The organism is Ignavibacteria bacterium (assembly GCA_036262055.1).
Taxonomy (GTDB): Bacteria; Bacteroidota; Ignavibacteria; order Tepidaquicellales; family Tepidaquicellaceae; genus DATAJP01.
Genome location: DATAJP010000003.1, coordinates 115,344 through 173,014, shown reverse-complemented (window position 1 = coordinate 173,014; position 57,671 = coordinate 115,344). Strand labels below are relative to the sequence as shown.

Annotated in this window: 50 protein-coding genes and 1 pseudogene (2 of these 51 cut by a window edge); 31 read left to right on the top strand and 20 right to left on the bottom strand. The window is 36.6% G+C overall.

Features of this window, described 5'->3' with window-relative positions; genetic code table 11:
- A protein-coding gene (locus tag VHP32_07865) for a TIGR01777 family oxidoreductase (GenBank protein ID HEX2787806.1) crosses the window boundary here: on the top strand, positions 1–908 show its 3' portion. Its footprint begins 19 nt before the window's first position; the window shows 908 of its 927 coding nt (coding positions 20–927); the start codon falls outside the window, past its left edge; its stop codon occupies positions 906–908.
- Complete coding sequence (locus VHP32_07860; GenBank protein HEX2787805.1) at positions 905–1,906, top strand: phosphotransferase; 1,002 nt, start codon at positions 905–907, stop codon at positions 1,904–1,906. The genes VHP32_07865 and VHP32_07860 overlap by 4 nt, the downstream gene beginning before the upstream one ends.
- On the opposite strand, the gene VHP32_07855 is transcribed toward VHP32_07860, so the two are convergent.
- From VHP32_07855 to VHP32_07835, 5 genes are read right to left on the bottom strand one after another with little or no spacing between them, the layout of a single operon-like run.
- On the bottom strand, positions 1,893–3,125 hold the full coding sequence (locus VHP32_07855; GenBank protein ID HEX2787804.1) for an ABC transporter permease: 1,233 nt from the start codon (positions 3,123–3,125) through the stop codon (positions 1,893–1,895). The two genes, VHP32_07860 and VHP32_07855, sit on opposite strands and share 14 nt — an antisense overlap.
- A 21-nt stretch (positions 3,126–3,146) precedes the next feature.
- The gene (locus VHP32_07850; GenBank protein ID HEX2787803.1) at positions 3,147–4,373 is read right to left on the bottom strand and encodes an ABC transporter permease; all 1,227 of its coding nucleotides are present in this window, start codon (positions 4,371–4,373) and stop codon (positions 3,147–3,149) included.
- A 1-nt stretch (position 4,374) separates the two neighbouring features.
- Complete coding sequence (locus tag VHP32_07845; protein ID HEX2787802.1) at positions 4,375–5,106, bottom strand: ABC transporter ATP-binding protein; 732 nt, start codon at positions 5,104–5,106, stop codon at positions 4,375–4,377.
- Between the two features lie 10 nt (positions 5,107–5,116).
- A complete protein-coding gene (locus tag VHP32_07840; protein HEX2787801.1) occupies positions 5,117–6,466 on the bottom strand; it encodes an efflux RND transporter periplasmic adaptor subunit in 1,350 nt (449 codons plus the stop codon).
- A 16-nt stretch (positions 6,467–6,482) separates the two neighbouring features.
- On the bottom strand, positions 6,483–7,823 hold the full coding sequence (locus VHP32_07835) for a TolC family protein (GenBank protein HEX2787800.1): 1,341 nt from the start codon (positions 7,821–7,823) through the stop codon (positions 6,483–6,485).
- Positions 7,824–8,007: 184 nt separating this feature from the next.
- Here VHP32_07835 and VHP32_07830 point away from each other — a divergent pair, with 184 nt between their 5' ends.
- Together VHP32_07830 and VHP32_07825 are read left to right on the top strand one after the other, a co-directional pair.
- A complete protein-coding gene (locus VHP32_07830) occupies positions 8,008–8,412 on the top strand; it encodes a 6-carboxytetrahydropterin synthase (GenBank protein HEX2787799.1) in 405 nt (134 codons plus the stop codon).
- A 12-nt stretch (positions 8,413–8,424) separates the two neighbouring features.
- Positions 8,425–9,192 carry an RNA methyltransferase gene (locus tag VHP32_07825; protein ID HEX2787798.1) on the top strand — a complete coding sequence of 256 codons (768 nt, stop codon included), beginning with the start codon at positions 8,425–8,427 and terminating at the stop codon, positions 9,190–9,192.
- Positions 9,193–9,259: 67 nt separating this feature from the next.
- Here VHP32_07825 and VHP32_07820 read toward each other — a convergent pair whose 3' ends face one another.
- The 7 genes from VHP32_07820 to acs form a co-directional block, all read right to left on the bottom strand.
- A complete protein-coding gene (locus VHP32_07820; protein ID HEX2787797.1) occupies positions 9,260–11,227 on the bottom strand; it encodes a LamG-like jellyroll fold domain-containing protein in 1,968 nt (655 codons plus the stop codon).
- A 149-nt stretch (positions 11,228–11,376) separates the two neighbouring features.
- The gene (locus VHP32_07815) at positions 11,377–12,930 is read right to left on the bottom strand and encodes a LamG-like jellyroll fold domain-containing protein (GenBank protein HEX2787796.1); all 1,554 of its coding nucleotides are present in this window, start codon (positions 12,928–12,930) and stop codon (positions 11,377–11,379) included.
- 166 nt (positions 12,931–13,096) lie between these two features.
- Positions 13,097–15,034, bottom strand: coding sequence for a T9SS type A sorting domain-containing protein (locus VHP32_07810; protein ID HEX2787795.1), 1,938 nt, complete (start codon positions 15,032–15,034; stop codon positions 13,097–13,099).
- Between the two features lie 166 nt (positions 15,035–15,200).
- Positions 15,201–16,448, bottom strand: coding sequence for a competence/damage-inducible protein A (locus tag VHP32_07805; GenBank protein HEX2787794.1), 1,248 nt, complete (start codon positions 16,446–16,448; stop codon positions 15,201–15,203).
- Positions 16,449–16,542: 94 nt separating this feature from the next.
- Entirely contained in the window at positions 16,543–17,103 is a 561-nt protein-coding gene (gene pgsA / locus VHP32_07800) for a CDP-diacylglycerol--glycerol-3-phosphate 3-phosphatidyltransferase (protein HEX2787793.1), read from the bottom strand.
- 120 nt (positions 17,104–17,223) lie between these two features.
- Positions 17,224–18,420 carry an acetyl-CoA C-acyltransferase gene (locus VHP32_07795; GenBank protein ID HEX2787792.1) on the bottom strand — a complete coding sequence of 399 codons (1,197 nt, stop codon included), beginning with the start codon at positions 18,418–18,420 and terminating at the stop codon, positions 17,224–17,226.
- 174 nt (positions 18,421–18,594) lie between these two features.
- Complete coding sequence (gene acs, locus VHP32_07790; protein HEX2787791.1) at positions 18,595–20,547, bottom strand: acetate--CoA ligase; 1,953 nt, start codon at positions 20,545–20,547, stop codon at positions 18,595–18,597.
- Between the two features lie 122 nt (positions 20,548–20,669).
- Here acs and VHP32_07785 point away from each other — a divergent pair, with 122 nt between their 5' ends.
- The 15 genes from VHP32_07785 (at position 20,670) to VHP32_07715 (ending at position 33,089) form a co-directional block, all read left to right on the top strand.
- A complete protein-coding gene (locus VHP32_07785; GenBank protein ID HEX2787790.1) occupies positions 20,670–21,533 on the top strand; it encodes a hypothetical protein in 864 nt (287 codons plus the stop codon).
- A gap of 173 nt (positions 21,534–21,706) precedes the next feature.
- On the top strand, positions 21,707–22,648 hold the full coding sequence (gene fabD, locus VHP32_07780; GenBank protein HEX2787789.1) for an ACP S-malonyltransferase: 942 nt from the start codon (positions 21,707–21,709) through the stop codon (positions 22,646–22,648).
- Positions 22,649–22,693: 45 nt separating this feature from the next.
- Complete coding sequence (locus VHP32_07775) at positions 22,694–23,332, top strand: DUF3109 family protein (protein HEX2787788.1); 639 nt, start codon at positions 22,694–22,696, stop codon at positions 23,330–23,332.
- Between the two features lie 19 nt (positions 23,333–23,351).
- Positions 23,352–24,077 (top strand): 3-oxoacyl-[acyl-carrier-protein] reductase, encoded by a 726-nt coding sequence (fabG, locus tag VHP32_07770; protein HEX2787787.1) that lies wholly within the window; start codon positions 23,352–23,354, stop codon positions 24,075–24,077.
- A gap of 17 nt (positions 24,078–24,094) precedes the next feature.
- Positions 24,095–24,454, top strand: a complete 360-nt coding sequence (locus tag VHP32_07765; GenBank protein HEX2787786.1) for a hypothetical protein — start codon at positions 24,095–24,097, stop codon at positions 24,452–24,454.
- A gap of 4 nt (positions 24,455–24,458) precedes the next feature.
- Entirely contained in the window at positions 24,459–26,048 is a 1,590-nt protein-coding gene (locus tag VHP32_07760; GenBank protein HEX2787785.1) for a methylmalonyl-CoA mutase family protein, read from the top strand.
- 56 nt (positions 26,049–26,104) lie between these two features.
- The gene (locus VHP32_07755; GenBank protein ID HEX2787784.1) at positions 26,105–26,815 is read left to right on the top strand and encodes an SDR family oxidoreductase; all 711 of its coding nucleotides are present in this window, start codon (positions 26,105–26,107) and stop codon (positions 26,813–26,815) included.
- 97 nt (positions 26,816–26,912) lie between these two features.
- Positions 26,913–27,281 carry a hypothetical protein gene (locus tag VHP32_07750; protein ID HEX2787783.1) on the top strand — a complete coding sequence of 123 codons (369 nt, stop codon included), beginning with the start codon at positions 26,913–26,915 and terminating at the stop codon, positions 27,279–27,281.
- 134 nt (positions 27,282–27,415) lie between these two features.
- The gene (gene sdhC / locus VHP32_07745; GenBank protein HEX2787782.1) at positions 27,416–27,856 is read left to right on the top strand and encodes a succinate dehydrogenase, cytochrome b556 subunit; all 441 of its coding nucleotides are present in this window, start codon (positions 27,416–27,418) and stop codon (positions 27,854–27,856) included.
- A gap of 50 nt (positions 27,857–27,906) precedes the next feature.
- On the top strand, positions 27,907–28,296 hold the full coding sequence (gene sdhD / locus VHP32_07740; protein ID HEX2787781.1) for a succinate dehydrogenase, hydrophobic membrane anchor protein: 390 nt from the start codon (positions 27,907–27,909) through the stop codon (positions 28,294–28,296).
- 28 nt (positions 28,297–28,324) lie between these two features.
- Positions 28,325–28,513, top strand: a complete 189-nt coding sequence (locus VHP32_07735) for a histone H1 (GenBank protein HEX2787780.1) — start codon at positions 28,325–28,327, stop codon at positions 28,511–28,513.
- A 236-nt stretch (positions 28,514–28,749) separates the two neighbouring features.
- A complete protein-coding gene (gene lepA, locus VHP32_07730; GenBank protein ID HEX2787779.1) occupies positions 28,750–30,549 on the top strand; it encodes a translation elongation factor 4 in 1,800 nt (599 codons plus the stop codon).
- Between the two features lie 45 nt (positions 30,550–30,594).
- The gene (gene lepB / locus VHP32_07725) at positions 30,595–31,581 is read left to right on the top strand and encodes a signal peptidase I (GenBank protein HEX2787778.1); all 987 of its coding nucleotides are present in this window, start codon (positions 30,595–30,597) and stop codon (positions 31,579–31,581) included.
- A 12-nt stretch (positions 31,582–31,593) separates the two neighbouring features.
- A complete protein-coding gene (gene hemW / locus VHP32_07720; GenBank protein ID HEX2787777.1) occupies positions 31,594–32,721 on the top strand; it encodes a radical SAM family heme chaperone HemW in 1,128 nt (375 codons plus the stop codon).
- 5 nt (positions 32,722–32,726) lie between these two features.
- Positions 32,727–33,089, top strand: a complete 363-nt coding sequence (locus VHP32_07715; protein HEX2787776.1) for a response regulator — start codon at positions 32,727–32,729, stop codon at positions 33,087–33,089.
- A gap of 3 nt (positions 33,090–33,092) precedes the next feature.
- Here VHP32_07715 and VHP32_07710 read toward each other — a convergent pair whose 3' ends face one another.
- The 4 genes from VHP32_07710 to VHP32_07695 all read right to left on the bottom strand — a co-directional run bounded on the left by VHP32_07710 (position 33,093) and on the right by VHP32_07695 (position 36,665).
- Positions 33,093–34,061: a phosphatase PAP2 family protein gene (locus VHP32_07710; GenBank protein ID HEX2787775.1), complete on the bottom strand. Its 969-nt coding sequence runs from the start codon at positions 34,059–34,061 to the stop codon at positions 33,093–33,095.
- Between the two features lie 9 nt (positions 34,062–34,070).
- Complete coding sequence (mgtE, locus tag VHP32_07705; protein ID HEX2787774.1) at positions 34,071–35,474, bottom strand: magnesium transporter; 1,404 nt, start codon at positions 35,472–35,474, stop codon at positions 34,071–34,073.
- 251 nt (positions 35,475–35,725) lie between these two features.
- Positions 35,726–36,082 carry a YraN family protein gene (locus VHP32_07700; protein HEX2787773.1) on the bottom strand — a complete coding sequence of 119 codons (357 nt, stop codon included), beginning with the start codon at positions 36,080–36,082 and terminating at the stop codon, positions 35,726–35,728.
- Positions 36,069–36,665: a ribonuclease HII gene (locus tag VHP32_07695; protein ID HEX2787772.1), complete on the bottom strand. Its 597-nt coding sequence runs from the start codon at positions 36,663–36,665 to the stop codon at positions 36,069–36,071. Before VHP32_07695 ends, VHP32_07700 begins: the two co-directional genes overlap by 14 nt.
- Before the next feature lie 99 nt (positions 36,666–36,764).
- On the opposite strand from VHP32_07695, the gene ffh reads away from it, so the two are divergent.
- The 8 genes and pseudogenes from ffh to VHP32_07655 all read left to right on the top strand — a co-directional run bounded on the left by ffh (position 36,765) and on the right by VHP32_07655 (position 42,759).
- Positions 36,765–38,105, top strand: coding sequence for a signal recognition particle protein (gene ffh, locus VHP32_07690; protein ID HEX2787771.1), 1,341 nt, complete (start codon positions 36,765–36,767; stop codon positions 38,103–38,105).
- Between the two features lie 44 nt (positions 38,106–38,149).
- A complete protein-coding gene (rpsP, locus tag VHP32_07685) occupies positions 38,150–38,557 on the top strand; it encodes a 30S ribosomal protein S16 (protein ID HEX2787770.1) in 408 nt (135 codons plus the stop codon).
- A gap of 88 nt (positions 38,558–38,645) precedes the next feature.
- The gene (locus VHP32_07680) at positions 38,646–38,897 is read left to right on the top strand and encodes a KH domain-containing protein (GenBank protein ID HEX2787769.1); all 252 of its coding nucleotides are present in this window, start codon (positions 38,646–38,648) and stop codon (positions 38,895–38,897) included.
- Positions 38,894–39,436, top strand: a complete 543-nt coding sequence (rimM, locus tag VHP32_07675) for a ribosome maturation factor RimM (protein ID HEX2787768.1) — start codon at positions 38,894–38,896, stop codon at positions 39,434–39,436. The genes VHP32_07680 and rimM overlap by 4 nt, the downstream gene beginning before the upstream one ends.
- Positions 39,437–39,619: 183 nt before the next feature.
- Complete coding sequence (gene trmD / locus VHP32_07670; protein ID HEX2787767.1) at positions 39,620–40,291, top strand: tRNA (guanosine(37)-N1)-methyltransferase TrmD; 672 nt, start codon at positions 39,620–39,622, stop codon at positions 40,289–40,291.
- A gap of 94 nt (positions 40,292–40,385) precedes the next feature.
- Positions 40,386–40,727: pseudogene (rplS, locus tag VHP32_07665) on the top strand (50S ribosomal protein L19).
- A 208-nt stretch (positions 40,728–40,935) separates the two neighbouring features.
- Entirely contained in the window at positions 40,936–41,595 is a 660-nt protein-coding gene (locus VHP32_07660; protein ID HEX2787766.1) for a deoxynucleoside kinase, read from the top strand.
- Between the two features lie 3 nt (positions 41,596–41,598).
- Entirely contained in the window at positions 41,599–42,759 is a 1,161-nt protein-coding gene (locus VHP32_07655; protein HEX2787765.1) for a glycosyltransferase family 9 protein, read from the top strand.
- 36 nt (positions 42,760–42,795) lie between these two features.
- Here the strand turns inward: VHP32_07655 and VHP32_07650 are convergent, their stop codons facing one another.
- Genes VHP32_07650 through VHP32_07640 form a run of 3 tightly spaced genes read right to left on the bottom strand, consistent with a single transcriptional unit; the run spans position 42,796 to position 45,486 of the window.
- On the bottom strand, positions 42,796–43,068 hold the full coding sequence (locus VHP32_07650) for a hypothetical protein (protein HEX2787764.1): 273 nt from the start codon (positions 43,066–43,068) through the stop codon (positions 42,796–42,798).
- A gap of 58 nt (positions 43,069–43,126) precedes the next feature.
- The gene (locus tag VHP32_07645; GenBank protein HEX2787763.1) at positions 43,127–44,248 is read right to left on the bottom strand and encodes a Glu/Leu/Phe/Val dehydrogenase; all 1,122 of its coding nucleotides are present in this window, start codon (positions 44,246–44,248) and stop codon (positions 43,127–43,129) included.
- Between the two features lie 38 nt (positions 44,249–44,286).
- A complete protein-coding gene (locus tag VHP32_07640) occupies positions 44,287–45,486 on the bottom strand; it encodes a glycosyltransferase family 9 protein (GenBank protein HEX2787762.1) in 1,200 nt (399 codons plus the stop codon).
- A 75-nt stretch (positions 45,487–45,561) separates the two neighbouring features.
- Between VHP32_07640 and cdd the strand changes: the two genes are divergently transcribed.
- From cdd to VHP32_07625, 3 genes are all read left to right on the top strand, one after another.
- Positions 45,562–45,951, top strand: coding sequence for a cytidine deaminase (cdd, locus tag VHP32_07635; protein ID HEX2787761.1), 390 nt, complete (start codon positions 45,562–45,564; stop codon positions 45,949–45,951).
- 81 nt (positions 45,952–46,032) lie between these two features.
- Entirely contained in the window at positions 46,033–46,605 is a 573-nt protein-coding gene (locus tag VHP32_07630; protein ID HEX2787760.1) for a thymidine kinase, read from the top strand.
- Between the two features lie 73 nt (positions 46,606–46,678).
- Positions 46,679–47,704 (top strand): BMP family ABC transporter substrate-binding protein, encoded by a 1,026-nt coding sequence (locus VHP32_07625; protein HEX2787759.1) that lies wholly within the window; start codon positions 46,679–46,681, stop codon positions 47,702–47,704.
- Between the two features lie 33 nt (positions 47,705–47,737).
- Here VHP32_07625 and sprA read toward each other — a convergent pair whose 3' ends face one another.
- Positions 47,738–54,352 (bottom strand): cell surface protein SprA, encoded by a 6,615-nt coding sequence (gene sprA / locus VHP32_07620; GenBank protein ID HEX2787758.1) that lies wholly within the window; start codon positions 54,350–54,352, stop codon positions 47,738–47,740.
- 218 nt (positions 54,353–54,570) lie between these two features.
- Between sprA and VHP32_07615 the strand changes: the two genes are divergently transcribed.
- Positions 54,571–57,671, top strand: the 5' portion of a protein-coding gene (locus tag VHP32_07615; protein ID HEX2787757.1) for a biopolymer transporter Tol. It continues 4 nt past the right edge of the window; only the first 3,101 of its 3,105 coding nucleotides appear in the window; it begins with the start codon at positions 54,571–54,573; its stop codon lies off the right edge, out of view.

The window sequence follows — 57,671 nt, the reverse complement described above, 5'->3', positions numbered from 1 at the left end:
TTGCCGGAGGAACCGGACAAATCGGTTCTCATCTCATTCCAAAGCTTCTTTCAAACGACTATTCCGTAAAATTGCTTACAAGAGATGTTCAAAAAGCTAAGAACTTACTTCGAGGAACCGGTATTGATTTTATTCAATGGAATGATAACAGCAGCATAGATGAGCTTTCAAATCATATAAATGTTTCAGATTATGTAATAAACCTTGCCGGCGCTAATGTTGCCGGGAAACGTTGGAGTAATAAATTTAAACAGCTTTTATATGACAGCAGAATTAACTCAACAAGAAAATTGGTTGATGCAATAAGAATGAGCGGTAAAAAACCCGAAGCATTCATTTGCGCATCAGGTGTCGGCATATACGGTTTTAGAAGTGATACGGAGTTAAATGAAGAATCAACATACGGAAAAGACTTTCTTGCAAAATTGTGCATTGACTGGGAAGCTGAAGCAAAAAAAGCTGAAGAGTTTGGAGTGCGTGTTGTCAATATGAGAACGGGTTTCGTTCTCGATAAAAACGAAGGGGCGTTTCCAAAATTAAGTCTACCGTTTAAGTTATTTGTCGGCGGATATATGGGGAACGGGAAACAATATATATCATGGATTCATATAAATGATGTAATTGAACTCTATATGTTTGCACTTGACGATTATTTTATATCCGAACCGTTAAATTTAACCGCGCCAAATCCCGTAACGAATAAACAATTTTGCAAAGCAATGGGCAAAGCTTTACACCGTCCATGCTGGGCACCGATTCCCGGATTTGCTTTGAAAATAATTTCAGGAGAGCTGAGCGAAAGCTTACTTCACGGGCAAAGGGTGATTCCTCAAAAAGCTTTAGACCATCATTTTAAATTTGAATTCACCGAAATTGATACCGCGTTAAAAGATCTTGTAAAGAAATGAGTTATAACACACCAACTTTTTTAGATAACTTCAGAAAATTATTCCATAAAAAATTTGCTGATGATATACTAAGCATTGAACCTCTAATTGCAGGAGCATCAAAAAGACAAATTTACCGTATATCGACGGAAAATAAAAAATATATTGTCATTTTCAACGAGAATGTTTCTGAAAATAAAGCCTTCATAAAATTTACTCAAATTTTCAAAGCTAACGGGTTCAATGTTCCTGAGATTTACATTGTTTCAAATGATTCCTTGTATTACCTCGAAGAAGATTTAGGCGATGAAACACTTTTCTCGTATTGCAAATCACACAAATGCGAAAATTTATATTTGGAAGCATTGAGACAGCTTGCATATATTCAGATTGAATTGAAAAATAAAATTGATTACAATTATTGTTACGAAACAAAAATTTTTGATAATGCTCAGCTTGAATTTGACCTTAACAAATTCAATAATTCTTTTGTTAAACAATTTGAAATCCAATTTTCCGGAAAAAACTTTGAAAACATTAAGAAATATCTCCTTGATTCATTAGACAAAGCAGATAAAAGCTATTTCATATATCGTGATTATCAACCCCGCAATATAATGCTGTATAAGAATGAATTTTATTTTATTGATTATCAGTCAGGAAGGAAAGGACCTCTTTATTATGATGTTGTTTCTTTTATTTTCTCCGGAAGTTCAAATATTACCAATGAAAATAAGTTAAAATATCTCGAACAATATAATAATATTTTAAAAACTAACTTTAATTTAGATTATTCGGATAAGATAAAAGAATTTTATGATATAGCTGTTATGAGAATTTTACAGATGCTTGGCAGTTACGGGTCTACTTACTCCACAAAAAAAGATACATCTTACCTTAAAAAAATCAATAAGCAGGTTGATAATATTTTATTTGTTGTTGAAAATTCCGATGTTCCGGAAATGAAGAAATTATATGAGCTTGTTTCAGGTTTTAACGAAACGATTATTCATACCTGAGAGCGTCAATAGGATTCAACTTCGCTGCTTTTGCCGCAGGATAAACACCAAAGACTATTCCGACTGTTGAACACACAATAAGACCTATTATAACCCAGTCATAAGGAATTACAACAGGAGACTGCAAATACAGACCTATGAGATTTCCTGTTAACACACCGAGTATAATGCCTATCAAACCTCCAAACTGACAGAGAATAATTGCCTCAATTAAAAATTGCGTAAGTATTGTGGTTTTCTTTGCACCAATGGCTTTACGTATCCCTATTTCTCTTGTACGCTCTGTAACAGATACAAGCATAATGTTCATAATACCGATACCTGCAGCGAGAAGCGAAATAAATGAAATAAATCCTGCGCCGTATTTGAAATAAGCAGTAAATTCATTTACTGTGCTGATAAGAGATTCATTGGAATAAATTTCGAAATTATTCGGTTCGCCTGGAGGCACTTTTCTGATTGCGCGCAAAACACTAATGACATTTTCCTGCGATTCATTGTATGTATCTTTACTGGGTGCCTGAATTGCAATATTAAGCGAGCGTGTATTTTTACCGTAAAGTTTCTGCATCGTTGAAATAGGGATTAATGCAAAATTATCTCCGCTTACTCCGAAGCTTTCCCCTTTCGGCTCGAATACACCTATGATTTCATACGGAATATTATCGAGTATTACTGTTTTTCCTATGGGGTTCATATTCGGAAAAAGTTTATCTGTCACGTCAATCCCGACTACGCAAACATTTTTCGCATAATCAACATCAACCTGTGAAATAAATCTGCCGAGTCCGACGGCTCTGTTATTGCATTCAAGATATTCAGGTATAACGCCTCCGATATAATTATTAGGATTTGTATGGTCATATTCCGACCTGAAAGTTTTTTCATAAATATAATCTTCAAGCGACATGTATTTATAAATCGTTGCCGTTTCTTTTAAACGCATGCCCTGGTCATAAGTAATGTCGGGTCTGTTTCTGTATTTTGAATTACCTTCAGGTCCACCCATCTGAAGCGCGGGATATTTCTGCACCTGATATGTGTTGCTGCCGAGTTCGGATAATCCTGTTTCAATTCCTGCCTGAAGCGCATTGAGCAAAGTCATAATTGCAATTATGGAAAATACACCTATGATAATACCGATGAGCGTTAGAGTAGCTCTCAGCTTGTTATTGCTTAACGTTCCGAAAGAAAGTTTTATGATTTCAAGTATATTCATTTAACTAAATGACAAAGTGATTTATTCATATCTTAATGAATCGACAGGATCCATTTTAGCTGCCGAGTATGCAGGGAAAAACCCTGCAAGAATTCCGAATAACAGCGATATAAAAATTGCAAGCGCAACAATCCATAACGGCATAGAAGTAGGCAGGACAAGCGCATCTATTAATAAACTAATTGGAAATGCAATTAAAAGACCGATTATCCCGCCGAGAAGACAAATCATGCTCGACTCAATCAAAAACTGAAACCTGATTGTCCGTTTTTTTGCTCCAAGAGCTTTACGAATACCAATTTCCCGCGTCCGTTCTTTTACAGAGACGAACATAATGTTTGCAATTCCGACCGAACCGACAATAAGAGCAAGCATCGTTATCATCGTTCCAATAACTTTTATAAGACCGGTTAAACTTTCATAAGTTGTCTGGAATGCCTCCTGAGCATTAATACCAAAATCATCCGGCTGACCATAAGGAACTTTCCTTGCCTTTCGCATCAATCCTTTTATTTCTTCTTTGGTTTCCTCGAGATTGTTTATGTCAGCAGCTTTAACATTAATCGTTAATCCGCGTTTATCACCGAATAAAGTAAAAAATCTTTCTATGGGAACTATGACGCGGTTATCCAAGCTAAATAAACCTAACAAGCTTCCCTGCTTTGCAACAACTCCGATAATTTTAAATGAATATGTGCCGACTTTAATTGTTTTTCCAAGAGGATCTGTGTTGGGAAAAAATGCATCTCGAATGTCAGTTCCTATCACGCATACAGGATAACCGCCGTCGGTTTCCCTCTGTGTAAAATATCTTCCCTCAGCCATATTAAAACCGCTGACCTCCTGGTATTCCCATGTCGAGCCAAGCACAAAAACATTCTGCAAAACCAAATCACGATATCGTAATGTACGGTTTGTACCGACAGAAGGAGCCATTATAGCAGATGTCTGTGAATTTACATTAAGAAAATCATACTGCTGCATCGTAATGTCTTTTCTATTTTTGTAAAAACTCCAGTCTTCTTTTCCGAACCATTCAAACTTCTGAACATAAAGAACATCTGCGCCAACTGCGGCAATACTTTTCTCGAAAGCACGGTTAATACCCTCAATCGCAGTCTGCATAAGCGTAACGGCAGTAATACCGATTACAATACCCAAAGTGGCAAGTAATGACCTTAGCTTATTCGCATTAATCGCATTAAACGAAATTAAAATATTTTCTTTTATTTCGGAAAAGAAATTCATTTTATACTGAAGCTAACTCTTCTTTAATTTTTTTCTTGCTGATGCCTTTTTCACTCAGATAATCAGCTTCAATTAAGCCGTCGCGTAGTTTAATGATTCTATGAGCATTCTTTGCAATGTCTTCTTCGTGTGTAACCACAATAATTGTATTTCCTTTACTCCACAGTTCCTCAAACAAATTCATTATTTCCTCACCTGTCTTTGTGTCAAGATTACCTGTCGGCTCATCTGCAAGTATAAGAGAAGGATTATTCACAAGAGCGCGCGCAATAGCAACTCTCTGCCTCTGTCCACCGGAAAGTTCGTTTGGCTTGTGCCCCATTCTATCTGCAAGCCCGACATTGACGAGCGCCTGCTCAGCAAGCTCAAGCCGGTCGGTTTTAGACATACCTGAATAAACAAGCGGAAGCTCAACATTATGAAGCGCATTTATTCTCGGAAGTAAATTAAATGTCTGAAATACAAAACCGATTTCCCGGTTTCTTATCTCAGCAAGCTCATCATCCTCCATTTCGTTTACGTTTTTGCCGTTAAGTATATATTCGCCGGAAGTCGGAGTATCAAGACAGCCGATTATGTTCATCAGTGTTGATTTACCTGAACCCGACGGTCCCATAATGGCAACGTATTCATTTTTCTGAATATTAACATTTACACCTTTGAGTGCATACAACTCTTCTACACCCATTATATAGAGCTTCTTAACGTCTTTAATTTCAATTAGGTTTTCCATTTATAAGCGATTACTCCTCATCAAAGGATTTTTTCTTCACATCATTATTAACTTTGACCTTAGTATCATTTTCCAGTTCTTTGCTGATTGCTTTGAAGCTTCCCTTCACAACTTCTTCTCCTTCGGCAAGTCCTTCAGTTACTTCTATATAAGTATCGTTGCTGATTCCTGTCTTTACATTTTTTAATTTTGAAACCGTGCCTTCAACAATGAACACAACTTCCTGAGGTTTTAATTTTTTCTTTGCATCTACATCCTTCGAACGCATAAGATTTTCATTTCCCATGTCGGTATTCTGTATTGCGTTAAAATCTTCACGAGTTGTAACCGATTGAATCGGTACTGCAAGAACATTTTCTTTTCTTGCAACTTCAATATCAACGTTACAGCTCATTCCCGGACGCAAATCAACGTCGTTGTCAATTATTCTTATTTTAACAATGAAGTTTACTACTTCTTCCTGAGTTCCTGTCGCTTTTGATTTAGCAGAGTTACCGACTTCGTAAACATACCCTTTGAAAATCTTATCAGGAAAAGCATCAATTTCAATTCTTGCTGTATCACCAAGCTTAATAAGCGTTACATCGGTTTCGCCAACTTCAACCTGGCATTCCATTTTGCTTAAGTCAGATATACTCATAATATTGCTGCCCTGATTAAAACTTGTTCCCAAAACTTTTTCACCGACTTCGTTATTGAGTGCGGTTACAGTTCCTGATACCGGCGCAAAAATACTTGTCTTTGAAAGGTCATACTGAACAGAAGAAAGCGATGCGCGTGATTGTGTGATTTGCGCACGCACTCTGCCGACCGTTGCCAGTGCCTGGTCATAATTCGACTGCGCATTATCAAGCTCACTCTGTGATGCAAGACCTTTTGTTACAAGCTCCTTAGTCCGGCTTAATTCAAGCTCAAATCTTCTTAGTTGAACTTCCTGTTCATTCAGTGCGCTCTCTTGAACCTTCACATTTGCAACTTGCTGTTGAAGCTGTGGAATGTATGCATCAGGTTTTATTTTAACGAGAAGAGCCCCTTTCTTTATTTCATCCCCTTCTTTAAAAGGAAGAGAAATAATTTCTCCGCTGACTTCAGAACTGATATTTACCTGTATTTCAGATTGTATTTTTCCCGTTGCCTGAACAACCTGAGTTATGTTCATCTTTGAAATTTTTTCAGTCTGAACCTCGATTGTTTTTTCTTTTTTGCCGGAGACTATAACTGTGATAATTATCAACAGAAGCAGGACAATTCCACCAATTATAAATAATTTCTTCCTGCTTTTTTTCTTTTTCTTAACCACCGGTTTTACAACCTGGCTTGGAGTTGTTTGAATAACTTGAGGATTAGTTTGGTCTGACATCTTGTTATTTATATATTTAATATTTTATTTGTCCTGAGTAATAATCTATTAGCCTTTTTGCAATCAGAAAATTATATGTTGTATTAATTTTCTCGATTTGCAAATTATTTAATCTTGTTGTTGCAATCTGAACGTCAAGCAGTGTTCCAAGCCCTAATCTGTAATTCTCTTCCGATAATAATTTATCCTGCTCTGCTGAACGAATACTTCTGTCAATGACAACAACCTGATTGTATGAATTTTGCAAATCAAGAACGGCTTTTTTAACTTCAGCTTTAATTGCAAGTTCAAGTTTTTGAAGGTTAAGTTCGCTTTGCTTGATGTTTACTTCCGCAACTTGCCTGTTAACATCATAACTGAATCCCTGAAATATCGGGTAACTTAATTGCAGACCGAATGTTGCAACTCGGGTATTCGTAATATCACCAATCGCATCTCCATTCAGATTATAATTCCCAAAAGCAGAAAGTATAGGGAAATATTCTTTTTTCTCGGCTATGTCGAGATTTATTCTGTTAAGCTCAATCTGAAGCATAACAGATTTAAAATCATACCTGTCAGCAATTCCTCTCCGTACAAGTACGTCAACATTTGAATTTGCGGCTACAATTCCTGCAAGCTCTTCGTTTGTTATATTTACGTTTATGCCCTGAGCGCTTGCTGTAACCTGTTTATTGACATCATCGCTCATTGCATTCAGCAAATCTACTTTTGATTTTTCAAGAACATTTTGTGAACGTTGAAGATTAAGCTCATCGGTTGCAACCTGAACGTCTTGCTTATATAAATCGGCAATCGTTCCCCTGCCAACATTAATAATCTCTCTTATTCTTTCAAGCTGAGCTCTTGAATCTGCAAGTGTCTGCTGATTTGCAATTACTATCTGCTCATTTTTTAAAACCTCGATGTATAATGTGTTAATGTTTATTACAATGTCGGTTTTCTGTCTTTCTATTTCTAATCTATATGTATTAATAGCAGTTTCATCATAATCAACCTGTCTGAAATTTGCAAAACCGTCAAATAAGGTAACAGTGGAGTTTAAACTAAGATTAAAATCATTGCTTGTAGTCGACTGGTCAGGGATATTTATCGGCACACCGTTTTGGAAAATAGTTCCTCCTTTTGAATCCGTGATGTTCCTTGTCCATCTTCCGTTCAAGTTCAGTGAAGGGTATAGCGCACCCTGACTTCTTCTCAGATAATAATTCTGTATTATCATATTATTCTGAATTGAAGATATGTCTAAATTATTTGAAATTGCAGTTCTGACTGCATCATCCAGTGTTACATTTTGCTGTGCAAATGCAGAAGGACATATTACAAGAGCGAGGAAAAGAACTAATATTTTTTTCATTAAATTCATTGGATTTTACAGTTTATATAACGGTTTTTAGGAGCATATGTTTCAAATTATAAAAATAGAAAACAAAAAAATATAATGAACGATTTCATAATATATACAAGTTTACTTACATTGAGACTTAAAAATAGACAAAAGGTTTCTTAACATAATTATATTTTAACATTAAAATATTACAATGATATTCATAACAAGAAAAGAACATTTCTCGGCGTCTCACAAGCTTGAAAATCCTGCTTTATCAAAAGAACGCAACATAGAGATATTCGGTAAATGCAATCATCTTCACGGACATAATTATTATATGGAAGTTACCTTGTGCGGTATTCCCGATGCGGAAAGCGGATATGTGATGGATTTAAAAAAGCTTAAAGCCATTCTTCTTGAATGCATAATAAAAAAAGTTGACCACAGTTTTTTGAATGAGCTTGACATTTTTAAAGGCATAATCCCCACCACGGAAAATATGACAAAAGTTTTCTGGGATATTCTGAAAGATAAAATAAACAAAGATAACGTAAAGCTTTATTCGATTAAGCTTTATGAAACCGAAAAAAACTCAGTTGAGTACCGCGGAGAATAGTTAATCAATCTTGTGACCAAAAACGAAATTTCATATTATAAGAATCTACTCAAAGACAGGAAGTTCAGAGCCGAACAAAAAAAATTCATAATTGAAGGAGCTCATTTAATTGAGGAAGCAATCAAATCGAAGTATTACAAAAATAACATAGAGAAAATTTTTATTAGAAAAGATTTTGAAGATAAGCAAATTATTAATGAATTATCCGGCAAATATGAATTAGAGTACCTTAGTTCAAAAGAATTTGAGAAAATTTCCGATACAGTCAAATCCCAGGGTATTTCTGCCATATTAAATATTACTGATGAAGATAAATCCAAAGAAACAGGAAATATCATTCTTGCATTAGACCGGATTAATGATCCGGGAAACCTTGGCACGATATTGCGGACCGCGTACTGGTTTGGAGTTGAGTTAATTTTATTAAGTAAGGATTCTGTTGATGTTTATAACCCCAAAACCGTCAGGGCATCACAAGGGGCTATGTTCAATCTAAAGATAAGAACTGAATTAGATTTAATACGGGAAGTAAAAAATTACAGGGACTATAAAATTTTTTTGACCGACCTTAGTGCAAGCAAAAGCTTGGAAGATGTTAATATTAACAAGTCTGATAAAATAATTTTAGCTTTTGGAAATGAAGCTTCGGGATTAAGCACTGATTTACTGAGTCTGGGTTTTGAAAAAATTAAGATTAAAGGATTTTCAGATTGTGAATCACTGAACCTTTCTGTATCTGCAGGAATTACTTTATACTATTTTCGAAATAAGCTTAGTTAAGTTATAAACAAACAAGGGGCTTAGTGCCCCTTGTTTAATATAATATTTAATAAATTAAAATATTAAATTACTTAATCAGCATCATTTTCTTTGTATCTCTGAAACTGCCGGCTGTGATTGTATAGAAGTATATTCCGCTCGATAAACTTCCTGCGTTGAAGTCAAGAATGTAATTCCCTGCCTCATATGTACTGTTTGCAAGCGTCGATACTTCCTTACCCGTAATATCATATAGCTTCAATACTACAAGCTCCCTTACAGGTATAGAGAATGCTATCTTTGTTGTAGGATTAAATGGATTAGGATAGTTCTGTGACAGCTTAAAGTTATCAGGAATTCCCGTTCCTGTATTTTCAATGCCGGTTACAAGTGAACATCCTCCGGAACGAACTATATATAAGCCCCAGGTAGTTGCACCGGTAACGCTTCCTCCGGGTATGAAAATGTTAACACGGTTATCTATTGTCTTTGCTGATACTACGCCCCAATAATTTGACGCTGCTCCTGTACCTCTGCCGCGTATAGGCGTTTCCCAGGTATTGGTATTTACATTAAATCTGAATACACTATCCTGTATCGCAGGTGCAGGAGAAGTTTCTGCTCCTATTACATAGAAATAACCTTCATGACCAACACCGCCCGGTCGGGACATTCCGCTACGGCAATTAATTGCCGGAGCAGTTGACCAGGTTATGGAATTTGCATTTGCTCCTATAGTTCCAATTTGTGTGTCATTTCGGAATGCTCCTGAAAATCCGCACGATACAAATATCTTATTGCCAACAATTCCGGTTGCATGTGATCTTCTGCCTAAACCGGCTCCAAGTGAGTCTGCTTTTGACCATGTATTGGAACCCACTCTATATACTTGTATAGTCCGGTAATATTGTGTCCAACCGCCTGCTATACAGAATATTACACTATCTCCCCAGGCTTCTGCTGTATTACCTGCTACCAACTGAGGTATCGATGCTACAGTATCCCAACCAATATTCGGACGATAACGAAGTGTTGTTGATGTTCCTCCTGTTGCCGCAAGTGCAGAACCACCTCCAATGTAATATAATGCGTTACCGCATTGTACCAAATCTCCGCCTGTTTTTGCAACCGGCATGCTTGTACCGGCTGACCAGCTGTCGCTATTCATAGAATATCTATAAACTGATGTAGATGCGGTTCCCGTTGCACTGCCACCGCAGATGTATAATGTATCACCTAACCAGTTTGATGCATGTCCGAAAAATCCTGTCGGATATGCCGGCACAGGTCCTTTGTAACAAATCGAATCAGGTTGGACAACAGGACCACCGCCGCCGCCTAATTCAACGTTCCACGTTGCAAGAACTTCTGCTGCGGATAACGCTCTTCTGTAAACACGGAATTCATCAAGTTTAGCAGACATTGTTGCTGAGGTTGTATAACCCCCAATTTTAAAACCTCCGGTACCTGTAGTAAGGTTAAGAGGAGTTTGTACAACGGTTTGGTCAAACACACCGTTTTTATAAACAGTTATGCTTGCTAATGCAGAATCATATACAAATGTAACTACCATTGGTGCAGGACCAACACCGGTTACATTTACATTTGTGATTCCTGTTCCTGTTAAACGTAATGAATTAACTCCGGCTGCTCCATTATGAAAACATCTGAATGAACCTGCAGTATTATCTCCGAAAAGATAAAGCGCAGAACCGGTAGCATTAGTCGGAAGTTCAATCCACATGCTGATTGTCCAGCTGCTTGATCCGAGATTTGTATTCCAGCCCGTTTGAACCCCACCATTGGTTGCAGCATTTCCCGATATACATGAATCAAACTGACCGCCTGAAGCAAGAACGGTTGAACCGGTTATTGTTGCCGGATTGTTTCCAGCCCCGGGATTTGCTGAGTTTGGTGTTGAAGTAGGACCTGCATTATTTTCAAATTTATAATACAGAATATCCGGAAGCGCTTGTGAATTCGCATCTTTCGAGATAATAAAAATAGAAAAAGTTAAGGAAAGAATTAATACAAACAGTAAAGGTAGGCGTTTCATTTTACTCTCCAATTTAAGTTAAAAAAGAAACTTCTCTGTTTATTATTTATAAAAAATAAAATAAATAATTTTTAAATCAAATGGAAAACTTTGTTAAATAATAAAGGGGCTTGACGCCCCTATATTTTAAGCATTATTTAACATTAAATTTATTTTACAAGAAGCATCTTCTTTGTATCTCTGAAGCTTCCTGCCGTGATTGTATAGAAGTATATTCCGCTCGATAAACTTCCTGCGTTGAAGTCAAATATATATCTGCCTGCTTCGTATGGTCCTTGAACCAATACTCCGACTTCTTTGCCAAGCAAATCATATAGCTTCAATTCGACAAACTCTCCTCTTGGAATTGCAAATTCTATTCTTGTTGTAGGATTGAACGGATTTGGGTAATTCTGTGATAATGAATATCTGTCAGGAATATTAACCCCTACCGGTGTTATCACAGATGGTGAACAAACTCCCGGGAATGGATATGATACGGTATCAAAGCCTATTGTTCCCACTGGGGTTCCGTTATATCCGCTCACTGAATCCACAAACGTGCTGTCAAAATGCCAGACTGCTTTCAAACCTGTTGAAGATGAAAATGTTGACGGATATTTTCTGCATCTGTTTGAGTCTATCTGTGCCTGAGTTCTGGCTGTTGACCACAATCTGACCTCTTTCAGATTTCCCGTTCCTGCATCAGCATTTCCTCTTCCGATTCGCATCTCATTTGCTGAGCTGCCCGGAAGTGTTGCAAGTGGAACAGTCGATGCTAATACTCCGTCTTTATAGAATCTTACAGTTGAACCGTCAAACGTAGCTGCAAGGTGCGTCCATACTCCTGCAGTTATAATAAGTCCTACTGATGTTGCTATACCACCCTGGTTTCTTACGAAAGGAACACCACCGGCACTTACTCCAAGCTGATAGTCGAATGATGCACCGCCTTTATTTAATACTGTATTTGCTGCTACTGTTGAGCCGGGTCTCATCCACGCTTCTATTGTATATGCTGTAAGTCCTATCATGCTTGCCTGGTGAGGTATTGCTACATAGTTTGTATTTACACCGGGTGTTGGCAAACGAAGCGCAAAATTCTGCGGTGAACCTGCCGCTTCAACATCAATTCCACAGTTGGCAACATTTGCATCTTGTCCGCCCCATGTGAAAGGACAGCTACCTGCTGCACTGTAGTTTCTTCTGAAGAACCCTGTAATACCATTCTGACGCGTGGTCATAGTCGTAGAAGTTGCACCGCATTGATTTATGTCTATAACCAAGCCTAATGAAGGATCATAATTAAACGGTCTGTCCAATGTAATGCTCATCCATCCCAAGGCAGTAGATGTAAGAGTTACTGCAGGTCTGTGATAGACGGTATCAAGTTGTCCCGCATACCACGCTCCTGTAGGAAGAGTATTAATAGCTGCCTGACCCAATTTGATAGTAAGATTAACAAGATTATTTGAAGATGCACCTGTCATAAAAAAATAAAGTTTTGTTATTCTCATACCTGATGGTGCCGGAGTAGGCTGAGCAAACTCATTTGGGCCAACAAGCCATTGCACTTCTTTACCTGCAACAACACCAAATGGAAAGAAATTTGATGACGTTCCAACATTTTGATAATTATAATATTGAGGTGTTTGAGCCGTTGATACTTCTGCAAATAAAATAATGAGGGTTAAGAAAAAAAGTAGAAAAGAAATTCGTTTCATTTTATTACCTCCAATTTAAGGTTTATAAATAAGAAACAGTATTTAGTGGAGGTTTAAGTTATGATATTTTTTTTAAAAATCAAATGAAAAACTTTATTAAATATTTTAGGAATAAAAAAAAGGGGGTTAACGCCCCCTTTTAATTATTCATACTTATTAAGCACTGTTATTTTATCAAAAGCATTTTCTTTGTGTCAGTGAATTGTGCAGTTTCAAGCTTATAGAAATAAACTCCTGACGGCAATGCGCCGGCATTGAAAATCACGAAATGATTTCCTGCTGTTTTTTGCTTGAATTTATAAACTGCAACTTCTTTTCCAACAGAATTAAACACTGAAATTTTTACATCTGTTATTGCCAATGTTGAATAGTTAATTCTTGTTACAGGATTAAAAGGATTAGGATAATTTTGCGCTAATTCCCATCTTGTTGGAATCTGAGACGGGTCTTCGACACCTGTTACCGTATTGGCAACATAAACTGTTACATCTCTTTTATGTATCGGTGTTCCGTTTGGTCCTTTTCCTGTTACAGTTACAGTATAGGTTCCAGCTGTAACACCACCTGAACCTTGAATTCTCATCGGAACAGCACTTGGGAAGGATGTTAATTTGTTTCCGGATGGGAAAGTTACATTTATTGTTCCTGCTCCCGGAGTAGGTGTTACGACTGCTGAAAATTCTACAGTATCTGAATAAAGCTTTACTGAAGGCACCTGAACATTAATTGTAATATTTCCAACATTCGGATTTAAACTATCCGTTGCCGGAGTAACTCTCATTCCAAAATCCGGGAAATAAGCGGTATATGAACCGAAACTATTGTTTCTGAAATCAGTCCAGGATAACATTGAGACTTTTCCATTAGAAACTATACTGTTATAGTCACCCAAGTATAAAGGAGTACCACCGCCTCCGCAAGAGGTGCAGTTTATTCTGAATTTTTTATTTGAAACCTGAACATTTGGAGCCCAAGTTACGCCGCCGTCTGTTGAACGAGAAGCATATATCAATGCACTGTCATTGGTTGGAGTATCCCTTGTATCCATCCATTGAGCAAAAATGTGACCGGTTTTTTGGTCAACCCACATCGCAGGGTGCCAGTGATTTGAAACATTCATAGGACCGTCAGTTACTCTAATTCTTGCTGACCAATTGGAACCCATATTTGTTGAGTATCTGCACCATATTTCCGGCTTGTTAGATGTTCCGGGATTTCCTGCATGGATTACATAAACTCGTCCTCTGAATGCACTCCATCCGTTATCTGCACCAATCATAGGATACGGTCTTGTTCTCATATTTGAGATTGAATGTCTTCCGCCTGAAGCAACACCAACGGTATCAACCCATCTGTTACCTGCTGATACAGTAGTGAAATTCGCACCGCCATTTGTTGATAAATGGAAGTTATAAGTAGGAGTAAATGTACTTCCGGTATTAGAAACAAAATAAACTGCACCACCAGACACACCTGTATTGATGTTAGCACCAACTGCGGTCATAGCACCAGGAAGTGTATTTGACGAATTAAAAGTTTGAGCAAATGATGAACCTCTGTTTGTGCTTCGAACAAAGTTACCAGGTGTCATTGCACCATAAACATAATTTGAATATGGTCCATTAGATTGATCTGCAGAAATCCAGTTTTTATCATTCCCAATGTTTGCAGAAACATTTGCGGCTATCCATGAAGCTCCGTTGTTATCCGAATAAGCTACCCATGTTCCTGTAATCGGGCTTTTCATGTTATCATAATATAGTCTTCCTAAACTATCATAAGCAGCAACTGGATCACCAGCTTGGTTTGGAAATACGGGATTATTTGTAGTCCAGTCAAATCCGTTCTCAGTGTGGTGAGTTCCGTTTATGTTGTATGCATTAAAAAACTGTGTCGGATTTCTTGGATTTACAGTCATATGAACTTCTGCAAAGTCAGTTCCGATATTAAAATTATCATAATCATCAATAGTAACGGGAGGCATCGCATCATAAATTTTAGGAACATAGCTATCTCTCAAATATTGCGGGACACTATCAACATTCGGGTCATCAACATAAGCATATACTATGTATGATGCGCCGACTATTAATGCTAATGTCAAAAGCGAGGAAAATGCTTTTTTAAAAAAAGGTAGGAAAGTCTTCATATGTATTAGTTAGGTTTTAAAAAGTTATGTAATTTTACGATTATTAAATATTAAATTCAATCTTAAATTTCTGATTTATAATAGTTTCCTGAATTTATGTAGTTCCGATTCCGACAGATTATTATAATTTCAGCAATTCTTTGCGTAAAATGTTCATTGCGGCAATTGTTGCGCGGGATATGTTTTTCATCCGGTTGTCACCAAAATAAAATTTTTCAGCGAAACTTTTGTTTTTATCTGAATAACCAATGTAAACAAGTCCGACAGGTTTTGCTTCAGTGCCTCCTGCAGGTCCTGCTATGCCCGTAGTTGAAATTGCAACATCTGCTTTAAATTCTTTTCTTGCACCTTCAGCCATTTCAATTGCGGTTTTTTCGCTGACAGCACCATAGCTTTCAAGTGTTTCTTTTTTAACACCCAGCATTTTTTGCTTGGCTTCGTTAGCATATGTACAGACACCGCCGAGATAATATTCAGATGAACCGGGAATGTTTACAATCAAAAATGAAATATTACCGCCCGTGCAGGATTCGGCAACTGCAAGTTTCAATTTCTTTTTTATCAGTAAATCACCAATAAGTTTTTCCATTTTATCTTCATCATAACCAAACATATATTCTGAAATTTTTGCTTCAAGCTTCTTTTGGATTTTATTAAATTCTGCTTCAGCAGATTTTTTATCTTTTGCTTTAATATCTATTCGCAGACGAATCACATCGGCTGAAGGAAGAAATGCCATTTTATTTTCACCGGTAATTTCTTTTATATCTCCGATTTTTTCAAACAATGCCGATTCCGAAATTCCTGTTGTCAGAATTGTTCTGCTGAAATAATAATTATCAAATTTGTCCTTGAAAATTTTTTGGAGCTCGGGTAAAACAAAATCGGTAACCATCGGTTTCATTTCATAAGGAACACCCGGTAACGCAGCATACACCTTGTTATTTTTTTCAATCCATATTCCGGGAGCAGTTCCGTTGTTATTCCAGATTACTCTGGAATTTTTCGGAACCTCTGCCTGACCAATATTCGATTTCGGCATTTCAACATTACGGCTTGCAAACATTTTCTTTACATGTTTCAGAACTTTTTCATCAATAACTAACTCATCATTAAAATATTTCAACAAAACAGGCTTGGTCAAATCATCATGTGTCGGTCCAAGACCTCCTGTTATAATAGTAACATCGAATTTCTCTTCACTTTCCTTTAGTTCATCAAGTAAATCTTGTTCATTATCTCCTATGGTAATAATTTTCGAAACAGGAATGCCAATTGAATATAATTTTTCCGCAATGAACGAGGCATTTGTATTAACAATTTGTCCGATTAAAATCTCATCCCCTATGGAAATTACTTTTGCATTCATTTCAAGTTATGTCGCCCTGAACTTGTTTCAGTGGTCAATGTATTAAGTTCTTTAAATCATTTTAGTTTGGATTCTCGCCTGCGCGGGAATGACATTAGGAGGATTGTTTATTCTCAAAAAAATACGTAACTCCCGTATATACCGTTAATAAAGTAACCGAGAGCATTAAAATATAATTCAATTCCGAGTTTAAAAAATTTGTGAAATCCTGTGAATTGATATCCAAAGCAATCAATAAGATAACCAGCAAAATCAAAAACACATACGTCATCTGAACAAAAGTTTTTACTTTTGCGATATATGAAGTTTTTAAAGTCACTCCTTTAGATTCTTTATATGAACGAAGCAGTGTTATGACAATATCGCGGATAACAATTACTATCATCATCCACAATGGCATGATGCCGAGCATGTAAAACGCAATGAAAGCAAATGACACAAGGATTTTATCGGCAAGTGGGTCAAGGAAAATTCCCGTTTTGGTAATAACTCCAAATCTCCGCGCATGCCATCCGTCATACCAATCCGTGAATGATGCAATCATATAAACTACAAACCCAGCAATCTTCATTGATTTATCCTCCGAGAGGAATAAATATAAAAACACCGGCGAGAGGATTATTCGAAGGACTGATAATTGATTCGGAAGCGTCAAAGGGAATTTAAATTAAAAGTAGTGTGTCATTCTGAACGAAGTGAAGAATCCCCTTACTTCATGGAAGTGGGATTCCCGCTTTCGCGGGAATGACTTCAAAAAATAATTTATAAATTAAAACTACACACGTTCGATTATCGAAGCCATGCCTTGTCCAACACCAATGCACATCGTTGCCAAACCGTATCTTTTATTTCTCTTTTCAAGCTCGTTCAGTAAAGTAATAATAATTCTCGAACCGCTGCTGCCAAGCGGATGACCGAGCGCAATTGCTCCACCGTTTACATTGACAATATCGGGATTTATTCCAAGCTCATCCATGCACGCCAAGCTCTGTGCAGCAAAAGCTTCATTAAGCTCTGCTAAATCTATGTCATTTAGTTTAAGTCCTGCGCGTTCGAGTGCTTTCTTCGTTGCAGGAACAGGACCGATGCCCATGCACGCAGGGTCAACACCGGCAACCGCAGATGCAACATATCTTGCGCGAGGTTTCAGATTATACTTCTTTACAAAATCTTTCGATGCAAGCATTATCAAGCTTGCGCCGTCATTCACTCCGCTTGAATTACCTGCAGTTACTGTTCCGCCTTCTCTGAAAGCAGGCTTCAGTTTTGCAAGAGCTTCCATTGAAGTATCAGGTCTTGCAAACTCATCCACGTCAAAATATTTTATTTCCTTTTTTACTTTTATTTCAACGGGAATAATTTCGTTTTTAAATCTGCCGTCCTCGATTGATTTCTTCGCTTTCATCTGAGAATTATATGCAAACTCATCCTGACGTTCACGCGTTACATTGTATTTCTCTGCAACGTTCTCTGCTGTCTCACCCATAGAATAAGGATGATGCATTTTAGCAAGACGCGGATTTGTAAATCTCCATCCGATTGTCGTATCATACATTTCGGCTTTTCTTCCAAATGCTTCTGCGTTTTTTCCAAGAACAAACGGCGCGCGAGTCATAGATTCAACTCCTCCAGCCAGATAGCACTCACCCTCATCGTTTCTAATCCCGTGCACACCGCTAACAAATGCCTGCATACCCGATGCGCAAAGACGATTAACCGTCGCGCCGCCAACAGTCAGCGGAAGCTCCGCAAGAAGCACGCACATTCTTGCAATGTTTCTGTTTTCCTCACCTGCGCCGTTAGCATTACCGAGAATAACATCCTCGATTTCTTCTTTCGGAACATTCGGATTTCTTTCTACAATCTTTTTAATCAAAAGCGCAGCCATATCATCAGGTCTCGTATCCTTCAATGAACCTGCATACTTCCCTATCGCTGTTCTTATTCCGTCAATTATATAAACTTCTTTCATTTAGATTTTATTATTCCTTTTTCTTCAACGCTGATTTACGCTGATTTATTTTGCCACAAAAGCACAAAGACTCAAAGCTTTTAAATTTACTGTAGCCGAAAGCTTTAGCTTTCGTTGCGAACCTTGAAGGGTTCGACTACATTTTTACTTTTGCTTTTTTACTTTTTACTAAAACTACTCCTCTTCCTCTTGTTGTCTCAATCTCTCAAGTACTGCAAAGTCTTCGAGTGTTGTTACATCACCTTTGACTTCACCTGAGTTTGCAAGCTCGCGGAGCAAACGTCTCATTATTTTTCCGCTTCGTGTTTTCGGAAGCATGTCGGTAAATCTTATGTCATCGGGACGGGCAAGCGCACCGATTTCCTTAACAACCCATTCTTTTAATTCCTGTTTAAGCTCGTCTGAAGGTGAATGCGAACTCTCAAGAGATACAAACGCACAAATTGAACTTCCCTTTATCTCATCAGGCTTGCCGACAACTGCTGACTCAGCGACTTTAGGATGAGCAACAAGTGCAGATTCAATTTCAGCTGTTCCAAGTCTGTGCCCGCTAACGTTTATCACATCATCAACACGACCCATCACCCAGAAATAACCGTCTTTGTCTCTTCTTGCGCCGTCACCAGTGAAATATATTCCCGGAAACTCACTGAAATACTGTTTCTGAAATCTTTCATCATCACGCCAGATTGTTCTGAGTATCGATGGCCACGGCTTTCTTACTATTAATAATCCGCCCGAACCTTTCGGAACTTCCTTCCCCTGCTTATCAACAACTTCCGGCTGAATACCAAAAAAAGGCAGTGTGCAGGAACCCGGTTTTGTCGGTATTGCTCCGGGCAAAGGTGAAATCATAATTGCGCCTGTTTCCGTTTGCCACCACGTATCAACAATCGGACATTTTTCTTTGCCAATCATTTTATTATACCACATCCACGCTTCGGGATTTATCGGCTCGCCGACTGTTCCAAGCAAACGCAGTGAGTCAAGCTTGTATTTCTCAACCCAATGATTTCCCCATTTAATGAACGCACGGATCGCAGTCGGTGCAGTATAAAAAATCGAAACTTTATATTTGTCTATTAGATACCAGAACCTGTCAGGATTCGGAAAATTCGGCGCTCCTTCGTAAATCAAAATGCTCGCGCCTGTTTGCAAAGGACCATAAACAACATAACTGTGCCCTGTCACCCAGCCGATATCGGCAGTGCACCAATAAATATCTTCATCACGAATATCAAAAACTGCTTTTGTTGTTAAATATGTCTGAACAGAATACCCGCCAGTTGTATGCAAAATTCCTTTTGGCTTTCCTGTGGTTCCGCTTGTGTATAATATATAAAGTGGATGCTCGGCATCGAGCTTTTCAGCTTCGCAATATTCATCAGCATTTTGCATTTCATCATGCCACCATTTATCAAGCATCGGATTCCAGTTTACATCATTCCCGACTCTTCTCAATACAATTACATTCTTTACAGTCGGACACTGCGGCATAGCCGCATCGACTGCTTCTTTTAACTTCACAACTTGTCCGCGTCTGAAACTTCCATCTGCTGTAATCACCATCGAAGCTTCCGCATCGTTTATCCTGTCAATCAATGCCTGAGAAGAAAACCCTGCGAATACAACCGAATGAATTGCGCCAATCCTTGCGCATGCAAGCATTGCAATAACACCTTCGGGAGTCATCGGCATGTAAATGCAAACTCTGTCGCCTTTTTGAACTCCGTTGTTTTTTAAAACATTTGCAAACTTATTTACTTCGATATATAATTGATGATAAGTTAAAGTTTTTGTGTCTCCAAGCTCGCCTTCAAAAAATAAAGCAACTTTGTTTTTTCTATGAGTTTCAAGATGCCTGTCTAAGCAGTTATAAGATAAATTTAATTTCCCGCCCGTGAACCATTCTGCATGTGGAGCTTTCCATTTTAGAACTTTTGTCCATTTTTTAAACCAGTGAAGCTCGCCTGCAACTTTTCCCCAGAATTTTTCCGGACTTTTTATGCTTTCAGCATATTTCTTTTTATAATCTGCAAAAGATTTTATGTAAGCATTTTTAGTAAAAGCTTTATTCGGCTTAAATAATCTCTTCTCTCTCGAAAGTGAGGTAAAATTTTCTTCCATAAAAAATTTAAATGAAGGCAAAGATAACAATTAGTTAATATTTAATAAATTTAAATTTCCGTCTCACTTTTGGCAATTTAATTAACATTTATCTGAAAATCGTTTTACGTTATTTTTGTAATATGTGGTTAAATAAAAAAGCCGGGTATCTTCAAGATTGGATTACACAGGTTTGGGTAAAAACCACCGGAAAAAAATTCAATCCTCAAGATGATGATTGGCTCTTAGGACCAATCGGCGATACCAGAATAATCAAAGATAAATTTTTTAAAGACCTCGCAAGTTCAGAGAACCTCAGCATTTCGGAAAACGAAAAAGGTACAGGTCTTATGGATTCAATGCATGCATTGCTTCCTGATGAATCCGATAAAAAGAATGTTCATCCCGAAATTATAAATTTTTATGAATGCACTTCCGATTATAATTTTGAAATCTGGTCAGAATGGTGCAGTTTTTATAAACCTTTTGGGAAACTGCTTGCAATAATCTTCAGCAGAAGACTGCAGCAATTAAATCTTCCTTTGAGCGCAATGGATTCTTCAATGGGTATTAACAGTAAAATCATAAAACTTCGTGATAAAGAAAACGTTGCGAAATATACTGTATGGTATAGAATCATGAAAAGCTCAGGCAACGTAATCTACTCCGGAATATACACCACAAGCAAAACAAGAAATGAAGACTGCTCACATTTAAAAGTTGTCTTCCCGCTCCCTAATGGCAACGCTTCCGTTATAATGAAAAAAGAAGTTTTAAAAGATGGTTCATTGCTTCTTAGTTCAGAAGGGAAAAGATTCGGTGACAACGGATTTTATTTTGTTCTTACAAACCATCAGGGCAGGTATTGGGCTAAGTTCGTAAAATCAATGCACGAGTGGATACACGTTTATGTTGATGAAGAAAATGTCCTCCGCACAAATCATACACTCCATTTTTATGGAAGACCTTTTCTCAAACTTCATTATAAAATGTCAAGGAAGCCTTAACAGCGGAGTTTATTTTGTTAGATTAATCTCCAATGATTTTGTTGAGACCAAAAAAATTGTTTTAGTAAAGTGATTCGTTTGGCTTCCCGCCTTCGCGGGAATGAAATATTATTTTTCATTTTTCATTTAATTAATAACATTAATTGTTTAATTTGCACATAATTAAATAATTAATGTCAAAGACAGCATTCGTATTTCCGGGACAAGGTTCACAGACAGTCGGCATGGGAAAAGATTTGTTTGATAGCAGTGAGTATGCGCGCGAACTTTATTTAAAAGCCGATGATATAATGGAAACGAAACTTAGTCAGTTTTCATTCGATGGTCCTACCGATATATTAAAACTCACAAACATAACTCAACCCGCATTATTTGTTCACTCATATATACTTTTTAAACTAATCGGGGATAAAATCAAAGCTGATTTTGCCGCGGGGCATTCCCTTGGCGAATATACGGCTTATGCTTATGCAGATGCCTTTACGTTTGAAGAAGGATTAAAACTTGTGAAGAGACGCGGCGATCTAATGAAAGATGCCGGAGACAGAAAGCCGGGAACTATGGCAGCATTAATCGGGCTCACAGACAATCAGGTAAATGAAATTTGCAAAACCGTTATGGGTGGCGACTTAATTGATGACCCTGTTGAGATTGTTCAGCCCGCGAATTATAACTGTCCCGGACAAATTGTAATATCAGGCGATGTAAATGCAGTTCACAAAGCAATGGAAATTGCAAAATCTCCTCCTTATAATTGCCGTCTTGCAAAAGAGCTTGAAGTAAGCGGAGCGTTTCATTCCGAGCTGATGGTCGGGCTCGCAGATGATTTGCGCGTATCAATTGAAAAAGCGGAGATAAATGATGCAAGTATTCCGGTTTATTCAAACGTTGAAGCAGAACCTGCAACTGATAAAAGAATTATTGAACAATTATTATATAGACAATTGTTTTCACCTGTTAAATGGCAAGTATTAATTCAAAACATGATTCGTGATGATGTTGATACTTTTTATGAAATAGGTTCCGGAAAAGTTTTAACCGGCTTGATTAAAAAAATTAATCCTGACGTGAAAACATTTAATGTTAGTTCACTCGCAGATTTAGAAAAGATATAATAGCTCAGATATATCGTATAAAAACATTACTGCATTAATTGACTGATGGAAGAAAAAAAAATTGAGTTCAATGAGTTCAATGGTGTAAAAATAGATGAAAGTATATTCTCGCAGGGGTTTGTTGCCGGCTGCGATATGAAGCTTTGCTTCGGACAATGCTGTTCTTCGGGCGTTATTATGGACAGGGACTTTAAAGATGTGATTATGCCTTATGAAAATGACATCATTGAAAGCATGACTGCTGACCAGCCAAAAGATTCTGAAAGTTGGTTTGACAATCATATTGAAGTAGATAAAGATTTTGAATCGGGTTATTCAATCGGAACAAATACTTATATAGACAGAAATGGTATTGAGAAGTGTGTATTCAATGATGAAAATCACTATTGCACTTTGCAGGTAGTTGCGATGAAGAAAGGAATGCACAAATGGGCAATTAAGCCGACTCACTGCATTCTTTATCCTGTTACGATTGTTGACAATACTTTAATGTATGATGACGTTCATTCACTTGATATGGATTATTGCGGAAAGCATAAGACTGAAAATTTCACTCAAACTGTGTTTGACGGAGTTCAAGAAGAGCTCAGATATGTTCTCGGTGAAGAATTTTTTAATTTCTTAAATGAAATTTACAAAAAAAATTATTCACAAAAATTTACAATTCAGATTAACCAGGTTTAAGCAAATTTAATTTACCATAATGTTTGATTTTTCAGGAAAGGTTGTTATTGTTACAGGGGGTTCACGAGGCATCGGCAAATCTATTGCCGAAGCATTCAACAAAGCCGGAGCAAAAGTTTATGTTACCTATAAAAATGCAATTGATGAAAATTACTTTAATTCATTAAATATTGCTCATCACAAATGCGACGTTGCAGATTTAAAAGCTGTAACAGAATTAGTCGAAACCATCAATAAGGAATCGGGAAAAATAGATGTTCTCGTGAATAACGCAGGTATAACCAAAGACGGTTTATTAATGCGAATGTCAGAAGATGATTGGAATGCAGTTATCGATACTAACTTAAAAGGTGTTTTTAATTTTACAAAAGCTGTTACCAGACCTATGATGAGCAAGCGTTATGGCAAGATAATTAACATTACTTCCATATCGGGAATCATAGGTAATCCAGGTCAGGCAAATTATTCAGCTTCGAAAGCAGGCGTAATTGGCTTCACCAAAGCAGTTGCAAAAGAACTTGCATCGAGGAACATAAATGTAAACGCAATAGCACCCGGTTTCATTGAAACCGAAATGACAGATAAGCTTGCAGATGATGTTAAACAAAATTATCTAAACAGTATCCCACTGAAACGGTTTGCAAAAACCGACGAAGTTGCAAAAGCCGTTATGTATTTTGCTTCCGATGACGCTTCATATATAACCGGACAGACATTATGCGTTGACGGCGGTCTCATAATGTAAATTTAAAATTCAATTTTATGCTAAGAAAAATATTATTTGTTATTATAACGGTTGTTGCAGTTTCATCTTGTGGACAAAAAAGCGGCAGCCGGGTAAATATTGTCGGCAACACTTTCATAAATGAAAACGGAACCGAAAAACAAATCGTCGGATTTGACGAAAACAATGTTTACTTTAAATGGGATGATTCGCTTGGGCAGTCATCATTTAAAACCGCTTATAAGGTGACTTCAGTAAACGATTCCACTCTTAATATCGAGCTCACGGAAAAAAATCCATACATGTCATCGAATATATGGACAATCATAATTGACCAACCTGACGGGTTTTATACAATGGATTCAAAGAAACGCTATAAGTTATATAAAAGCAAATAGTTAAGTGTCCGTTAATAAACCAAAGGTTAATTCGAAATTAACTCAACGTAAAGAAGAGTTTAAAACTGATTCTGATATTATTATTCCTGAATCTTTAAACTCGTCTGCTCCACTTCCTCCTGCCGGAGAATACCCATATACCCGCGGAGTTCATCCGACAATGTACCGTTCTCGCTTATGGACGATGCGCCAATATGCAGGGTTTGGAACTGCTGAAGAATCTAACGAGCGTTATAAATTTCTAATTGCAAACGGCACGACGGGTCTATCGGTTGCTTTTGATTTACCCACACAAATCGGATATGATTCCGATGATCCGATGGCTGAAGGTGAAGTAGGCAAAGTCGGTGTTGCGATTGATTCCCTCAAAGATATGGAAACACTTTTCGATGGAATCAATCTTGATAAAGTTACTTCATCAATGACAATTAACTCAACGGCTTCCCTGCTATTGTTAATGTATGTTGCAGTTGCAAAAAAACAAAACGCCGATTTAAAAAAACTTTCGGGAACGGTTCAGAATGACATATTAAAGGAATACATTGCACGCGGAACATATATTTACCCTCCCCAACATTCATTGAGATTAGTAACGGACATATTTAAATGGTGCAATGAAAATTTACCTTCATGGAATACAATCTCTATTTCGGGTTACCATATTCGTGAAGCCGGTTCAAGCGCTGCGCAAGAAATTGCTTTTACGTTATCAAACGGCATTGAATATGTCCGTTCGGCAGTTAACGCAGGACTCGATGTCGATGTTTTCGCAAAACGTTTATCATTCTTTTTTAATGCACATAATAACTTCATCGAAGAAGTTGCAAAATTCCGTGCGGCGCGCAGAATGTGGGCAAAGATCATGAAAGAGAAGTTTGGTGCAAAGAATCCTGAAAGCTTGAAACTTCGTTTCCATGCGCAGACAGGCGGTTCAACTTTAACTGATACGCAAATAGACAACAACGTAGCACGAGTTACAATACAGGCGCTTTCAGCTGTCCTTGGAGGGTGTCAATCTTTACATACAAACGGCAAAGATGAAGCATTGTCATTGCCGACAGAAGATGCTGCGCAGACTGCATTGCGTACTCAGCAGATAATTGCATTTGAAAGCGGGGTTGCAGACAGTGTTGATCCTTTGGGAGGTTCATATCTTGTTGAATATATGACTGACCGGCTCGAGCAAAAAGCAACAGAGTACATAGACAAAATAGAAACTATGGGTGGAGCATTAAAAGCAATTGAAAGTCGTTTCCAAAAAACAGAAATTGAGAACAATGCTTACAGCTTTCAGAAAGATGTTGAAAGCAAAAAGACAATTGTTGTCGGAGTAAATGATTTTGTATCGGACAAAGAAGAAGATTACAAAATTTTTACAGTCGGAGAATCTGTCAGAGATATACAGAATCAGAAATTAAAAAAGCTAAAACAAGAAAGAGATAATATGAAAGTAAATTCTCTTCTTGAGACTATTAAAATAAAAGCAGGAACAAATGAAAACCTGCTTCCCTATTTCCTCGATGCAATCGAAAACTACGCTACCATCGGCGAAATATCAAATACGCTTAGAAGCGTATGGGGTGAATATAATTAAAGGATTTTATGCCTTTGCTTAAAATAATATTAAATCTTAGCAAAGGTATTTAAAATATGCCTTCAAAAGTAATCTGGATAACCGGTGCATCAACCGGCATAGGCAAGGACACTGCTTTAATACTTTCGAAAGCAGGACATACTATTGTTGTTTCCGCAAGAAGAAAATCCCGCTTGGTAAATATCGTAAGCGAAATTAAATTCAGCGAACGCGAAGCTTCTGCCTTTGTGTGCGACGTTTCTTCCGAACGAAGCATTCAATCGACCTATAAACGCATTAAGGAAAAATACGGACGTGTTGACGTTCTTATAAATAATGCGGGAGTTACAGTATTCAAGAAATTTCAGGATACGAAAGCTTATGATTATGATTATGTTATGGATATAAATTTACGGGGTTCATTTCTTTGCACAAAGATTGTGCTTCCCGAAATGATGAAAAGAAAAAACGGTCATATTATAAATTTGTTGTCGGTAGCTGCGAATACTGTTCTTGAAGGAAGCGCTGTTTATGCAGCTTCAAAAGCAGGACTGCTTGCAATGTCGAATGTTTTGCGGAAAGAAACAAGAAGATATAATGTAAAAATTACCAACATACTCCCGGGAGCAACCGAAACGCCTATGTGGGACAGCAAAATAAGAACAAAACACAGAAACCGTATGCTTGAATCAATTGATATTGCAAATGTTATTGAAGACATAATAGACCAACCAAAGAAAGTCGCCATTGAAGAAGTAATAATCAGACCCGTAAAAGGCGATTTATAATCTAATTAATAATTATTTAATAAAAGCTTTCTGAGATTCAGTAACATTTTTTATTTTTTTGTGTTTAATTAGTTAATAAGTAAAATTAAATTGTATAATGTCATTAGTAACCTGCCCAAATTGTAAAGAAAAAGTTGACGTTGACAGTGATGAATGCCCTGTTTGCGGATACAAACTTTTCGATTTTGAAATTAACACACACGAAGATAGTTTTCATGACGCATATTCCGATTATGTAGGCACTACAAAGTCAACTAAACCGGTTTATAAATTCCTTACTTTTATATCTATTTTTGCTTTTATCGGAGGAATGTTTTGGGGTATTTATGAGGTTATTTTATCTTCAACACCTTCTGAAGATGCAAGCACCGAAGCGTATTTTTTGGTTTATGCCGGTATTGCTTTATTCATAATCACACAGATTTTATCCTCAATTGATAAAAGCACATCGAATCAGGAACATTAAAAATTTATTAATTTTAATTAGTTTTAATATTTTTGTCCCAAATAAGGGATAAATTAATTATTTCTCACTTTAAATATTTAAATTGTATTTTTTATCAAAATTTGATAATTTTTAACAATATTCAAAGTTTAGAAATGCAGACAGTAGATTCCCAGCTTGAAAACGAAAAAAAGATAAAAACATTCGACCAAAAAAATTGGGTAAGTGAAAATTTAAGCTATAAAAAAGATTCGGGAAGTTGGGCTTGGATTCTACATAGAATTACCGGTATTGCGCTAATCGGTTATCTGTTTCTTCACATTTATTCACTCAGTCCTCTCACAGAAGGCAAAGCAGCTTTCGATGCCAAAATGCAAACTTTTACAACACCGATTTTTATGGCTCTCGAATGGTTCTTATTTGCATTCGTATTATTTCATTCTTTAAATGGAATCAGAATCGTAATTGTTGACTGGGCTGACGGAGCGCGTTATCACAAATCGCTTTATGCAATCTGCTGGATAATTGGTGTGATTTTATTTCTTGCTATGGGATTTGTAATGTTCTCATACGAAATGGGAATTTTAGCAAAATAGTTTAGATTTTCAAGAATCCTAACGGATTCGACTACAGGACTAACATTTAAATGTATAAATATACAGCTTCGAAAAATACCGGCTCAAAAAGCTGGGTTATGCAAAGAATAACAGGAATTGCGCTTGTAATCTTTATGATAGGTCACTATATTTTGATGCATTATCATCCCGATTCGGGACATACTTATGAAGCAGTTCTTTCAAGGATGCAGTTTTCGTGGTATAGAATTATTGACCTTACTTTTATAGTTTTAGCAATGTATCACGGTTTAAATGGTGTTTGGGGAATTTTTCGTGATTACAAATTAAAAACTTGGCAGAATTACACAATTATTTCATTGCTTGTTGTTTTCGGGCTTGCATTTACAGCATGGGGTTTTACAATAATTTTTTCTATTCCTTATTTAAATGACTTAACCTCTATTATACCAAAAAACTAAACCAAAAAAATCCAAGAAGGAGAACAAAATGGACAAATTCTCAAAATTACAGGAAATTATTGATGCAATGAAATCCGATACTGAAAAGTTTTATACGAAGGAGCAAAATGCTGCCGGAACGAGATTAAGAAAGTCTTTAAATGACCTTAAAAAAGCTGCTTCTGAAATCAGAAAAGAAATTCAGGAAATAAGAGCTTCAAGAAAAACTAAGGCATAATCTTTAATTTGGAATTTCGGATTTTGAATCTCGGATTTATAAAACCGGGATTTTAATTCGACATTTATTTGTGGATTTTAAAAAAGGTTAAATTCTTAATTTAACTTTATTTTGGAATCCACTTTTTTTTTAATTTTGAGTATCTTTGTAGTTCTGCCACTTATTAATCAATTTAGTGGTTATGATAAAATATTGCGGATATTTATTAATACCGGGAAAAACTTATAAATATATAATTGAGCAAATCAACCTTACGAAATTTTTGCATTATTGCCCATATTGACCATGGGAAATCTACACTCGCCGACCGACTACTCGAAACTACAGGAACTATAGAATCCAGAAATATGACCAAGCAGGTCCTTGATAATATGGACCTCGAACAGGAACGCGGAATTACCATAAAACTCCACGCCATCCAGATGAAATATAAAGCAAAGGACGGCGAAGAATATACGCTTAATTTAATTGACACTCCCGGGCACGTAGATTTTTCTTATGAAGTATCGCGTTCTCTTGCTGCCTGTGAAGGAGCATTGCTTGTGGTTGACTCCACTCAGGGAATAGAAGCTCAGACAATAAGCAATCTGTATCTTGCAATTGAAAACGGTCTGGAAATAATTCCTGTTCTTAATAAAATAGACCTTCCGAGCGCTATGGTTGATGAGGTTAGCGAACAGATTCTTGAATTAATAGGAGGGAAAAAAGAAGATATTATTCATGCAAGCGCAAAAGTAGGAACAGGAACCGGAGAAATACTTGAAGCTATTGTCAAAAGAATACCTGCACCAAAAATACATAAGGAAGCTCCTTTGAGAGCATTAATATTCGATTCCATTTTTGATATTTACCGCGGTGTTGTTACATACATAAGAGTTGTTGACGGAGAACTTAAAGAAGGCGACCAGGTAAATTTTTATTTCAGCGGAAAAACATTCATTGCAGAAGAAGTCGGCGTTCTTAAAATGGGACGTGTGAAAACCGGAAAGCTTGAATCGGGAAATGTCGGATATCTTATCGCTGGAATGAAAGACGTAAATGATTGTAAGGTTGGTGATACGATTTATAATTATCACAGACCCATTACGGAACCATTGCCCGGTTATAAAGAAGTTAAGCCCATGGTGTTCAGTGGTATTTATCCTTCTATGACCGAAGACTTTGAAACGCTTCGTGATTCCCTATCTAAGTTGAAGCTGAACGATGCTTCGCTTACTTACGAACCTGAAACGTCAATTGCTTTGGGATTTGGTTTCAGATGCGGATTTTTAGGCATGCTTCACCTTGAGATTATCCAGGAACGGCTTGAACGCGAATACGGTTTAAATATTGTAACAACCGTTCCCAATGTTGAGTATAAAGTATATAAGACTAACGGTGAAGTTCTTATTGTAGATAATCCGTCTCTTATGCCTGATCCTGCAAAGATAGAATATATTGAAGAACCTTATATAAAAGCACAGATTATAACTCCCACAGACTATATCGGTAATATTATGAAACTCGCAAATGACCGCAGAGGTATATATAAAACGACGCATTATATCGATGCTAAGAGAGTTGATTTGCAGTTCGAATTCCCATTGGGGGAAATCATATTTGATTTTTTTGATAAATTAAAATCTTCGACACGAGGTTATGCTTCGTTTGATTATGAGCTTATAGATTATAGAGAATCGGATTTGGTAAAACTCGACATATTATTAAACGGAGACCCTGTCGATGCCCTTTCGTCAATAGTCCACAGAAGCAATGCGCATGATTGGGGACGAAAGCTTTGCAGTAAATTAAAAGAGCTTATACCAAAACAAATGTTCGAAGTTGCCATACAAGCAGCAATAGGAAACAAAATTGTTTCGAGAGAAACCATCAGCGCAATGCGCAAGAATGTAACCGCAAAATGTTACGGCGGCGATATATCAAGAAAGAGAAAGCTTCTTGAAAAACAAAAAGAAGGTAAAAAACGGATGAAACAAATCGGTTCCGTTGAAATACCGCAAGAAGCGTTTTTAGCTGTTCTCTCAATTGAAAAATAATATTATAAACAAATTGAGAAAAATTAAAATTTAAAATTAATTATTTTGGCAGATAAACCGGAAAATACAAATAAAGGAAAAGTTAAAGCAAAGACAGGGACTAAAGATAAACCAAAAAGTTTATTGAACAGGTTTTCAAAAAATAAAAAACCTGCCGGCAAAAAAGGAACACAGAAAAAATCAAAAGTTAATGAGTATTTTAATGCGCTCGTATATGCTGCAATCGTTGCTTTCATAATAAAAGTTTTTCTTTTCGAAGCATACAGAATTCCGACCGGTTCGATGGAAAAAACATTGCTTGTCGGAGATTTTCTTATCGTAACAAAGTTTACATATGGGGCAACAACTCCGAGAAATATCCCTTTTACAGACATTCGCCTTCCTTATATAAAGCTGCCGGGTTTCAAAGACCCTAAATTAGGGGATGTAATTGTCTTTGATTTTCCCGGAGACAGAGACCAGGTTCAATCACCCGAACAAGTTAATTACATTAAACGATGTGTCGGATTGCCGGGTGATAAAATTCAAATTATAAACAAAACCTTGTACGTTAATGACCAGGTTTTCCCAAATCCCCCTGATGCGATTTTCGATGCGCAAACCAGACCTAAGGGATTTGATAATTACAGAATTTTCCCGAAGGGCTCGGGTTGGAATGAAGACAATTATGGACCTATAACCGTTCCGAAAAAAGGACAAATGATTGAAATTAATGTTATGAATTTTGATACGTGGAAGTATTTTGTAATGAAAGAAGGAAATGAAATTCAGTTAAGAGGAGATAAAGTTTTTGTTAACGGTCAGGAGTTACCGAATGGTCAGTATGAAGTTCAGAGAGATTATTTGTTTATGATGGGTGATAACCGCAATAACTCACTCGACAGCAGATATTGGGGCTTTATGCCGACTGAAAACATCGTCGGTGAAGCATTAATGATTTACTGGAGCTGGGACCCTGCTATTCCATTCAGCGATTTCTTTAAATTGCTCGGGACTACCCGCTGGGATAGGATAGGAATGTTCATTCATTAAGAATTTACGTGAATGTCAGGTATTTACATACATATTCCCTTTTGCGAAAAACGATGTAATTATTGTGATTTCTTTTTCACAACAAATCTGAAGTTAATCAATAATTTTTTAACCGCTCTCGAAAAAGAAATTTTTCTTTATTCGGAGCAGTTAAAAGATATAAAGTTTGATTCCATATATTTCGGCGGAGGCACTCCTTCCCTTCTATCCCCTGAAAAAATTTCAAGCATTATTACTTTCATAAAAAATAAATTTTCAATTGCTGAAAATTCGGAGATTACACTTGAGGCAAACCCCGAAGATTTATTAAACAAAAACATTTCCGAATACAAATCTGCAGGCATCAACCGCATTAGCTTGGGAATTCAATCATTCAATGATGAGGATTTAAAATTTCTTACACGGAATCACACAGGTGCTGATGCCGAGAAAGTTCTTTCAGATTGCATGGGTGTTTTTAAAAACATAAGCGCAGATATAATATACTCTCTTCCCGGACAAAAATTTTCAGATGTTAAAAAATCTCTGGATAAAATAATTGCTTATAAAACTCCCCACATTTCTTGCTATACGTTAACATTCGAAGAAAGAACCGTTTTGTATAAGGATTATCTGAATAAAAAAATTGTTAAAAATGACTCTGAGACTGAATCTGATTTATATTTAAACTTAAGCAAATACTTATCTGATGGCGGTTATGAGCATTATGAAGTATCGAGCTATTCTAAACCGGGGTTTAAAGCCAAACATAATTCAAAATATTGGACACTTGAAAATTATCTGGGTCTAGGTCCGGGTGCACACTCTTATCTGAATAAGGTAAGAAAAAATAACGTGAAAAATGTTTCAGAATATTGCAAATTACTTGCAGAAGAGAATCTTCCTTTGGATGAATTGGAGAAAGAAAAAAAATCCGAAGGACTCACTTACAAATCTGAATTTATAATGTTATCGCTCAGATCTTCAGGAATTAACCTGAATGATTACGAAGAAAAATTCAATGAAAGCTTTTTTGAAATTCATAAAGAATTCATTGGAAGTCTCGTAAAAAATGAATACGCTTTGCTGAATAATGAGCACTTGAGACTGACGGATAAAGGATATGCGCTCGCAGATGAAATAACTGCAAAGTTTTTATAAACAGAATGAAAATTTTACTTGTAGAAGACGATCCGATAAACTTAAAGTTAATGTCACGCCTGCTGACTAAGCAGGGGTTTGATTTTATTACTGCAAGTAACGGGCAGTCAGCCGTTGAAAAAGCAACTTCCGACCCTGACATTAAGCTCATCTTGATGGATATTCAGATGCCCATATTAAACGGATATGAAGCTGCGCAAAAAATTAGACAATGGGAAATGGCAAACGTTAAATCTCCCGTTAAGATTATCGCATTGACAGCTCATACATTTGAAGAAGAAAAGGAAAGATGCAGACAGGCAGGCATGAATGATTTCATCACAAAGCCAATCAATATGGCGGAACTCATTTCTAAAATGAATTCTTAAGATTTATGCCGAGTTAATAGCTTCTCCGGTTTTAAAGTTAATCCTCCCTTTATAAATATTTTCCGCTACAAGAATTGTTACAACAGCAAATGGTATAGCCGCTATAAGGTCTATTACGTAGTGATAGCGCAGATAAACTGTCGAAAAAATCATCAAGATGGTATAAATACAATACCACCACCGCCATTTTGACCGGAAACGGAAAGCGAGATAAGTAATCAGTAATGCTATCAACGTATGACCCGAAGGAAACGCATCCCGCTGCGCATAATTTTCCGGATCAGGAACATCAACAGGAATTGATTCTCCGCTGTTAATAAATAATCTCAATTTCTCTGACATAAACATTCCTTCAAGCTCGGCATCAAGTTTTTTGAAGTCGTGCAAAGTAAATCTCGGACCTATAGCAGGAACCAAAAGGTAACCGATAAATGAAAGATAAAAACCAAAAAAGACTACAAACATTGCATATTTATACTCAGCAAAACGCTGCGCTATATAAAGAATAATAACAAATGATAATTGCATAAAATAAAACAGCCAGTAAATTATCTGAAAGAACTCCACCATGGCGGGATGATTAAATTGCGCGAGATAAACAGTCGGGTCAAATCCAAAAATCCACCTGTCGATTGAAATGAGATAAGAATCAAATATTGTTCTTCCCCAAATGCTGAACATTAAAACATATACTTCTTTAAAGCAGAATAAAATCATGAACACAGGATAAAAATACCGCAGAATCTTAAAAAACGAATACTTAAGCTTATCTTCATCACTCTTCTCTTCGTATTTTTTTACAACATAATTTATAAGCCCAATAAGAACAAAATTCGATAAAACAATTATAAATGCCTGAGGAATATTCTTATCGAAAATAAGGACTAACAAGCTTAAGAAAATCAGAAACAATTGATTAGTAATATCGGGTATATCAAGATAACCATATCGTTTTCTTAAATTACTTATCATCTTTTATATTCAGTTTAAATGTGATAACATATACGTTGCGATTGAAAGAAAGATGCTTATGCCCACAACATCCTGAAATGCAGTCTCAAAAGGTCCTGATGTAATTGCCGGGTCGAGTCCGAATCTCTTTGAAATCATCGGGACACATGTGCCCATAAGACCTGCAATGTTTATGGAAACAAACATTGAAATTCCAACTGTCAGTCCGAATGCGCTTTTATTTCCATCCATCATTATATAACCAATCAGACCGGTTAAACATCCCACAACGAATGCAATTATCAAAGTCGTACTCATCTGTTTTGCAAGAGGTTTCCACCAGGTTGAAATATTCACATAGCCGGTGTCAATAGCTCTAACAATTATTGCTGCAGTCTGTAAACCTGTATTGCCCGATATCGCAGAGATTATCGGCATAAATGCTGCAAGCAGAATTACTCTTTCAAGAATTGCATCATGGGATTTAATCACAAAGATTGCAATGATTTCAATTCCTAATGTTACAAGTATCCAGGGAAGACGGAGCTTTGCAATTTCAAACGGAGATTTCTTTTCAAGCTCTTCAGCATCGGTACCCGTCATCTTTGCAACGTCTTCGGTGAATTCTTCTTCTATGACGTCGATAACGTCATCGATACTAATCCGCCCTATCAAACGGTCTTGCTCATCGACAACAGGCAGAGAGACAAGGTCATAGCTCTGCATTATTTTTGCAACTTCCTGCTGGTCAACGTCAGCTTCAACCGAAATAACATCGGGATTCATTACCTGAAGCAAAATCTGCTCAGGATTTTTTAGTGCAATAATTAATCTTTTTAAAGAAATAATTCCTGTAAGTTTACCGTTGTCATCTACAGCCAAAAGATTATAAAATTGGTCTATTTCCTCCGCTTTTTCTTGAACTATATTTACTGCTTCAGCTACAGTCAATCGTTGATTAACAGCAATAAACTCTTTTGCCATGATACCGCCTGCGGTATTCTCATCATAACGTAAGAGTTCACGGATTTCATCAGAATCTTCCTTATCCTCTTTCTCAAGCTCTGTTAAAACCTGTTCGGCAACATCTTCTTCAAGTTCTGAAACGAAGTCGGCAGCATCATCGGAATGCATTTCCCCTACTAAATCGGAAATTTTATCTTTGCCAAGCTGTTCAACTATAAAATCTCTTCGTTCATCATAAACTTCAAGAATTACTTCCGAAGCCGTTTCATCATCAAGCAATGAAAATAGATAAGCCGCATCCTCATCTTCTTTAAGATTATTGATAAGAACAGCGATATCGTAGTTATATAAATCGGTCAGAATTGTTTTCAATATGGCATCCGACCGTGACGCAATTAACTGATGTATTTCATCAATCAATTCATCATCAATGTCTAATGAGGAGCTATATTTTTTTTCTTCTGCCAATTATTATTTGTTAAAAGAGGTTTTAAAAAAAGTGGGAATTACGGATACTAACTTGAGAAAACAAAAATATTTCTAAAAATATTCATTAAGGTGGGGATTTTCAACTGATTATTTTGTGGTTACAAAAACTTAACAAGTGTCATTAAAATATTATGTCATTCTGAACGAAGTGTGGCATAGCCATCCCTTTGGGAAAGAATCCCCATTCCTTTGCAATGGGATCCTTCGCTATGCTCAGGATGACACACGAGTCAAAACGCATTCTCGATGTGGTCGATAACAATTTCTTCTCCCATCATAATCGTAATGACATCAAATCGTAAATCATATCCTGAATACTTTTCATTGTTCATTATAAATCCTTCTGCGGCTTTGCGAAGATGTTCCATTTTGAGATTATTAATTGATTCCTCCGGCTCACCGAAGTTCTTGTTGCGGCGGGTTTTTACTTCAAAAAACAAAATCAGCTTTTTATCCTGATCAATGAAAATTAAATCTATTTCGGATTTTTCGAAGCGGTAATTTGAGTGGAGAAATTTCAGACCTTTGTTCAGCAGATAGCGCTTTGCGATTGCTTCACCTGTTTTGCCTGTTCTATTCTTGTACAAACAGCGGGATGAGCTCATAATATTTTCTGCAGAATGTTTTGCGGTGAATGTCGCATATCCCGAATTTCTTCACGTTCTCGATATGCTCTTCGGTTGCATAACCTTTGTGCTGTTTAAAGTTATATTCAGGGTAAACCGCATCATATTTAACCATTATTTCATCTCTGTGAACTTTCGCTAAAATCGAAGCCGCAGAAATCGCAAACTCCTTATCATCCCCTTCTATTATGGTTTTGTAATTCAAAGTTTTCTCGAATCCATCTTCAAGCTTGAAATAATTTCCGTCTATGAGATATAAATCCGGTTTAATCTGGAGTTGTGTAATGCACCTATGCATCGCGCGCATTGTAGCTTTGAGAATGTTTATGGTGTCGATTTCAAAATTATCAATCTCAAAAATCGCATAGGCAAGACATCTTTCCTTAATTTTTTCGCTTAGTTCCTTGCGGTCATCGGCTTTTAGCTTTTTAGAATCCTTAACACCGCGGATGCGCCTCGTTCCGTGCTCAAATACCACACAGCTCGCAACAACAGGTCCCGCCAAAGGTCCCCTCCCCGCCTCATCAATACCACAAATTAACAATTTTACAGAATTTTAATGGTTTAACCTTAAAATATTTAATTTCATTGAAATAATAAAGGATTTTCGCTATTTTCTTATCACATTGTAAATAATTTTTAAATGTTCGAAGATATATCACTGAAACTTGAAGGCGTAATGAAAAAGATACGCGGTCAAGGAAAAATTACTGAAAGAAATGTCGATGAGTCGCTGAGAGAAGTAAGGAAAGTCCTTTTTGATGCTGACGTTAATTATAAAGTCGTAACCAAGTTTTTAGAAGACGTAAAAGTCCGTTCTTTAGGAAAAAATGTTCTTACAAGCATAACTCCGGGTCAGTTAATAGTTAAAATCATTAACGATGAGCTTATAAAGCTTCTCGGTTCAGAAAAATCCGATATTGTTTTCGGAAATGAAATTCCCTCAGTTATTATGGTCGTTGGTCTGCAGGGTTCGGGTAAAACCACTTTCTCTGCAAAGCTTGCTAAGTATCTTAAAGGCAAAGGTAAAAACCCGCTACTTGTAGCATGCGATATTTACCGTCCTGCTGCTATCGAGCAGTTGAAGATTCTCGGAACGTCAATCGATGTTCCTGTTTATTCTGAAGACGATGAGAAAAATGCGGTCAAGATTTCAAAGAACTCGATTGACCACGCAAGAAAAAATTTAAGAGATACGGTCATCATCGATACTGCAGGCCGTCTGGCAATAGATGAAGAGATGATGAACGAGGTATCGAAGATTAAGAACGAGGTTAAACCCTCTGAGATTTTATTCGTCGTTGATTCGATGACAGGTCAGGATGCAGTTAACACCGCAAAGACTTTTCATGATAAACTTGATTTTAATGGTGTTGTTCTTACAAAGTTAGACGGTGATACACGCGGCGGTGCTGCGTTATCAATCAAAGCAGTTGTCGATAAACCGATAAAGTTTGCCAGCGTCGGAGAAAAGCTTGAAGCACTTGAGCAGTTCTACCCCGACAGAATGGCAAGCAGAATACTCGGCAAAGGCGATATCGTTTCATTTGTTGAAAAAGCACAGAATGAAATCGACGTTAAGGAAGCCGAACAGCTTGAAGCAAAGCTCAGAAAAAATAAGTTTGATTTCAATGATTTCTTAAATCAATTGAAGCAAATCAAAAAAATGGGTTCGCTTTCAAGTCTTGTAGCAATGATTCCGGGAGCAGGAAATGCTCTCAAAGGAAAAGAGATTGATGAGTCAGCATTGACCAGAGTAGAGGCAATAATTCTTTCAATGACGATTAAGGAAAGAGAAAATCCTCATGTGTTAAACGGTTCGAGAAGAAGAAGAATTGCAAACGGAAGCGGGAACACAATTCAGGAAGTTAACAGGGTTGTGAAGCAGTTTGAAGATATGCAGAAGATGATGAAAAATTTCAGCAAAGGTAAGATGTCGAATATGATGAAAAAGATGAATATACCCGCAAATTTTAAGATTTAATTATAACAAAAAAAATAATATAATAAACAAAAGGAATAAATTAATTGGTTAAGTTAAGACTCAAAAGAATGGGTAAAAAGCATAAGCCCATTTACAAAATCGTTGCAGCGGATTCAAGGTCTCCGAGAGACGGAAAATTCATCGAATCACTCGGTTCATATAACCCGAATCCGGACCCAATGGAAATAAAATTAAACACCGACAGGGTTCTCTATTGGCTCAAAACGGGTGCTATCCCTACCGATACGGTAAGAAATTTATTTAGTAAAGAGGGGGTTATTTTAAGATGGCATCTCGAGAAAAAAGGAAAAACATCAGAGCAAATAGAAGAAGAATTAAATAAATTCTTCTCAGAAAAAGCTGCAAAACTTGATAGAGCTAAAGCGCGTAAAATAAGACGCAAAGAGAGTAAGGCAAAACGAGATGCTGAAGCAAAGCAACCTGCTGCTTAATACTGATTAGATTTGCGACTCAACATCTTGTTATTAGTTTAATACCCTGAAGATTTTTTCTTTAAACTCAATAACAGGAGTACCGTGTATGAAGGAATTTATCGAATTCATTGCCAAGCATTTGGTTGATAATCCTAATGCGGTGAAAGTTGAAGAAATGCACGACGACGAGAAGCTGAAGTTCCGCTTAACCGTTGCCGACAACGAAACCGGCAAGGTAATTGGAAAAGAAGGCAAGACCGCAAAAGCAATAAGAACACTTCTTACTGCAATTGCGGCAAAAGACGGCAAACGTGCAATATTGGAGATACCCGACAGAAGCAATAAAGAACGCAGCTGATTAAACCTGATTACAATAAGTTTATAACTATCGGAAAAATTCTGAAACCTTTTGGAATAAAAGGTTATTTGAAAATTTTCCCGCTTACTGATTTTCCCGAAAGATTTTTAAAATTAAAATCCTTATATCTTTATGATGAATCAAAAAGAGTTTTCATAAAGAATAAGGATTTTTTCATTTTTGATGTTGATGACTCGGAAATGATTGGCGAATATGTTAAGCTGAAGCTGATAGATTATAATTCGATTAACGAAGTTCAGAGTTTTGCAAATAAGTTTGTCTTAATAGAAGAAACTAAAAAGAAAAAACTCGCAAAAGGACAGCACTATTTTCATGAACTTATCGATTTTGATGTATATGCGGGAGACGAATTGATGGGAAAAGTTGCCGCATTTGAAAATTACGGCGGTGATGATTTAATAAAAACAAAAGATATGAAGAACGAAGATAAGTATATCCCTTATCGAAAAGAGTTTATAGAAAAGATTGATGAGAAAACAAAACGGATATATATTAAAATGATTGAAGGATTGATATAGATTCTAAAATAATTATAAATGTCATCCCAGCGAAGGCTGGGATCCAGGCTAGCAGCTAACAAGTATATATCTTTATACAATCAAAAAATTTTATAAAATATTTTTTGATAATAAACATTGTTTTATTAGAATCATTTTAGTCTAGATTCCAGCCTTCGCTGGAATGACAAATTTACAATTTGTATGCGAATCGATATAGTAAGTGCTAATACTAAAATACTTGAGTGTGCATTAAGTCACGGGCTTACTTCCCGCGCAATTGAAAAACAGTTTGCGGAAATTCATATACATAATCTCCGTGAATATGCTGAAGGCAGTTACAAGCAAATTGATGATACGCCTTACGGCGGAGGGGCGGGAATGATTCTGAAACCTGAACCGATTTTCAAATGCGTTAACAAGCTTAAATCAGAACGTGACTATGACGAAATAATTTATTTCTCTCCGCAGGGGGAAATTTATGAACAAAAAACCGCAAATTACTATTCACTTCAGAAAAATATAATCTGCATCTGCGGGCATTACAAAGGAATTGACCAAAGAGTGATTGACGTTCTTGTTACAAAAGAAATTTCAATCGGAAATTATGTAATTTCCTGCGGAGACCTTGCAGCATATGTTTTTATTGATTCGGTTTTAAGATTAATTCCCGGCGTTTTAGGAGATTCCGAATCTGCCATAACAGATTCTTTCCAGGTTGAGGAGATTTTCGATGCTCCGCAATATACCCGTCCTGAAGAATATGAGGGACATCGCGTTCCCGATATTTTATTAAGCGGCAATCATGCAAAAATTCGTGAATGGAGAGAGCAAAAAGCACGCGAAAAATACGATAAAATTAGCAAAAAAGGTTAATTTTAGCATTTTATAAAAGTTTTATATTCACTATCTTGTCATTACATTTTTTACAGAAAACATATCATAACAGTTTAAGGAAAGGATAACAAAAATGGACAAAATAAAATTAATAACGGCGGCTCAGATGAGGAATGACTTGCCGGTTTTTCATCCCGGTGATACAATTTCAGTTTCAGTTAAGGTTATTGAAGGCGATAAAGAGAGAGTTCAGCAGTTCAAAGGCATAGTAATGGGAATAAAAGGCGGCGGCGCAGGAAAGACTTTCAGAGTCAGAAAAATTTCCAATGGTGTCGGTGTTGAGAGAATATTTCCATTCAGTTCACCTAAAATCGGCGGTATCGAAGTTCTGAAACACGGAAGTGTAAGAAGAGCAAAATTATATTATCTCAGAAATTTAACAGGTAAGGCAGCTACCAAAATCAAAGAAAAGAAAAAATTATTTGCTTTAGTTGAAGAGGAAAAAGCTGCAGGAATGCCTGAGACACCTAAGGCAAATGAAACAGTTGAAAATGTTTCAGAACCTGTTGTTGAAGCAAAAACCGCTGAAGAAGTAACAGCATAAAACATTTTATCCTTTTCATAAATTTATAACCGTCATATTTTCTTTCACTATGACGGTTTTTTTATGTGCATAAGTTATAATGAATATCAAAAAAAAACATTTTGTATCAATAGCAGGAAATATTGGTTCGGGAAAATCATCCCTGACTAAACTACTCGCAGAAAGATTCGATTGGATTCCCTATTATGAGTCAGTCCATGATAACCCATACCTTACCGATTTTTACGGCGACATGCACCGCTGGTCGTTTAATCTCCAGATTTATTTTCTTTCACACCGCTTCAGAACACACCGTGAAATTTTAAACAGACCCGAATCTGTTGTTCAGGATAGAAGCATTTATGAGGATGTCGAAATCTTTGCAAAGAACTTATATGAATTAGGAAGGTTAAATGAAAGAGACTATATGAATTATCATAATTTATTCGGTGAAATGGTGTCTTATCTGAAACCACCCGATTTGCTTGTTTATTTAAAAGCGAATACCGATACTCTTATGAAGCAAATTAAACGCAGAGGACGTGACTTTGAACAAAATATCGAGCCAATGTATATAGGAAAGCTTAACGAAACTTATTCGGAATGGATTAACAGCTATAAAGCCGGAGAATCAATGACAATCGAGACTGATGACCTTGACTTTGTTTCATCCCAAAATGATTTAAATTTTGTTATAAATAAAATTGAGGAGAGATTGTTTGACAGCAATGATAAATTTTTCAGAAAGGTTAATAAGTAATATATGAATATCCCCCGCTGCAAAAAATTTTCCGGATACAAACCGTGCATTTCATACGAAAACTGTCTCGAAAACGGATGCCAGATGGATTCTCCCGATAACAGAATGGGTACAAAATTTTTAATCATTTCACTTGATGGTCTCAGCAATGTTTTGCTTAACACTTCAGTATTAAAATCCATTAAGAATAAATTCCCTGAAAGTACAATTTATTGGCTCACAGCTGAAAAACCAAAACCGCTCCTTGAAAATAATCAATACATAGATGGAATTTATTTCTGGAATGAAACTGACAGGATGATTTTAAGAAGTATGAAATTTGATTTTTTATTTAATACAGAAAAATCCATTAGCGTCTGCGCTTTCGCTAACGAAATTAATGCTGTTACAAAAAAAGGTTTTTTGCTCAATGCTGACGGGCAGGTGGTTCCTGCCGATGAAGATGCTTTGGATAATTACAGATTGGGAGTTGATGATAATTTCCGGTTCAAAGAAAACAAAAAATCAAAAATTCAGATAATTCACGAAACATTCGGGCTTGAGAATAAAAATGCTGAATATATTTATAACTTTACAGAGCAGGAATTAAAATTAATAGATGACTTTAAACGTCAGGTGCATTTTGACAGGAGTAAGTTTTACATCGGATTTAATACAGGCAGCTCATTAAAATTTCCCGATAAAAAAATGACTATCGGACAGCATATTTATTTGATTACAGAGCTTTTAAAAAACGATTATATGCGTGTAGTTTTGCTTGGCGGCAAGGAAGATACTGAAAGAAATCTTGAGATATACGATGCGTTCGATTCTGAAACACAAAAGAAAATTATTTACACACCCACAAATCTTGGTTTAAGAAGCGGCGCGAGTTTTATGAATATACCTGACGTTGTTATAACCGGCGACAGCTTTGGGATGCATATGGCAATTGCTTTGAAGAAATATGTAATTGCATGGTTTGGAATTACTCCGCCTGCGGAAGTTGAGCTATTTGAGAAAGGTGCAAAAATCATTCCTGAAGCAGTTCAAACTCCTGCTTATGCTTCTAACGGACATAATTTTAATCCTGAGTTAATTTCGGAAAGTGATTTAAATAAGATTGTAAATCTTGTGAAGAGGTTTTGCCTCATACAGCCGTTTAAGAATATGATAGATAATTAATAACGAGATTCTTCGCTTCGCTCAGAATGACACAGATTAAACAATCCCGCCTTGCTTACTGTCCTCAATTTCTTTATCCTGGCTTTCTTTTTCTTCTTCGGCTCTTTCGCTTAAAGGTTTTTCTTCCTTAAGTAACTCTTCACCATACTTTTGCGGATTTTTTTGTATATCTTCTTTTAATCCTTTATCCTCGTCTTTAACATATTTTGTTACCGCTTTATTGCTCCATTTGGTAACAGAGGTCACCAAAGTAAGAACTAATGTTATGACGGCTATTAATACAACGATAATCCAAATTGCAGATTCCATATGATTCGATTTTCGTAGAGACGCAAAATATTGCGTCTCTACAAATAAAAATAAAATTTTATAAATTTCTCATTTTGAAAAGATTAAGGTCACGATAAACTCTTAATCTCTTTACATCGCTTACTGCCTGAATTCTGCTCATCGCGATTTCTTTTGATGCTGCATTAGTCGGGATATTCTCTCTTTTTGATGTTTCAATGATATTCATAATAGCATCATAAATTCCTGCAGCTCGTTTCATTGCGCGCTCACGGTTATATCCTTCAAGTTCGCTGTAAACGTTAATCAAACCGCCTGCATTGATAACATAATCAGGAGCATACAAAATTCCTTTATCCATCAACGCTTTACAATCTTTATCTTCATCTTTTAACTGATTATTTGCTGCGCCGGCTACGATTTTCACTTTAAGCTGAGGTATGGTTTCAGAATTTAATATCGCACCTAAAGCTGTCGGTGAAAATATATCAGCATCATAAGAATATACCTCGTCAGCACCGATTATGGTTGCTTTAAACTCTTCAACCAATGGTTTAAGTTTTTCATCATAAATGTCTGATACATATAGCTTTGCACCTTCTGCAAATAAATGTTTGCATAGGTTTTTACCGACATTTCCACCTGCACCCTGAACAACAATTTTCTTTCCCTTTAAAGAATCTGTTCCGTAAACTTCCTTAGCGCAAGCTTTCATACCAACATATGTTCCGTATGCAGTCACAGGTGAAGGGTCACCGCTTCCGCCGAGCTCAATTGGGATACCGGTAACGTTTCTTGTCTCCATAGCCACATATTCCATGTCTTTTACGCTTGTTCCGACGTCTTCAGCTGTAATATACCTGCCTGAAAGACCTTCAACATATCTGCCGAAAGCTCTGAACAATGCTTCTGATTTTTGGGTACGTGAATCACCAATAATAACAGCTTTCCCGCCTCCGAGATTCAATCCTGCAACAGCAGCTTTATAAGTCATCCCCTGAGATAACCTTAAAACGTCTGTCAAAGCTTCTTCATCTGAAGCATAAGTCCACATTCTGCACCCGCCCAAGGCAGGTCCTAATGTTGTGCTGTGAATTCCGATGATGGCTTTTAAGCCGGATTCCTGGTGTGAGCAGAAAACGACCTGTTCATGCCCGTAACCTTCCATTACATCATAAATTTTAAAAGAATTTTTTGACATATAATTTAAGTTTGATTTAAATTTAAACTTTGAAAATCTTAACTAACGGCATTCAGCTCTTTGATAACCGGTAACTTAATTTCAAAAAGCTCAGGTTGAAGTGCCTTTCTTATACTTATGAAAACATCATCAACTTTGATATGAGCCATACATTGTGGCGACTGGCAACCGTATTCATGTCCGAGATATAAACACGGACTGCAAAATTTGTCGCTTTGTATAACAACGCTGCCTTTAAGATAGCTCCCCCATTTGACGGGATTTGTAGGACCATGTAACCCTAACGTCTTAGTCCCCACACAGGATGCTATATGAAGCATTCCTGTATTACTGCATACAACAAGTTTAACTCTCTTAACAAGAGCAACAACATTATTAAGCGCAAATTTTCCCGCAGTATTTATGACATTCGGACTTCCGATTCCTTCTGCGATTGCATTACACCGTTCAATTTCAATAGGTGCACCCGTTATAAGAATTTTTATTTCGGGATTATACTTTAATAAACGTTTTCCTAATGCAATATACTTTTCATTGTCCCATTCACGCGGCTTACCGTTTTCTCCGCAGCCGGGATGCAAACCGATTACGAGCTTCCCCTCTAAGTTGTGCTGCTTCCAGAAATCATCGGCAAATTTTTCATCATCATCATTTAAGAAATATTCAAGATATCTTTCATTTTTATCCGTTATAATCCCTAATGGTCTCAATAAATCGAGGAAATTCTCAAGCTCGTGCTTATCTCTCAAATGAGGAACAACTCTGTCATATACAAAATGTTTGTATTGTCCCTCGGTTGCAAATCCTATAGAATATTGTGATTTTGCAAGCAAAGTCATCATGCTTGCGATTCTTTCCCATTGACTTCCGTCTATTACAACATCGTATTTTTCTTTTCTTAGCTCTTTTATGAAGCCGAAAAATCTTAATGGATTAGACAGAAAAGAATGAACGTTGCAATTAATAATTTTATCGATGTACGGAATCTTCTTTGCAATTTCATAATTAATCGGCGTGCATAGTAAAGTCAGCTCGGAGTCAGGAAATTTTTGTTTTATAGCTCTGAAAGTGGGAATTAAAATAATCGTATCCCCTATGGCGGCAAGCTTTATAAATAAAATTTTCCGGATGTTTTCAATGGGTAATCGTTTTCTTTTCTTAAGCAGTATACCAAGCACAAATAGCACCGGGATACCTAAATATCGGTCTAAAAACCTGTAAATCTTTCGCTTTCGCATCCGTCATTATGAAATAAATATTTGATAATATACATAAATATATATATATTATCAATTAAAACAATCACTTAAATCTTGAAAAAACCATACTTAGAGCTTATAAATAAAGCAATTAAAAATATTGATAACTCTTATTCTCCCTATTCAAATTTTAAAGTTTCTACTGCTCTTTTAGGAGAAAATGATAAAGTTTATACAGGCGTAAACATAGAAAGTTCGTCATTTTCATTAACTTTATGCGCTGAACGTGTTGCCGCAGCAAAAGGAATTTCAAAAGGTGTAAGAAAGTTTAAAGCAATTGCAATTTATACTGATAAAAATGAGTTTGTTTACCCCTGCGGAGCGTGCAGACAGTTTTTATCCGAGTTTTCGGACGATATGGATATCATACTCATAAAATCTCCTTCCAAATATAAAATCCTCAAATTAAAATCTTTATTACCAAATTCATTTAAGTTAAATTAAAAATTCAACACACCCCGTCTCCGATTTCATCGGAGCCACCCCTCTCAAGAGGGGAATTTTTTAAAGATTAATTTTTAAAATTTGAACGAGAATTTACAGATAAGGACATTCAAAAAAATCGGTCATATTGAAGTAATATGCGGAAGCATGTTTTCAGGAAAGACTGAAGAACTTATCAGAAGGATAAGAAGAGCAGAGATTGCTCGCCAGCGTGTAAAAGTTTTTAAACCGAAAATCGATGTCCGTTACAAAGAATTTGAGATTGTTTCCCATAATGAACAGTCATACCCTTCAGAGATAATTGAAAACGCAGAGGAAATTTTTGATAAATGTTTTGATGCCGAAGTTATCGGAGTAGACGAAGCTCAGTTTTTTGGGAATAACTTAGTGAACGTCTGTCAGACACTTGCTGACTCAGGTAAGCGGGTGATTGTAGCAGGACTTGACCAGGATTATAAAGCACAACCGTTTGAACCTATGCCCCAACTTCTTGCAATTGCCGAGTATATTACTAAAATTCAGGCAGTATGTGTAATCTGCGGAGCACCTGCAAACCGGACTCAAAGAGTATCGGATAATGATGACCAGATTTTAGTTGGTGCAACTAATCATTATGAAGCAAGGTGCCGTCTGCACCATACGTTTAAGGATTAAGCCGCGGTTATAAAGTTTTAAAGTTCATAAAGTTTCTAAAGTAATGCCTTTCCAGAATAATCAAATTCTATTGATGATAAAGAAAATTCTTTTGCTTTTAATTGCTGTTTCCGTTTTTTCCTGCGGGAAAAAAGAAAATCAGAATACACAAACTAATACATCAAGTAATACCGGTAATGCACCTATAAAAGTTGGTCTTGTGTTCGACGTCGGCGGACGCGGTGATAAATCATTTAACGATGCCGCTTATGCAGGTCTGGAGAAAGCTCAAAAAGAACTTGGTATTGAGTTTGAAGACATTGACCCCGGGAATGGTTCGGATAGAGAATCTGCATTAAGAAAATTTGCTGCAAGACCTGACATTGCGCTTATTTTCGGAGTCGGATTCATTTTTACCGATGACATTAACAACGTCGCAAAAGAATTTCCAAATAAAAAGTTTGCATGCATAGACTACTCAATTACAGATCCTAATACCATACCACCTAATGTTCTTGCAGTTGAATTCAAAGAAGAAGAAGGCTCATTTCTTGTTGGCGCAATTGCAGGATTAAAAACCTCAACTAATAAAATCGGTTTCATAGGAGGTGTTGAAAGCCCTTTAATAAAAAAATTTGAGACAGGTTACGTTCAGGGAGCGAAATATTCAAACCCTAATATTGAAGTTTTTACAAGTTACATAAGTGTAACTCCTGACGGATTTAAAAATCCCGGTAAAGCTCAGGAAATTGCATTAAGTCAATACACCAAAGGGGCAGATATAATTTATCACGCATCAGGTTTATCGGGACTTGGTTTATTTGAAGCTGCAAAAGAACAAAAGAAATTTGCTATAGGTGTTGATATGGACCAATGGAATGAAGCTCCGGGACAAGTTATTACAAGCATGATTAAGCAGGTTTCGGAAGCAATTTATGGAACAATAAAACTTTTAAAGGAAGGTCAATTCAAAGGCGGTATAAAAGTATTCGGTTTATCGGACAACGGAATTGGCTATGTTTATGATGACAATAATAAGAGCTTGCTTTCAAAAGATATTATCGATAAAGTCGAAGCAATGAAGGAAAAAATTAAAAAAGGCGAGATTACAATAAAATAGAATTCTAAAAAAGAATTTATTAATATTTTTTTTTTATTGAATACTAATTCGAATGTTTAGCCCTCCCTCATTGGAAGTTCTTGGAGCAATATTAGCTGTTTGCTGAGTCGGTTCTGTTCTTATGTATTTGTAAAATAGCTGCATCTGCACGCGCTGACTTAACGAATATTGTATTGAAGGATTCAAAGTCATTACTGAAGAGCCGTTTCCGGGTGCTTCATTTCTTCCTGCCAATTGGAATGTATAACTAATCGGGTCATTAATTGTTTTTGAAAGCGTGAGAGAAAATGCTATATCATTTTGCAATGAAAGTCCGAACATTGGAATTTCAAATCCAGCCTTCGTAAAGTTTGCGTTAATGCTCCAGTCACGCGTATTTGTTGTCTGAATCTGATAGCTTGATGGAGTAAGCGAATTCAGAACAGTTGTGTTATATCTGAAAACTGCCGATAAGCTTCCGCCAAATGCTTCCTTGAAAGTAATATTCATACCGATCAAGGGAGTAAAACCTTGAGTGACAGCCATTAAGTTAGGAACAGGGTTGTTATTTATATCCGTAGTATATCTTTCCGAAAACTCTGATGTAAATGCGTTTTCTATTGTAACTGCCGAAGCAAATTGTCCGAACAATGGAAATTTTTCGACTCCTGAAATTGTTATATTCCAATTCGGGAAAGGAAACGATGACAACTGGCTTTTAAATTGTTCAGTTACATTAGCAAGATTTTCTGAAGACGTTCCTGACGGAATAAATTTAAAATCTTTAACATCACCTCCGAAGAAAATGGAATTGGAATTAGCATTCGAATGCGCCTGGTTTGACAGTGATGCCATTTCACCAAATGCATTAGTGGAGTAAGTTTTATCATTATCCCTGCCCCATTTCTTTTTGAATGTGAGACTCATTCTTATATGTTCCGGAAATATTGGCGAGATTGATGTTGTCAATGATAAATCGTTTAACACATTATAATAATCTCTTACTCCTGAAAGAGAATCAACCCTTTTCCCGGGATACTGAGTGAACCCGAGCTGGTACATTCTTGATGGTCCAAGGTCTTCTTTGGTAGTCGGATATAACCAGAAATTTCCAAAGCCGGGACTTCCTGCTACGTTATTATTAGTTAATGTATTGCTCTGCGTAAAGTTAACCGTAATATTCTCAGGGAAAAATGTGCCAAATACTTTAAATACATCAAGAATGCTTTGTTTACCCTTACCATCAGTTGTATCTGTAATTCCACCGCTTCTTAGTCTAAATCTTTGAGGATTATCTGAAGATTTAAATATATTTGCAATCTCGGAAAGCTTTATTGTTGCTGAAGTATTAATATTATTGAAAGTTCTGACATTATAACCTATGTTATCATTTGTCTGAGGGTTTGACCATGCATAAGTAACATTATAATTTCCGGTAAGCTCGACAAATTTCTTGATGAAAGGAATGTTGAATTTAGGATTAAATGTAGTTGTCTGCAAATAATCAATATCCTTACCAAAATTAATAAGACCACCGTTAAAGAAAATACGATCAAGCACATTTCCCGTTATTGGTGTCCTCAGACTGTCATTTAAAGTCTCAAGGTCACGCAAATCACTTCCGGTTCCATAACTGTATGTTCCTGTTAAATCCACAATCCAGTTTTCTAACAATTTCCAATCAAGATTAAACCCACGGTTTGCTCTGAAGACTAGTGTTGGAGGTGCATCACCGAGTGAAGTTCTGAATTTTTTCTCGTCTTTATCCCGGTTGAAATCTGTTTTAGCGGTAAAGTTGTTAGAAAAAAGAGGCGCCAGAGGTATAAATGGCAATGCAAAATATAATTTTGCATCTTTATATTCATCACCTAAGTTTATTATTCTTCCGATATTAAGATTAAAATTATCCGACAATCCAAAATCTGTAGCAAAGTCAACTGCGCCGTTATAAACCACCTGGTCTTTTCTTTCAAGCGTAAGGTCGCGTTTATAATTATATACAGCTCTGAAATTATATGAAAGCTTGTTAATAATATTCTGAACTATGTAATTATTGCTCGGAAACTGCAAACGCATTCCCTGAATTCCAAATTCATTTGTTACATCAAGCGTCTGCGCCTCAATGTATATATTATTACTTAATCTTTCAGCAAGTTCAGCATCTCCCGTTTGAAGTAAAATCTGTTCATATCTTCTCTCACGAGCTTCTTCAAGGTCAATGTCCGTGTTAGGGTAGTTTTTATGCTTTACCATATACTCGCTGTGCCTGAAAGTCAGAGGAAGTACCAAAAAGTCTTTCCATTCATCTGAAAATATGGATGCGATTGCATTATTAAGAAATTTATGAACATTCAGAGTTCCGCTTATGTCAAAGTTCTGAGTGGTTTGTCTTGTATATGGTCCCGGTCTTCCGTCGAGAGAATAAAAATTAGGACTTTCGTTTGTCAATGTTGCATTAACAGTCAGTAAATCAGCCAGCTTAACGCCAGCATTTAATACATATTTGAAACCATTATCATCATCTATATCAAGCACTCTTATTTCATTAAACCAAACGCTTCCGGTTACACTTGCGTTATATCCGGTCCGGCTTTTTTCGATACCAACTGAAATCTGCCGTATAGCATTAATCAACGGATTTCCTCTGACCACATATAATGCGCCCGGCGGACCGTTCGGAACAGGAAATTCCGTGCCGGTATTAATAGAATCGAGCAAAATTTTAATTGCAGTCAGGTCGGCAAAATTAATCGTTACTTCATTCTGTGCATTCCATGGCGTACTTGGTCTTACGTCAGGATGAATAGGAGCGCGGTATTCATAATAATTTGAAGTATCCGAGCCAAGCCGCACAATCATCCATGCATCAAATATTTTTTCACTGGTATAATTAAAAGAAGGGTCACCGTTTACAAATAATTTTAATCTCTTATAATTAAATAAATCAAGAGGAACGGATGTGTAATCTTTCACTGCAAGTTTTCTCTCTCCGTCAACAAGATTATTTACATCAATGGATAACGAAGCTTCATTTGATAACGTTGTTCCGCCTGTAGTATTCTGTATTCTCTGTCTAAGAACATCACCGGGAACGGGACTGTCATAAATCTGAGGATTTTCCTCTATGCTGACAATTGAAATGTTATATGTTGTATCATTCTTGTTCGGTTTATACCATTGATTTCCTACAAGATTGAAATCCACAAGAGCAACTCTTATAGCACCATTAACACCTTTTACATACAATCTCGCATATTCAATATTATTGAGACTCGGATTGCCGACCATCCGTCTGAATTCCGATAAAGGAATACGATATTGGAACCAGCCGACTCTTCCTCTTCCTGAAATAAACTGATTGTTCGTTGTATCAAGCGGGATTTCATAACTGAAATAAACATTGCTTGTATTTAATGCTCCATCTTTATTCAAATCTTCAGTATCAGGTTTATTTCCTCCTTCAAAGAAACGGTTATTCTGTGTTCCGTCAATTATATCATAGTTTATTGCTCCCGTGGAATCATTATTATCAAGTCCCGGATCTCGATTCTCAAAATCATCAAGTGTTAAAGATGTACCGTATTTAGTATTATAAAATGCTAACTCCTCAAAATTTTGTTTATAGTCAAGACCTATGTCTTCAGATATTTCAAGAATACCATTATTGTTTTTGTCCTCACTGTCAGGAAATCCGTTAAGAATTGCATCTTCAGATACTCTTCCTAAGTCGATGACTAATTTACCGTTCTGTATTGTGCTTAGCCCTACACTGTCAATCCTCATATTAAACTCAATGAAGTTGATGTTTTCATTTAACAAATCCGTAGAAGTGGTATTAAGATATTTCATAATACCATTCCAGTTTGTTGCAGTAGTTACATTTTTGTTAAACAGACCGTTTGAAGTATTATAATTATTAGAATAGTTATATATTCCCCTCTTTGTTGGGTCAAATTGGATATAAAAAGGCGTTATAACATCCTGTCCTGCCTGTACGCTTTTTTCAGGATAAATATCTGTCAGTTTTGCATCATTTGGAATATTATACCATTTCATTCTTCCGCGTTTATTATAAATGGAATCTGGAATATTGCCAAGTTCAGGATCAAAAGGAACAGATGATATTGTCCAGGTGCTGTAATTCGTTCCCAGTGAAACGATTTTCTTTGAGCCTTCCATATCATCAACATATGCAATTGACTCGTTATTGTCAGTCGGGATTTTACTTTTAAGCGTATTAGGGTCAGGTGTTAAATATGCAAACTCACCTTTTAAAGTAAATGCAGATTGTTCCTTAGTATTATATCCCGGCAGCATATTAACAAGTCTGGTAAGCAGTTTTGAATTTATCTGAGTTGTAAAATCCACTCCAAAAATAGAATTATTTGTCGGTTCCTCACCGATTCTTACCTTAGTATTTAATGTCGTTTGCTCAAGATTTAAAAACGTAAAACCAAGCGAATTAAACTCATCAATTTTATAATCACCTCTTAATCCAATAAGTGTTTTTTTATCAAGTCCGAAAAGGTCGTTAGTTTCATAACTTACCTTGAGGTCTTTGGAAAGTTTTGCTGCTGCATTTCTTATCACAACTGTTCCAGTTAAATAATCAACACTGTAATCAATATCTTTTATAAGCTCCTGAGCCCCGACCATTACCTTAACGCTTCCCTGAACTACGTTTAAACCAAGATTGATTACGTCAGAATAACCTGATTCACCTTTTGCTTTTCCAATTAAGGAGTATCTTATAGCATTCGGAGCAGTCGAACTATTTTGGGCATTTAATTTAACATCGGTATATATTTGCTTGTAATAAAAACTTGAATCTACCCCTTCCCTGACAAGGTTATCCCAGAACGGGCGTAAAGTCGGGAAAATAATATCGCCGGTTACTTTGTTTATGGTAAATCCTGAAAGAAAATCGAATCTTGAATCCGGGGGCGGTTCTCTTGTTGTTCCTGTATATCTGTCAATGTCAAGCATGTTTGATAATGACTTTTGCTGACCCGGCAGATTTGGCTGGTTGTTTCCGTCCTGATAATACACTGCTTGAAGCTCAAAACCTTCCTCAAGAACTTTTGAGACAGGCAGCCTGTAAATATTTTTCAGCTTTAATTCCCATGCAACCGGTGTGGTAGCCGGATTCAGAACTCCTGACTTAATCATCTTGAGAACAAGCGTATCGTTACCGTCAACTGTTGTGCTTGGAGTTCCATAAAGTGAATTACTCTGAGTTCTGTAAGTTACACCGACGGCAAAATTTTCAGGGACATTAACAATAAATGAAATGAATCCCGCATACGAATTAATATAATAATCAGATGGATCAAGCTTCATAAAATATCCGGCAAAAACTTTACCATCCTCAGCAACTGCTTTCTTATAAGAAGTATCATAACCTGCGGTTGGCTGCTCTATAAGCTGAATATGTGCAACACCATACCGTTTATTAATTGTCGTTACGTCTGTCTGAACCCATACCTCAAATGAAGTTTCTTCAGTCAAAACTCTGTTCTGCATAGTTTGTGCGTCAAGAATACCGGATGTATTATTAAATACATCGAGAAAGCTCTTTTTATATATGGTATCAAGGAAATAATGAGCATCTGAATATTCATACGCTTTCAAATTGAAGTTCTGCTCCTGCGCACCTCCTACAAAATCTTTTACCTCCTGTTTGCTCTTCTTCTGAGACAACACTGCGGAAAGCGAAAGAGGACCTAATTGAAAATCGCCTTTGACACCAAAAAGCGCCTGAGTTGACTGTATAATTCCGGAATTAGTAACAAGCGATACGTTACCTGCTTCGATTCTTTTTATAACTTCATCAGCATATCCGTCATAGCGGATTTTCAACTGGTTTTCAAAATCAAATAAACGCTGAGTGTTCCAGTCGGCATCAATATTCAATTTATCTCCGATAGTTCCTTTTGCCGTTACATATACTTCCTGCTTAAAATTAAAATTATTCTGATTTGATGTTGTTGTGCTTGTTACCTGTAAATCACTTTTTATGTTTTGATATGACGCAGTGATGTCTATGCTTCCGTTTATTCTTAAGCTCACTGTTGGAGGACCAAAAATTGTTTCTGATTTAAACGGCAGCGGAATTTTTATGTCGGTAAATTTTTCAAATAATTGGGAAAGGTCATCAACTACAAGTCCCTGATATTTTTCACCGAATATATCGGAGAATATCCGAGCCTGATTTAGATTTGTCAGTTCCTGAATATACTCATCCAATGGAACAACAAGCGGAATAGTTATATCATACTCCAAAAACTTACGGGTAATGATTGCATTATTGGAATCAAACGTTACAGAGTAAGTAATTTTTTCCGATTGTCCGATTAATAAAGGATGTTCGTAATCTTTAATATTACCAATGGGAGAGTATTCCGGGGAATATGTAAAATATTTTATTCTTGCTGTGGAATCAACAGGCAGACGCCTGAGTGAATCAAGAACAGCCTGAATGGAATCCTGTTCCTGAGTATAAAGAGAGTCACCGTATCTATAACCGGGACCGGTTCCTTTATCCCAGTCTCTTCGACCTTGGGCTGATATGGAACTTAGTATGATAAAATTTGCTATAAAAACAAATAATACAGATAAAAATATTTTACCTGAGCAGTTTTTAAGTTTTTTACCTTGAAGAGTTGTCAAAAATTTTCAATTTTAAGCAGTAAGTTTTATATCATAGGCAATTTTAATTGTTAAAATTTAAATCCATATCGCGCTATAGTTCAAATTCTACCCTCTAATAATCCTTACAAATTAGATATATACAAACTTATAATCATTTATTCATCAATTCAATATCAAAAATTAAGAATTTTCAATTTACCCTTAACTTAATGATGACCAATTATCTATCCAGTTTAATGGCAAAAACCAAATATTTTATTCTATTCGCTATTTTTATTTTTGTTCCCGTAAAAAATATTTATTCTCAATTTGATTCACATCCTGAGCTTGACTGGTTCACAATTGAAACTGAGCATTTTGTCATAAATTTTCATAGCGGAACAGACAGAACTGCCAAAACCATTGCTAAAATTGCTGAAGAAGTATATGGACCGATAACTTCCTTTTATGCTCATAAACCATCCGAAAAGACAACCTTTATTATCACAGATGTTTCGGATATTGCAAACGGTGCGGCTGATTACTACAGTAACAGGATATCAATTTTTGCTTCACCGCTTGACTATGACTTGAGAGGGACTCATAACTGGCTCCGAAATGTAATTACACACGAATTCACACATATTATTCAGATTCAGGTTGCAATGAAATTTTCAAAGCAGATACCTGCAATATATCTGCAATGGCTTAACTATGAAAATGAAAGACGTCCCGATGTTTTATACGGCTATCCAAATGTTATAGTGTCTTATCCCGTTGCAGGGGTGACCGTACCAGCATGGTTTGCGGAAGGAACTGCCCAATATCAGCGTCAGCAGTTTTCTTATGATTACTGGGATGCAAATCGAGATATGATTTTGCGAATGCAGGTGCTTGGAGCTAATATGCTTACATGGAATGAGATGGGACAATTTTCTTCAATTACTTCATATAAAGCTGAATCGATTTACAATTCCGGATTTGCACTGACAAGATATATTGCTGACAAATATGGTGAAGATAAATTAAGAATGATTTCAGAAAAACTTTCATCACTTTCTAACTGGAGTTTCGATGCAGCATCAAAAGAAGCAATCGGAAAAGACGGACAGGATTTATATAATGAATGGCAGAGTTATCTGACAACCGAATATGAAAACAGGGTTGCAGGCATACGACAAACCGAAGTCAAAGGAGATTTAATCGAAAAAACAGGTTTTGCGAATTATTATCCAAAATTTTCTCCCGACGGGAAAAAGATTGCGTATCTGACAAATCAGACTTTTGATTATGGAACAACCGGATTATATATTTACGATATTGCTACAAAAAAATCAGAAGAGATAACTTCACCGGTCTCTACTTCATTCAGCTGGTCGCCTGACAGCAAAAAAATTATTTTCGCAAAGAGAAACTCACCTCCGACAATTCACCATGCTTCAATTTTTGATTTATATGAATACAACCTAAGCACAAAAGATGAAAAAAGATTGACAACCAATATGCGGGCTTATTCTCCGGCATACTCACCTGACGGCACGCAAATTTGTTATGTGGTGAACCGAGACGGAACATTGAATTTGCAAATCGCAGATGCCAATGGGAAAGACAATGACCCGCTAACAATGTTCAACAATGGGGAACAGGTTTATAATCCTATATTTACCAAAGACGGGAAGAAAATTATTTTTGATTTCGCATTGAACGAAGCAAGGAAGCTTGCTGTAATCGACATTGAGTCTGGAGATATGGAGTTCATTCTCGACCATGCCGGAGTTGATACAAGAAATCCGGCTTTATCACAAGACGGAAGCAGGTTTTATTACTCTTCAAACGAGACAGGTATTTTTAATGTTTATTCATATGATTTTGCAACAAAACAGAAAAAACAAATTACAAACGTTCTCGGCGGAGCTTTGATGCCTTCGATTGACAACAAGGGAAACCTTGCTTATTCTTCTTTTGAGGCAACCGGCTACAAAATAGCATTATTAAAAAACTTTACTGAAAAAGATACCATTGAGTTTATTGCATATAAAAGATTTCCCAAGCTTATTGAAAGATATGCATCTATTGATTCGCTGCAAACAAGTTCTGAGTTCAACTGGCTTCAGCTAAGAAACTTTGATGATAAGAATATTCCGAATATAACCGCAAAACCATATAAAGCCCAGTTCACACAGCTTTCATTTTTTCCTGTGCTCAGGTATGATAATTATACAAAAGATAATAATGTGCTCGATGCGATTAAGCCGGGTTTATATTTTTATTCCGATGAAATGCTCAGCCGTTTTTCAATTTTTGGCGGCGCGGCAATTAACAGAAAGCTTGAGCGAGATATATTCCTGCAATTTGTTTATAACAACGGCTTCCCCATTTTTAGAGATTTCTTCACCAAACAGGTTAACTTTGTGCCGACATTTACGCTCGAAGGATATAACGTTACACGAAAAACCACAGCAGACCTTATTGCAAGCGTCGATACTATAGATGTTGGTGTTGAATATAACTTGTATGCTTTCGATTTCTCGATGGCATGGAAGATGTTTAATGTAAATCATGATTTTAAATTTATCATATCGCTGTCGCAGTATTCATCTGCGCTTGACCCGTTTGTAATTCCTCAAAGCGGAATATTCGTCCGTTCATCATCCGAAAAATATTTTAAGGCAACGAGCTACGGACTGCAGTATGATTATGACTTTACTTTACCGACAACTCACTCAGATATTAATCCAATCGGAAGGAAAGTTATGCTGAGATATGATTATGAAACCAGCGACATAAATCCGCAACTTGAAGTTGAAGATGATGGAACCGTTGTATCAAGCTTCCAGCATAATAAACTGCATAAAGTCGAAGGCGACATAACAGAAAGCATCGGTTTATTTAATAATACTCATTCTGTTTCATTAAGACTGCGCGGAGCAAATATATTCGGTCCGCCTGTTGATGATTTCTATAATTATTATGCTGCAGGACTTCCCGGAATGCGCGGTTATCCTTTTTATTCTCTTGGAGGAAGCAGAATGGCAACGGCAACGCTTACATACAGATTCCCTCTCCTGACAAATATCGATACCAGAATTACTCCTGTTTATTTTGATAAGCTGTTTTTATCTATATATGGAGATTATGGTTATGCCTGGAACGGTCATGATGCGAAGCTGAGAGATTTCAAGAAGGATATTGGAGCTCAATTGAGAATGCAGGCAGTTTCGTTCTATGTATTCCCGACCTCGATATTTTTCGATGCCGCATACGGACTGGATGAATTTACGAGAGAATTCAGAAACAAACCCGTTACTTACGGAAAAGAATGGAGATTTTACTTCGGAATATTGTTTGGGTTTGATAT

Coding starts and splice junctions, on each gene's coding strand:
- VHP32_07860 (HEX2787805.1), top strand. CDS start 905: ATGAGTTATAACACACCAACTTTTTTAGATAACTTCAGAAAATTATTC.
- VHP32_07855 (HEX2787804.1), bottom strand. CDS start 3,125: ATGAATATACTTGAAATCATAAAACTTTCTTTCGGAACGTTAAGCAAT.
- VHP32_07850 (HEX2787803.1), bottom strand. CDS start 4,373: ATGAATTTCTTTTCCGAAATAAAAGAAAATATTTTAATTTCGTTTAAT.
- VHP32_07845 (HEX2787802.1), bottom strand. CDS start 5,106: ATGGAAAACCTAATTGAAATTAAAGACGTTAAGAAGCTCTATATAATG.
- VHP32_07840 (HEX2787801.1), bottom strand. CDS start 6,466: ATGTCAGACCAAACTAATCCTCAAGTTATTCAAACAACTCCAAGCCAG.
- VHP32_07835 (HEX2787800.1), bottom strand. CDS start 7,823: ATGAAAAAAATATTAGTTCTTTTCCTCGCTCTTGTAATATGTCCTTCT.
- VHP32_07830 (HEX2787799.1), top strand. CDS start 8,008: ATGATATTCATAACAAGAAAAGAACATTTCTCGGCGTCTCACAAGCTT.
- VHP32_07820 (HEX2787797.1), bottom strand. CDS start 11,227: ATGAAACGCCTACCTTTACTGTTTGTATTAATTCTTTCCTTAACTTTT.
- VHP32_07815 (HEX2787796.1), bottom strand. CDS start 12,930: ATGAAACGAATTTCTTTTCTACTTTTTTTCTTAACCCTCATTATTTTA.
- VHP32_07805 (HEX2787794.1), bottom strand. CDS start 16,448: ATGAATGCAAAAGTAATTTCCATAGGGGATGAGATTTTAATCGGACAA.
- VHP32_07795 (HEX2787792.1), bottom strand. CDS start 18,420: ATGAAAGAAGTTTATATAATTGACGGAATAAGAACAGCGATAGGGAAG.
- acs (HEX2787791.1), bottom strand. CDS start 20,547: ATGGAAGAAAATTTTACCTCACTTTCGAGAGAGAAGAGATTATTTAAG.
- VHP32_07785 (HEX2787790.1), top strand. CDS start 20,670: ATGTGGTTAAATAAAAAAGCCGGGTATCTTCAAGATTGGATTACACAG.
- fabD (HEX2787789.1), top strand. CDS start 21,707: ATGTCAAAGACAGCATTCGTATTTCCGGGACAAGGTTCACAGACAGTC.
- VHP32_07775 (HEX2787788.1), top strand. CDS start 22,694: ATGGAAGAAAAAAAAATTGAGTTCAATGAGTTCAATGGTGTAAAAATA.
- fabG (HEX2787787.1), top strand. CDS start 23,352: ATGTTTGATTTTTCAGGAAAGGTTGTTATTGTTACAGGGGGTTCACGA.
- VHP32_07765 (HEX2787786.1), top strand. CDS start 24,095: ATGCTAAGAAAAATATTATTTGTTATTATAACGGTTGTTGCAGTTTCA.
- VHP32_07755 (HEX2787784.1), top strand. CDS start 26,105: ATGCCTTCAAAAGTAATCTGGATAACCGGTGCATCAACCGGCATAGGC.
- VHP32_07750 (HEX2787783.1), top strand. CDS start 26,913: ATGTCATTAGTAACCTGCCCAAATTGTAAAGAAAAAGTTGACGTTGAC.
- sdhC (HEX2787782.1), top strand. CDS start 27,416: ATGCAGACAGTAGATTCCCAGCTTGAAAACGAAAAAAAGATAAAAACA.
- sdhD (HEX2787781.1), top strand. CDS start 27,907: ATGTATAAATATACAGCTTCGAAAAATACCGGCTCAAAAAGCTGGGTT.
- VHP32_07735 (HEX2787780.1), top strand. CDS start 28,325: ATGGACAAATTCTCAAAATTACAGGAAATTATTGATGCAATGAAATCC.
- hemW (HEX2787777.1), top strand. CDS start 31,594: ATGTCAGGTATTTACATACATATTCCCTTTTGCGAAAAACGATGTAAT.
- VHP32_07715 (HEX2787776.1), top strand. CDS start 32,727: ATGAAAATTTTACTTGTAGAAGACGATCCGATAAACTTAAAGTTAATG.
- VHP32_07710 (HEX2787775.1), bottom strand. CDS start 34,061: ATGATAAGTAATTTAAGAAAACGATATGGTTATCTTGATATACCCGAT.
- ffh (HEX2787771.1), top strand. CDS start 36,765: ATGTTCGAAGATATATCACTGAAACTTGAAGGCGTAATGAAAAAGATA.
- VHP32_07680 (HEX2787769.1), top strand. CDS start 38,646: ATGAAGGAATTTATCGAATTCATTGCCAAGCATTTGGTTGATAATCCT.
- trmD (HEX2787767.1), top strand. CDS start 39,620: ATGCGAATCGATATAGTAAGTGCTAATACTAAAATACTTGAGTGTGCA.
- VHP32_07660 (HEX2787766.1), top strand. CDS start 40,936: ATGAATATCAAAAAAAAACATTTTGTATCAATAGCAGGAAATATTGGT.
- VHP32_07655 (HEX2787765.1), top strand. CDS start 41,599: ATGAATATCCCCCGCTGCAAAAAATTTTCCGGATACAAACCGTGCATT.
- VHP32_07650 (HEX2787764.1), bottom strand. CDS start 43,068: ATGGAATCTGCAATTTGGATTATCGTTGTATTAATAGCCGTCATAACA.
- VHP32_07645 (HEX2787763.1), bottom strand. CDS start 44,248: ATGTCAAAAAATTCTTTTAAAATTTATGATGTAATGGAAGGTTACGGG.
- VHP32_07640 (HEX2787762.1), bottom strand. CDS start 45,486: ATGCGAAAGCGAAAGATTTACAGGTTTTTAGACCGATATTTAGGTATC.
- VHP32_07625 (HEX2787759.1), top strand. CDS start 46,679: ATGATAAAGAAAATTCTTTTGCTTTTAATTGCTGTTTCCGTTTTTTCC.